At 72.7% G+C, this 56,384-nt stretch carries 51 protein-coding genes (1 of these 51 cut by a window edge); 29 read left to right on the top strand and 22 right to left on the bottom strand.

Annotated features, from left to right (window positions below; genetic code table 11):
* Both ACFVDP_RS24870 and ACFVDP_RS24865 read left to right on the top strand, forming a co-directional pair.
* Window positions 1-352, top strand: partial view of an APC family permease gene (locus ACFVDP_RS24870; RefSeq protein ID WP_383493514.1) — the end only. Its footprint begins 1,694 nt before the window's first position; 352 of the gene's 2,046 nt are visible here — the last part of the coding sequence; its start codon lies off the left edge, out of view; it ends in the stop codon at window positions 350-352.
* Between the two features lie 117 nt (window positions 353-469).
* Window positions 470-1,798: a class I SAM-dependent RNA methyltransferase gene (locus tag ACFVDP_RS24865; protein WP_383493511.1), complete on the top strand. Its 1,329-nt coding sequence runs from the start codon at window positions 470-472 to the stop codon at window positions 1,796-1,798.
* Window positions 1,799-1,819: 21 nt separating this feature from the next.
* On the opposite strand, the gene ACFVDP_RS24860 is transcribed toward ACFVDP_RS24865, so the two are convergent.
* From ACFVDP_RS24860 to ACFVDP_RS24850, 3 genes are read right to left on the bottom strand one after another with little or no spacing between them, the layout of a single operon-like run.
* On the bottom strand, window positions 1,820-2,956 hold the full coding sequence (locus ACFVDP_RS24860) for a M20 family metallopeptidase (RefSeq protein WP_383493508.1): 1,137 nt from the start codon (window positions 2,954-2,956) through the stop codon (window positions 1,820-1,822).
* An 11-nt stretch (window positions 2,957-2,967) separates the two neighbouring features.
* Window positions 2,968-4,392 (bottom strand): aldehyde dehydrogenase family protein, encoded by a 1,425-nt coding sequence (locus ACFVDP_RS24855; RefSeq protein WP_383493505.1) that lies wholly within the window; start codon window positions 4,390-4,392, stop codon window positions 2,968-2,970.
* Between the two features lie 48 nt (window positions 4,393-4,440).
* Window positions 4,441-6,003: a GMC family oxidoreductase gene (locus ACFVDP_RS24850; RefSeq protein ID WP_383493502.1), complete on the bottom strand. Its 1,563-nt coding sequence runs from the start codon at window positions 6,001-6,003 to the stop codon at window positions 4,441-4,443.
* A 127-nt stretch (window positions 6,004-6,130) separates the two neighbouring features.
* Here ACFVDP_RS24850 and ACFVDP_RS24845 point away from each other — a divergent pair, with 127 nt between their 5' ends.
* The 3 genes from ACFVDP_RS24845 (at window position 6,131) to ACFVDP_RS24835 (ending at window position 8,013) form a co-directional block, all read left to right on the top strand.
* Window positions 6,131-6,628 carry a GbsR/MarR family transcriptional regulator gene (locus ACFVDP_RS24845; RefSeq protein WP_383493499.1) on the top strand — a complete coding sequence of 166 codons (498 nt, stop codon included), beginning with the start codon at window positions 6,131-6,133 and terminating at the stop codon, window positions 6,626-6,628.
* Window positions 6,629-6,776: 148 nt separating this feature from the next.
* Window positions 6,777-7,493: an MIP family channel protein gene (locus tag ACFVDP_RS24840; protein WP_383493496.1), complete on the top strand. Its 717-nt coding sequence runs from the start codon at window positions 6,777-6,779 to the stop codon at window positions 7,491-7,493.
* A gap of 28 nt (window positions 7,494-7,521) precedes the next feature.
* Entirely contained in the window at window positions 7,522-8,013 is a 492-nt protein-coding gene (locus tag ACFVDP_RS24835) for a GNAT family N-acetyltransferase (protein WP_383493492.1), read from the top strand.
* Between the two features lie 86 nt (window positions 8,014-8,099).
* Here the strand turns inward: ACFVDP_RS24835 and ACFVDP_RS24830 are convergent, their stop codons facing one another.
* The 5 genes from ACFVDP_RS24830 to ACFVDP_RS24810 form a co-directional block, all read right to left on the bottom strand.
* Window positions 8,100-8,789, bottom strand: coding sequence for a DUF4232 domain-containing protein (locus ACFVDP_RS24830; protein WP_383493489.1), 690 nt, complete (start codon window positions 8,787-8,789; stop codon window positions 8,100-8,102).
* Window positions 8,790-8,899: 110 nt separating this feature from the next.
* Window positions 8,900-9,409 carry a 2'-5' RNA ligase family protein gene (locus ACFVDP_RS24825; RefSeq protein WP_383493486.1) on the bottom strand — a complete coding sequence of 170 codons (510 nt, stop codon included), beginning with the start codon at window positions 9,407-9,409 and terminating at the stop codon, window positions 8,900-8,902.
* 22 nt (window positions 9,410-9,431) lie between these two features.
* The gene (locus ACFVDP_RS24820; RefSeq protein WP_383493483.1) at window positions 9,432-10,313 is read right to left on the bottom strand and encodes an SMP-30/gluconolactonase/LRE family protein; all 882 of its coding nucleotides are present in this window, start codon (window positions 10,311-10,313) and stop codon (window positions 9,432-9,434) included.
* A 121-nt stretch (window positions 10,314-10,434) separates the two neighbouring features.
* Complete coding sequence (locus tag ACFVDP_RS24815; protein ID WP_383493480.1) at window positions 10,435-11,115, bottom strand: response regulator; 681 nt, start codon at window positions 11,113-11,115, stop codon at window positions 10,435-10,437.
* Window positions 11,112-12,428 carry a sensor histidine kinase gene (locus tag ACFVDP_RS24810; RefSeq protein WP_383493477.1) on the bottom strand — a complete coding sequence of 439 codons (1,317 nt, stop codon included), beginning with the start codon at window positions 12,426-12,428 and terminating at the stop codon, window positions 11,112-11,114. Before ACFVDP_RS24810 ends, ACFVDP_RS24815 begins: the two co-directional genes overlap by 4 nt.
* 271 nt (window positions 12,429-12,699) lie before the next feature.
* Between ACFVDP_RS24810 and ACFVDP_RS24805 the strand changes: the two genes are divergently transcribed.
* On the top strand, window positions 12,700-13,395 hold the full coding sequence (locus ACFVDP_RS24805; protein ID WP_383493474.1) for an ABC transporter ATP-binding protein: 696 nt from the start codon (window positions 12,700-12,702) through the stop codon (window positions 13,393-13,395).
* Between the two features lie 143 nt (window positions 13,396-13,538).
* Window positions 13,539-15,845 carry an FtsX-like permease family protein gene (locus tag ACFVDP_RS24800; RefSeq protein ID WP_383493917.1) on the top strand — a complete coding sequence of 769 codons (2,307 nt, stop codon included), beginning with the start codon at window positions 13,539-13,541 and terminating at the stop codon, window positions 15,843-15,845.
* Window positions 15,846-15,867: 22 nt separating this feature from the next.
* On the opposite strand, the gene ACFVDP_RS24795 is transcribed toward ACFVDP_RS24800, so the two are convergent.
* The gene (locus ACFVDP_RS24795; RefSeq protein ID WP_383493471.1) at window positions 15,868-16,620 is read right to left on the bottom strand and encodes a tetratricopeptide repeat protein; all 753 of its coding nucleotides are present in this window, start codon (window positions 16,618-16,620) and stop codon (window positions 15,868-15,870) included.
* Between the two features lie 30 nt (window positions 16,621-16,650).
* Window positions 16,651-20,061: a CHAT domain-containing protein gene (locus ACFVDP_RS24790; protein WP_383493468.1), complete on the bottom strand. Its 3,411-nt coding sequence runs from the start codon at window positions 20,059-20,061 to the stop codon at window positions 16,651-16,653.
* 55 nt (window positions 20,062-20,116) lie between these two features.
* Between ACFVDP_RS24790 and ACFVDP_RS24785 the strand changes: the two genes are divergently transcribed.
* Window positions 20,117-20,509, top strand: a complete 393-nt coding sequence (locus tag ACFVDP_RS24785) for a hypothetical protein (RefSeq protein WP_383493465.1) — start codon at window positions 20,117-20,119, stop codon at window positions 20,507-20,509.
* Between the two features lie 2 nt (window positions 20,510-20,511).
* A complete protein-coding gene (locus tag ACFVDP_RS24780) occupies window positions 20,512-21,309 on the top strand; it encodes a hypothetical protein (RefSeq protein ID WP_383493462.1) in 798 nt (265 codons plus the stop codon).
* Window positions 21,310-21,348: 39 nt separating this feature from the next.
* On the opposite strand, the gene ACFVDP_RS24775 is transcribed toward ACFVDP_RS24780, so the two are convergent.
* From ACFVDP_RS24775 to modA, 4 genes are all read right to left on the bottom strand, one after another.
* Window positions 21,349-21,771 (bottom strand): molybdopterin-binding protein, encoded by a 423-nt coding sequence (locus ACFVDP_RS24775; protein WP_383493459.1) that lies wholly within the window; start codon window positions 21,769-21,771, stop codon window positions 21,349-21,351.
* A 169-nt stretch (window positions 21,772-21,940) separates the two neighbouring features.
* Window positions 21,941-23,026, bottom strand: a complete 1,086-nt coding sequence (locus ACFVDP_RS24770; RefSeq protein ID WP_383493456.1) for an ABC transporter ATP-binding protein — start codon at window positions 23,024-23,026, stop codon at window positions 21,941-21,943.
* Entirely contained in the window at window positions 23,023-23,883 is an 861-nt protein-coding gene (locus tag ACFVDP_RS24765; RefSeq protein WP_383493453.1) for an ABC transporter permease, read from the bottom strand. Before ACFVDP_RS24765 ends, ACFVDP_RS24770 begins: the two co-directional genes overlap by 4 nt.
* Window positions 23,880-24,716, bottom strand: coding sequence for a molybdate ABC transporter substrate-binding protein (gene modA / locus ACFVDP_RS24760; protein WP_383493450.1), 837 nt, complete (start codon window positions 24,714-24,716; stop codon window positions 23,880-23,882). The genes ACFVDP_RS24765 and modA overlap by 4 nt, the downstream gene beginning before the upstream one ends.
* Before the next feature lie 169 nt (window positions 24,717-24,885).
* Here modA and ACFVDP_RS24755 point away from each other — a divergent pair, with 169 nt between their 5' ends.
* Window positions 24,886-25,365: a molybdopterin-dependent oxidoreductase gene (locus tag ACFVDP_RS24755; protein ID WP_383493447.1), complete on the top strand. Its 480-nt coding sequence runs from the start codon at window positions 24,886-24,888 to the stop codon at window positions 25,363-25,365.
* Between the two features lie 55 nt (window positions 25,366-25,420).
* Here ACFVDP_RS24755 and ACFVDP_RS24750 read toward each other — a convergent pair whose 3' ends face one another.
* The gene (locus ACFVDP_RS24750) at window positions 25,421-28,159 is read right to left on the bottom strand and encodes a molybdopterin-dependent oxidoreductase (protein WP_383493444.1); all 2,739 of its coding nucleotides are present in this window, start codon (window positions 28,157-28,159) and stop codon (window positions 25,421-25,423) included.
* Complete coding sequence (locus ACFVDP_RS24745) at window positions 28,156-29,004, bottom strand: FAD binding domain-containing protein (protein ID WP_383493441.1); 849 nt, start codon at window positions 29,002-29,004, stop codon at window positions 28,156-28,158. Before ACFVDP_RS24745 ends, ACFVDP_RS24750 begins: the two co-directional genes overlap by 4 nt.
* 213 nt (window positions 29,005-29,217) lie before the next feature.
* Here ACFVDP_RS24745 and ACFVDP_RS24740 point away from each other — a divergent pair, with 213 nt between their 5' ends.
* Window positions 29,218-30,762 (top strand): PucR family transcriptional regulator, encoded by a 1,545-nt coding sequence (locus ACFVDP_RS24740; RefSeq protein WP_383493438.1) that lies wholly within the window; start codon window positions 29,218-29,220, stop codon window positions 30,760-30,762.
* 39 nt (window positions 30,763-30,801) lie between these two features.
* Here ACFVDP_RS24740 and ACFVDP_RS24735 read toward each other — a convergent pair whose 3' ends face one another.
* On the bottom strand, window positions 30,802-31,197 hold the full coding sequence (locus tag ACFVDP_RS24735; RefSeq protein WP_383493436.1) for a TOBE domain-containing protein: 396 nt from the start codon (window positions 31,195-31,197) through the stop codon (window positions 30,802-30,804).
* Window positions 31,198-31,416: 219 nt separating this feature from the next.
* Between ACFVDP_RS24735 and ACFVDP_RS24730 the strand changes: the two genes are divergently transcribed.
* From ACFVDP_RS24730 to ACFVDP_RS24715, 4 genes are all read left to right on the top strand, one after another.
* The gene (locus ACFVDP_RS24730; protein WP_383493433.1) at window positions 31,417-32,004 is read left to right on the top strand and encodes a molybdopterin-dependent oxidoreductase; all 588 of its coding nucleotides are present in this window, start codon (window positions 31,417-31,419) and stop codon (window positions 32,002-32,004) included.
* Window positions 32,005-32,235: 231 nt separating this feature from the next.
* A complete protein-coding gene (locus ACFVDP_RS24725; RefSeq protein WP_383493431.1) occupies window positions 32,236-32,655 on the top strand; it encodes a hypothetical protein in 420 nt (139 codons plus the stop codon).
* A gap of 137 nt (window positions 32,656-32,792) precedes the next feature.
* A complete protein-coding gene (locus ACFVDP_RS24720) occupies window positions 32,793-33,929 on the top strand; it encodes a PLP-dependent cysteine synthase family protein (protein WP_383493428.1) in 1,137 nt (378 codons plus the stop codon).
* Window positions 33,926-35,179, top strand: coding sequence for an MFS transporter (locus ACFVDP_RS24715; RefSeq protein WP_383493425.1), 1,254 nt, complete (start codon window positions 33,926-33,928; stop codon window positions 35,177-35,179). The genes ACFVDP_RS24720 and ACFVDP_RS24715 overlap by 4 nt, the downstream gene beginning before the upstream one ends.
* 65 nt (window positions 35,180-35,244) lie before the next feature.
* On the opposite strand, the gene ACFVDP_RS24710 is transcribed toward ACFVDP_RS24715, so the two are convergent.
* Window positions 35,245-37,629 carry an FtsX-like permease family protein gene (locus ACFVDP_RS24710; protein ID WP_383493914.1) on the bottom strand — a complete coding sequence of 795 codons (2,385 nt, stop codon included), beginning with the start codon at window positions 37,627-37,629 and terminating at the stop codon, window positions 35,245-35,247.
* Window positions 37,629-38,396 (bottom strand): ABC transporter ATP-binding protein, encoded by a 768-nt coding sequence (locus ACFVDP_RS24705; protein ID WP_383493422.1) that lies wholly within the window; start codon window positions 38,394-38,396, stop codon window positions 37,629-37,631. The genes ACFVDP_RS24710 and ACFVDP_RS24705 overlap by 1 nt, the downstream gene beginning before the upstream one ends.
* Window positions 38,397-38,516: 120 nt before the next feature.
* Here ACFVDP_RS24705 and ACFVDP_RS24700 point away from each other — a divergent pair, with 120 nt between their 5' ends.
* The 3 genes from ACFVDP_RS24700 to ACFVDP_RS24690 all read left to right on the top strand — a co-directional run bounded on the left by ACFVDP_RS24700 (window position 38,517) and on the right by ACFVDP_RS24690 (window position 40,786).
* Complete coding sequence (locus ACFVDP_RS24700) at window positions 38,517-39,737, top strand: sensor histidine kinase (protein WP_383493419.1); 1,221 nt, start codon at window positions 38,517-38,519, stop codon at window positions 39,735-39,737.
* On the top strand, window positions 39,722-40,369 hold the full coding sequence (locus ACFVDP_RS24695; protein WP_383493416.1) for a response regulator: 648 nt from the start codon (window positions 39,722-39,724) through the stop codon (window positions 40,367-40,369). The genes ACFVDP_RS24700 and ACFVDP_RS24695 overlap by 16 nt, the downstream gene beginning before the upstream one ends.
* A gap of 153 nt (window positions 40,370-40,522) precedes the next feature.
* A complete protein-coding gene (locus ACFVDP_RS24690) occupies window positions 40,523-40,786 on the top strand; it encodes a GlsB/YeaQ/YmgE family stress response membrane protein (RefSeq protein ID WP_383493413.1) in 264 nt (87 codons plus the stop codon).
* A 67-nt stretch (window positions 40,787-40,853) separates the two neighbouring features.
* Here ACFVDP_RS24690 and ACFVDP_RS24685 read toward each other — a convergent pair whose 3' ends face one another.
* Window positions 40,854-41,630 carry an IclR family transcriptional regulator gene (locus tag ACFVDP_RS24685; protein WP_383493410.1) on the bottom strand — a complete coding sequence of 259 codons (777 nt, stop codon included), beginning with the start codon at window positions 41,628-41,630 and terminating at the stop codon, window positions 40,854-40,856.
* A 70-nt stretch (window positions 41,631-41,700) separates the two neighbouring features.
* Here ACFVDP_RS24685 and ACFVDP_RS24680 point away from each other — a divergent pair, with 70 nt between their 5' ends.
* From ACFVDP_RS24680 to ACFVDP_RS24630, 11 genes are all read left to right on the top strand, one after another.
* On the top strand, window positions 41,701-42,876 hold the full coding sequence (locus ACFVDP_RS24680) for a cupin domain-containing protein (protein ID WP_383493407.1): 1,176 nt from the start codon (window positions 41,701-41,703) through the stop codon (window positions 42,874-42,876).
* A gap of 79 nt (window positions 42,877-42,955) precedes the next feature.
* Window positions 42,956-43,795 (top strand): fumarylacetoacetate hydrolase family protein, encoded by an 840-nt coding sequence (locus ACFVDP_RS24675; protein ID WP_383493404.1) that lies wholly within the window; start codon window positions 42,956-42,958, stop codon window positions 43,793-43,795.
* Complete coding sequence (locus tag ACFVDP_RS24670) at window positions 43,792-44,424, top strand: maleylpyruvate isomerase family mycothiol-dependent enzyme (RefSeq protein WP_383493401.1); 633 nt, start codon at window positions 43,792-43,794, stop codon at window positions 44,422-44,424. The genes ACFVDP_RS24675 and ACFVDP_RS24670 overlap by 4 nt, the downstream gene beginning before the upstream one ends.
* 109 nt (window positions 44,425-44,533) lie before the next feature.
* On the top strand, window positions 44,534-45,874 hold the full coding sequence (locus ACFVDP_RS24665; RefSeq protein WP_383493398.1) for an FAD-dependent monooxygenase: 1,341 nt from the start codon (window positions 44,534-44,536) through the stop codon (window positions 45,872-45,874).
* 47 nt (window positions 45,875-45,921) lie between these two features.
* On the top strand, window positions 45,922-46,533 hold the full coding sequence (locus ACFVDP_RS24660; protein WP_383493395.1) for a TetR/AcrR family transcriptional regulator: 612 nt from the start codon (window positions 45,922-45,924) through the stop codon (window positions 46,531-46,533).
* Window positions 46,534-46,730: 197 nt separating this feature from the next.
* Complete coding sequence (locus tag ACFVDP_RS24655) at window positions 46,731-47,705, top strand: phosphotriesterase (protein WP_383493391.1); 975 nt, start codon at window positions 46,731-46,733, stop codon at window positions 47,703-47,705.
* Between the two features lie 70 nt (window positions 47,706-47,775).
* Window positions 47,776-48,741, top strand: a complete 966-nt coding sequence (locus ACFVDP_RS24650; RefSeq protein ID WP_383493388.1) for a phosphotriesterase — start codon at window positions 47,776-47,778, stop codon at window positions 48,739-48,741.
* Between the two features lie 77 nt (window positions 48,742-48,818).
* Complete coding sequence (locus ACFVDP_RS24645) at window positions 48,819-49,961, top strand: FAD-dependent oxidoreductase (RefSeq protein ID WP_383493385.1); 1,143 nt, start codon at window positions 48,819-48,821, stop codon at window positions 49,959-49,961.
* A gap of 3 nt (window positions 49,962-49,964) precedes the next feature.
* Complete coding sequence (locus ACFVDP_RS24640) at window positions 49,965-50,897, top strand: alpha/beta hydrolase (RefSeq protein WP_383493382.1); 933 nt, start codon at window positions 49,965-49,967, stop codon at window positions 50,895-50,897.
* Complete coding sequence (locus tag ACFVDP_RS24635; RefSeq protein WP_383493379.1) at window positions 50,894-51,847, top strand: MBL fold metallo-hydrolase; 954 nt, start codon at window positions 50,894-50,896, stop codon at window positions 51,845-51,847. Before ACFVDP_RS24640 ends, ACFVDP_RS24635 begins: the two co-directional genes overlap by 4 nt.
* Window positions 51,848-51,863: 16 nt before the next feature.
* A complete protein-coding gene (locus ACFVDP_RS24630; RefSeq protein WP_383493377.1) occupies window positions 51,864-53,588 on the top strand; it encodes a CocE/NonD family hydrolase in 1,725 nt (574 codons plus the stop codon).
* Here ACFVDP_RS24630 and ACFVDP_RS24625 read toward each other — a convergent pair.
* Entirely contained in the window at window positions 53,566-54,747 is a 1,182-nt protein-coding gene (locus tag ACFVDP_RS24625; RefSeq protein ID WP_383493374.1) for an argininosuccinate synthase-related protein, read from the bottom strand. The genes ACFVDP_RS24630 and ACFVDP_RS24625 overlap by 23 nt on opposite strands.
* Window positions 54,744-56,375, bottom strand: coding sequence for a non-ribosomal peptide synthetase (locus ACFVDP_RS24620; protein ID WP_383493911.1), 1,632 nt, complete (start codon window positions 56,373-56,375; stop codon window positions 54,744-54,746). The genes ACFVDP_RS24625 and ACFVDP_RS24620 overlap by 4 nt, the downstream gene beginning before the upstream one ends.
* Window positions 56,376-56,384: the final 9 nt, after the last annotated feature.

Raw genomic sequence — 56,384 nt, 5'->3', positions numbered from 1 at the left:
CATCGAGATCCCGCTGAAGGTCCTCGACTCGCCGTACCGCGAGATCACCCGGCCGATCATCGAGTACGTGAAGAGCCTGCGCCGGGAGTCCCCGCGCGACGCGGTCAGCGTGATCATCCCCGAGTACGTGGTCGGCCACTGGTACGAGCACCTGCTGCACAACCAGAGCGCGCTGCGCCTGAAGGGCCGCCTGCTCTTCACGCCCGGCATCATGGTGACGTCCGTCCCGTACCAGCTGGAGTCCTCCGAGGCCGCCAAGAAGCGGGCCCGCAGGCGCTCCGAGTGGAACGCGCCGGGTGCGGTGCGCCGCGGCCCGGTGGAGAAGCGCCCCAAGGAGCCGAGCGCCAAGTAGGACTCTTCGCGGGGTCGGCTCGTGGTGAGCGGCCGGGTGACAGCCACGTAGACTGGTGGGCTGTTGTCCGGCCGCTTCGTCTTTTGTGGCCTCCCCTTACGTACTGGAGCCCCCGCCATGCAGGCAGAACCGAAGAAATCACTGGTGGGGGAGGAGTACGAGGTCGAGGTCGGCCCCGTCGCGCACGGCGGTCACTGCATCGCGCGCACGTCCGAGGGCCAGGTCCTGTTCGTCCGGCACACGCTGCCCGGCGAGCGGATCGTGGCGAAGGTGACCGACGGCGAGGAGGGCGACCGCTTCCTGCGCGCGGACGCCGTACGGATCGTCGACGCGTCCAAGGACCGCGTCGAGGCTCCCTGTCCCTACGCCGGTCCGGGCCGCTGCGGCGGCTGCGACTGGCAGCACGCCAAGCCCGGCGCCCAGCGCCGCCTGAAGGGCGAGGTCATCGCCGAGCAGCTGCAGCGCCTCGCGGGCCTCACGCCCGAGGAGGCCGGCTGGGACGGCACGGTCATGCCGGCCGAGGGCGACAAGCTCCCGGCGGGCGAGGTCCCCCAGTGGCGTACGCGTGTCCAGTACGCGGTCGACGCGGACGGCAACGCGGGACTGCGCCGCCACCGCTCCCACGAGGTCGAGCCGATCGAGCACTGCATGATCGCCGCCGAGGGTGTCTCCGAGCTCGGCATCGAGAAGCACGACTGGGCCGGCATGGAGTCGGTCGAGGCCATCGCGGCCACCGGCTCGAACGACCGCCAGGTGATCCTCGCCCCGCGGCCCGGCGCCCGCCTCCCGCTGGTCGAGCTGGACAAGCCGGTCTCCGTGCTGCGCGTCGAGGAGCACGACGGCGGCATCCACCGCGTGCACGGCCGTGCCTTCGTGCGCGAGCGCGCCGACAACCGCACCTACCGGGTCGGCAACGGCGGCTTCTGGCAGGTCCACCCGCAGGCCGCCGACACACTCATGCGTGCCGTCATGCAGGGTCTGCTGCCCCGCAAGGGCGACATGGCCCTGGACCTCTACTGCGGCGTCGGCCTCTTCGCGGGCGCCCTGGCGGACCGCATCGGTGACAAGGGCGCGGTGCTCGGCATCGAGTCCGGCAAGCGCGCGGTGGAGGACGCCCGGCACAACCTGGCCTCGTTCGACCGCGTCCGGATCGAGCAGGGCAAGGTCGAGGCGGTCCTGCCGCGGACCGGCATCACCGAGGTCGACCTGATCGTCCTCGACCCGCCGCGGGCCGGCGCCGGCAAGAAGACGGTCGCCCAGCTGACCGCCCTCGGCGCCCGCCGCATCGCCTACGTCGCCTGCGACCCGGCCGCGCTGGCCCGGGACCTGGGGTACTTCAAGGAGGGCGGGTACCGGGTGCGGTCGCTGCGCGCGTTCGATCTGTTTCCGATGACGCATCACGTGGAGTGCGTGGCGGTTCTGGAGCCTGCGGACAAGGGCGCCTGACCCGCGGTTTCCCGCTGGGGGTCAGCCCCGGTCCCGGGCTGCCGCGAGGTCCGCGGCCGTCCAAGCCATCGCGATGGCCCCGTCGAGCACGGCGCGGTCCGCGGTCGGGGTGACGCAGGCTGCCGTGAACTCGCGTTGGTGGTTGACCGCCGGGGCGCAGTCCAGGCCCAGCATGGGGTGGATGGTGGGGACGGCGTGGGAGACGTTGCCCATGTCGGTGGCGGCTCCGGCGGTGGCGCCGTCGTGGAAGGTGCGGCCGAGGGTCTCGGCGTTCGCGCGGTACAGGGCCAGCAGTGTGGGGTCGGGGCGCAGGTCGGCGTAGTCGGGGCCGACGGGGCTCACCGTCAGTTCGCAGCCGGTGGCCAGCGCTCCGGCTTCGAAGCAGCGCGTCACCCGGGCCTTGAGGGGCGTGAGCGCTTCCAGGGTGTCCGAGCGGACGATCCAGCGGCCCCGGCTGGACTCCGGGATGACGTTCGCCGCGCTGCCGGCCTCGGTGACGATGCCCTGGATGCGGTCCGTGCTGGTTGTTTGCTGGCGCAGCAGGCCTATGGCCACCTGCGCGACTGTCATGGCGTCGGCGGCGTTCACGCCTCGCTCGGGGTAGGCGCCCGCGTGCGCGGGCGTGCCCCGGTAGCCGATGTCGAACTGGGAGACCGCGGTGCCGGGCATCGCGTCCGTCTCGGCAGCCGCGGGGTGCACCATCATGGCGGCGTCCACTCCGTCGAACGCTCCGCGGTCGAGCATCAGTACCTTGCCGCCGCCGCCTTCCTCGGCCGGTGTCCCGAGCACGGTGACCGTCAGGCCGAGGTCGTCGGCGAGTGCGGCCAGGCCGATTCCGGCGCCCACCGCGGCGGCGGCGATGATGTTGTGCCCGCAGGCGTGGCCGATCTCCGGCAGCGCGTCGTACTCCGCGCAGAGGGCGACGTGCAGCGGGCCGGAGCCCACGGTGGCGCGGACCGCGGTGGGCAGGCCGTAGCAGCCGTGCTCGACGTCGAAGCCGGCTGCGCTCAGCCGCTCGGCGACCCAGCCGCTGGCGCGGACCTCTTCGAAGGCCTGTTCCGGGTGGGCGTGGATGCGATGGGACAGGTCGAGCAGTTCGCGCTCCGCACTCCGGATGCGCTTCTGGACGACGGTTTTGGCGGCGGTGTGGGGATTCATGGGCGTAGACCTCATGACGCGGGCTCGGCGGCGATGTGGACGGAGGAGGGGCGGGTCGCGGCGTCGTAGGCCGCGCTCGCACCGGTGGCGCCCAGGCCGCTGTCCCCGGCCGGTTCGTAGAGCCGCTCGGGGCCGCCGCCCTGCCACTGGTTGACCCAGACGACGCCCGCGGGGATCCGGGCGGCCGCGGCCACATGGCCGGGGTCGCGGGTGTAGACGGTGGCGGCGAGGCCGAAGCGGGAGCGGGCGGCGCGTTCGAGCCCTTTCTCGAAGGAGGGGACGACCACGACGGGGGCGAGCGGTCCGAAGGTCTCCTCGGTCATCACCAGCATCGACTCGTCGACGCCGGTCAGCACCGTGGCCGGGTAGAAGAAGCCCTTGCCGGCCGGCTCCACTCCTCCCGTACGGACCGTCGCACCGCGTTCGACGGCATCGGCGACGTGCCGGCGGACCGTGTCGCGCTGCCGCTCGTCGACCAGGGGCCCCATCATGACGCCAGCGTCGCGTCCGTCGCCGACGGTGTACGTCCCCGCTGCCTTCACCAGCGCCTCGACGAACTCGTCGGCGATGTCCTGATGCACGTATATGCGCTCCATCGACGTACAGATCTGCCCGGTGTTGATGAAGGCGCCGAACGCCACCGCGGTCGCCGTCGCGACGGGGTCGACATCGGCGTCGACGACGACGGGGTCCTTGCCGCCGAGTTCGAGGACGGCGCGGTGCAGCAGCGCGCCTGTCTCCGCACCGACCTTCTTGCCGGCCGCCACGGATCCGGTGAAGTGCACGAGCTGGATGTCCGCATGCTCGGCCAGCGGTGCTCCGGCACGCGCGTCGCCGAGGACGAGGTTGACCACGCCGGGCGGGAGGTCGAGCAGTTCGAAGAGACGTACGGCCGACAACGGCGAACGTTCGGACGGTTTCACGACCACGGTGTTGCCTGCGGCCAGCAGCGGGCCGAGCGCGCCCAGCACCATCGCGACGGGGAAGTTCCACGGCGTGATCACCGCGGTGGCCCCGAGCGGATGGCGCACGATCCGCGTGGCGCTGCCGTCGGGGTGGCTGACCGTCTCCTCGAAGGCGTACGACAGTGCCTGGGCGGCGGACGCCTTGAGGCCGGCGACCGCCCCGTCGATGAACATGCGGCCGACACCGACGGGCTTGCCCATCTCCCGGCACTCCAGACCGGCGAGTTCGTCCGCGTGGGCGGCGACCGCGTCGGCCCACGCGGAGATGCGCGCGACGCGTTCGGTCACGGGCAGCGCCGCCCACGCGGGCTGCGCCCGCACCGCCGCCGCCACGGCCCGGTCCACGTCGGCCCGGCAGCCGCCGGGCACGCGGGCGACGACCTCCTCGGTCGCCGGGTCGACGACGTCGAGCAGCGTGTCCTCGAAGGAGTCCTCCCAGACCCCGCCGGTCAGGTGCTGCAAGGTGTTCATCGGGAGTCTCCTTCAAGTGGCATGCAGGCGGGCGGAATTGATCAGCCATCAGGTCATGCGGTCCGCCATGAGTTCGCCCGCCATGATCGTGGCCAGGTTGGTGTTGGCCCGGGGCACGGACGGGAAGACCGAGGCGTCGACCACGCGCAGGCCCTCGACGCCGAGGACGCGGCAGTCGCTGTCCACGACGGTGCCGGGGGCGTCGGCCTGGCCCATGCGGCAGGTGCTGGTGCCGTGCTGCGCGTCCACGACCGTCCTCAGCAGGTGGTCGTCGAGGCCGCTGTCGCTGTCCAGGACGGCGAACAGTGCCGCGTTCTCCGCATCCAGCGAGCCTTCCGTGATCGCCGCCGTCTCGGGGCGGCGCGCCAGGTCGACGAGGGCCCGAATGCCGTGGCGCATGCGCCGGAGGTCCCGTTCGTCGGACAGCATCCGCTGCCGCACCAGCGGCTGGTCGGAGGGGTCGGTGGACGCCAGCGTCAGCTCGCCCCGGGAGTGGTTCCGGTTCAGCCAGACGCCGAACGCGCCGGAGGCGGTGGTCGTCGACGCGGTGGCCATCGCCAGCACGTTCTGGTTGAGCGAGACGAACATCAGGTCGTCGACGGGGGCGTCGTCGCCGCTGGTCCACCGGACGCAGACGTTGGTGTGCCGGTCGTGCGGCGACTTGACCGCCGCCGACTCCCGCAGCGGGATCGACACCAGCGCCATCGGGTGGTCCTGCATGCCCCGGCCCACCGGCAGGTCGTGGCGTACGTCGATGCCGAGCGCGCGCAGGTGGGACGCGGGGCCGATGCCCGAGCGCATGAGGATGGCGGGGGAGTGGATGACGCCCGCGCTGAGCACGACCGTGTCGGCGCGTTCGGTCGTCACCCGCCCGTCGACGAGCAGGCGGACGCCCACGGCCCGGTCCCCGGCGAAGACCACCTGGTCCACCAGGGCGTCCCCCAGCACCGTCAGCGTGCTCAACTCCCGCGCCTGCTCCAGGTATCCGTCGTTGACCGTCACCCGGCGCCCGCCGCGCGAATTGATCGGATAGGGCGAAACCCCGTGCGCTGAAGGAGCGTTGACATCCTCAGCCCAGCCGTGACCCGCCGCGAGGGCGGAGCGGGACAGGGCGGTGTCGACGCCGCCCCACGCGTCCTGCGGTGTCCGGTGGATCGGCGTCGGCCCGCCGCGGCCGTGGTACGGCTCGTCACCGAACTGCTCGTCGTCCTCCAGTTTCGCGAAGTACGGCAGGACGTCCGCCGGGGACCAGCCCGTGCAGCCGAGGCCGCTCCAGTCCTCGAAGTCCGCCATCGGGGGCCGGATCGCGATCTGTCCGTTGACCGACGAACTGCCGCCGACGCCCCTGCCGCGCCAGTACGGCGCCTGCGTCTGCGCGTCGGTGCGCGAGGAATTCAGGCCCGCCCACAGCAGCCCCTCCGACGCGGTGGGGTCCATCAGCGCCACCGCCGGATTGGGGGAGCGCCACGCCTCGTGCATCCGCGCCGAGCGGTAGTCGGGGCCGGCCTCCACGAGGAGTACGCGCCTGCCCTTCTCCGCGGAGCGCACCGCGAGCGCGGCGCCCGCGGAACCCGCCCCCACCACAATGACATCCCAGCTCGTGCTCGTCATGGCTCTTCTCCCGCGTAGGGCGATCCGACGTGGCCTAGGTATCGGGCCGGAGAGCTTGTAATATCGACCCCATAGAGAGTTCAGTCAAGACTGAATGTTCATTTTCTACTGACTTCCGGGGAGCTCCGTGTCCGAGGCGGCCGAGCACGGCACAGAAAACGCGCCCGATGCGCTGGTCGAGGAGTTCGGTATCCACGTCGGCAGGGCCATGGGCTGGCCGCGCATGGCCGGGCGCGCGGGGGGACTGCTGATGATGAGCGGCAGGCCGCTGACCCTCGCCCAGCTCCAGGAGGCCCTGGGCGCCAGCAAGGGATCGGCCTCGGAGACCACCCGGCTGCTCATCGCGAACGGCACCGTGGAGCGGTACAAGGAGCCCGGAACGCGGCACTTCGTGTACCGGTGGCGCGACGACGCCTGGGTCGGCTGCCTGAAACACATGGTGACCGCGACGACGGAGCTGCGCGGACTCGCGGAGCGCGCACAGGAGCGCGGCGCCGGCCTCTCCGAGGAGCAGCGTGGGCGGCTGGGCGACATGCACTCCTACTACCAATTCATGGTGGAGCGCCTCGAGTTGATGCTGACGGAGTACACGGCGGCCTGGGAGGCGAGCAAGGACCGGCCGTGACGGCCCCCGGAAGCCCGCCCCTGGCCCGGTCACCCCCGGTGTCCGGGCCCGGACCCGCTCGACATGAGAGATCGCCCGCCCGGCCGCACCATGGGAACAGACATGGTGTCGAACCAGCCCACTGAACCGCTGGGAGGCTGATGTGGTCATGGAGCGATCCGAGCAACGTGCTGTCGTCGCCGAATTCCTCGGCACTCTGCTACTGGTGTTCTTCGCCGTCGGCTCGGTGGTCATCGGCCTGAAGTTCATGGGCACCCTGGGCGTCGCCCTCGCCTTCGGATTCACCCTGCTCGCCCTCGCCTACGCCATCGGCCCGATCTCGGGCTGTCACGTCAATCCGGCGGTGACCCTCGCGATGCTCGCGGCGGGCCGGATCAACGTACGAAGGGCGGTGCTGTACTGGATCGCCCAGTTCGTCGGTGCGATCGCCGGAGCCGCGCTGCTGTACTGGCTGGTCCAGTCGATCCCGGGCCTGGAGACCAGCGGAGCCTTCGGCTCGAACGGCTACGGCAGCCGCTCCGACGTCGGTATCAGCGGTGGCGGCGCCTTCCTCGCCGAGACCGTGCTGACCTTCCTCCTCGCGTACGTCGTCCTGGCCGTGACCAGCAAGGTCGCGGTGGTCGGGTTCGACGGGCTGCCGATCGGCCTGGCGCTCGGCGTCATCCACATCGTCGGCATCCCGCTGACCGGCACCTCCGTGAACCCCGCACGTTCGCTCGGCCCGGCGCTCTTCGCGGGCGGGCAGGCCCTGTCGCAGCTGTGGCTGTTCATCGTGGCGCCGCTGGTCGGCGGGCTGCTCGCGGCCCTGGTCATCCGCCTCACCCACCCGGCGGACGAGCCCCGCGTGACCGCGGACGTTGCCTGAGGCCGTGCCGTCCGCGACCATGGCCCGTATGCCTACGTGGACCATCAAGCCCGAACCTGTCACCGGCCCGGCTGTCGACGACGTGATGCGGCAGTACTTCACGGAGATGGGGCAGCGGGTTCTCGGGCACTCGGGCACGGAGGCCCAGCTCGAGGCGGTGCTCGCCGAGGACCCGCATCAGGAACTCGGCCCGCCCGACGGCGAGTTCCTCGTCGCGCGCGGTGAACAAGGCGAGTTCCTGGGGTGTGCGGGGTGCAGGCTGATCGGCCGTACCCCGAGGACCGCGGAACTCAAGCGGATGTACGTGCACCCCGCCGGGCGGGGAGCAGGGCTGGGCCGGGGTCTGCTGCTCGCCGTCGAGGAGGCCGCCAGGCGGCTCGGCGCCGTGCGCGTCGTGTGCGAGACCAACAGTCAACTCACCGAGGCGCGGGCCCTGTACACGCGGTGCGGTTACGAGGAGATTCCGCCGTACGAAGGTCATGGCAAGGCGGATCACTGGTACGCGAAGGCTCTCGCGTAGCGCGTCCAACCGGGCCGGTGACCGGCGGGCGGTACACCGTGGTGGCCGCCGCCGTCACCCGCTGAGGCCGAAGACGCGCGCGGACGTCACTTGGTGGTGTGCGTGGGGTAGACCTGAACGTCCGTGTAGGCGCCCTTGATGGCACCGGCGCCCGTGGGCCACGGGAGGGTGACGGTGTGCGTCTCGTTCGGGGGCGTCACGAGGATGGCGGTCGGGGACGACAGGCTGTTGCCGCTGCTGTCGATGGTGTAGGCGAGGTCGAAGACGGCGGCGTCGCCGGGCTTCAGGGTGGTGATGCGGGGCTGGGCCCGGCCGCGCTCGATGGGGTTCGAGGTGTGGTCGGCGTCCTTGATGTCGACGCCCGCGAAGCCCGTCGCCGAGCAGGTCGTCGAACCCCGGTTGATCATCGTGATGTTGATCCTGCCCTCGCCCCCGCCGGGCGCGGCGTCCGCGGCGTCTATCGCCAGGTCCTCCGACTTGCAGAACGTGACCTTGCTGCCGGTCTGCGTCGTGCCGTTCGCGGTCGTTCCCGTGCCCTTCCCGGAGCCCGACGTCGAGCTGCCGGCCTCGGAGCCGCCCGAGCCCGAACCGTCCGACGACTGCGAGCCGCTGTCCGAGGACGAGGAGGACGAGGAGGAGCCGGTCGAGGAGGACGGTGCGGAGGAGGAGTCCTTGGCGGACGCGTTCGTGCCGGAGTCGTCGCCGCCACAGGCGGTGAGCGAGAAGGCGGCGGTGACGGTGACGGCGGCGAGAGCGGTGATGCGGATGGACTTCACGGTGTTCCCCCAGAAGTAGCGCTGTGCGGTCGGTCTGAAATATTTGTATCTCGCACCGAGTCACAGGCTGTCCCCTGCCGGGTCTTCGTTCTGTCACAGGGAGATCGGCTTCACGGACCGAGCGGCAGCGCCGCCGATTCCCGCCAGCCGTCGGCCGTCAGGGTGACCACGTGCAGCGCGGTCAGCTCCGTACTGATCGGCAGCAGGGCCACGGCGCGCTCGGCGACGGCCGCCGCGGTGGGCGCGTCGGCGTCCAGGGCCACCGTGAGATGCACGGGCGGATTCGGGCCGAACCGGCCGCCGTACGGCACGTGGGCCGGATACGCGGCCCGCACCGCGGTGGCCGCGGCCCGCAGTTCGGGCACCGCGACCGCGACGAAACCGTCGTGCCGCTCCACCTCGGTCAGCCGGATCCGGATCGGACCGGCCGGCAGTACGGCCCGCAACCGCTCCAGTTCCGAGCCGTCGACCTGGTCGGCGGGCAGCCACGGGTAGAGCAGCGCGGCGTGCGCCGGCACGCCGGGCCGCACCACCCGTGGGTCCACCTCGGCGGCCAGCGTCAGCAGCGGCTGCGCCCGCGGCACCATCGCCAGTACCGCCGTCGTTCCCAACTGGGGCATCGTTCGTCCGTTCGCGCGTGGTTCAGAGTCCGGGCACGGTGACCGGCAGAGCCATGATCGCGGCTTCCCGGACGGGCCGTCGCGCCTCTTCGAAGAAGTCGGGCGCCGTGCAGGCGAACAGGGTCCTGCGCTGCGCGCCGCCCAGCGCGCACGCGTAGACATTGGTGCCGGGCCGGATCTCGTCCGTGACCGTTCCGCCCTCGGTCACCCGCAGCAGGCGCGCACCGATGGCGTCCGCGATCCACAGGCCGCCCTCGGCGTCCAGGCACGCGCCGTCGCCGCTGACCACCAGCTGCGTCACCAGGCCGGCGAACTCGCGCTCGGTCGGAAGGTCGCCGAACTCGGCCCACACGCGCCGGTTCCGGAGCTGTCCGTCCTCACCGATGTCGAAGGCGGTGACCCGGTTGCCGAACGTCTCGTTCACGAGCAGCACCCGGTCCGGGGTGATCACCATGCCGTTGGGGAACCACAGGTCGGTGGCGGCCTCGGTGACACCGCCGTCCGGGTCCACGCGGTAGAGGGCGGCGGGGGCGAGTGGTGCGCCGCCCATCAGGTCGAACCCGAAACTCCCCACCCAGGCCCGGCCGTCGGCGTCGACCACCATGTCATTGGCGTGACCCTGCATCCGGTCGCCGAGGTCGGCGTGCACCGACAGCTTCCCGTCCGGCTCGCGGCGCAGGATCCGCGCGTCGCGCATGGACACGATCAGCATCCGCCCGTCGGGCAACCAGCCGAGTCCGGAGGGCTGTTGGTCGACCGTTGCCTCCACGCGTATGTCCGAGCCGTCCTCGGTCGCCGAGAAGACCTGGTCCTGGTAGAAGTCCGAGAACCACAGCCGGTCCTCGCGCCAGCGCGGCGACTCGGTGAAGGCGAATCCTGAGAGCACGGGAGTGGGCTGGGACATGCGGCTCCTCTTCGTCCAATGCGTCGAACATTGCGTCGATCGTGCAATGCGTCGGCCGATGAGTCGAGGGGTGCGCCGAGTCGAGAGGTACGGAGAGCCTGCGGGCGCGGGGAGCCGTTCGCTAGGGTGCGGGCCGCTGCTCGCCCGGGCTGACCAGGCCGGTCTCGTAAGCGGCGACGACGGCCTGCACGCGGTCGCGGAGCTGGAGCTTGCCGAGGACGCGGGTGACGTGGGTCTTGACGGTGGTCTCGGCGAGATGGAGACGGGCGGCGAGTTCGGCGTTGCTCAGGCCCTGCGCGAGGAGGCGCAGCACGTCGAGTTCGCGGGGCGTCAGCGTGGCCAGATCGCGGTGGACGGTGGCGGTCTCGGCGTCCCGGCGGGCGTGGCGCTCGACGAGGCGGCGCGTGATGGCCGGGGCGAGCAGCGCGTCACCGGTGCGGACCAGCCGGACGGCCGCGGTCAGGTGTTCCGGGGTGACGTCCTTGAGGAGGAAGCCGCTGGCCCCGGCGGACAGGGCCCCGTACACGAGGTGGTCGAGGTCGAAGGTGGTCAGGATGATCACCCGGGGTTCGCCGGCCGCGCCGGTGAGGATGCGTCGGGTGGCCTCCAGGCCGTCGAGGTCCGGCATCCGGATGTCCATGAGGACGACGTCGGGCCGGGTGCGGCGGACGGCGTCCACGGCCTCGTGCCCGTCGGCGGCCTCGGCGACCACGTCGATGCCGTCGGCGGTGAGGATCATCCGGAACCCGGTGCGGACCAGGGCCTGGTCGTCGGCGACGACGACGCGGAGCGGGGCGGTCATGAACTCTCCGTACGGGCCAGGGGGATGAGGGCTTCGACGCGGTAGCCGCCCTCGGGGCGCGGGCCGGTGCGCAGGGTGCCACCGTAGACGGCGAGCCGTTCGCGCAGGCCGATCAGCCCGAGGCCGTTCCCCGCCGACGCGGAGGCGTCCGGGGTGCCGCCGGTGTCGGTGATCTCGATGCGCAGGGTGTCGGGAGCGTGGTCGACGCGCACGGTCGCGGTGGCGCCGCGCGCGTGCTTCACGGTGTTCGTCAGGGCCTCCTGCACGATCCGGTACGCGGCGAGGCCCATCCCGGACGGCACCGGGTCGGACCGCCCGGTGCTGGTGAGGGTGACATCGAGGCCCGCGTCCCGTACCCCGCCGACCAGTTCGGGGATCCGGTCCAGGCCGGGCTGCGGAGCGAGGTCCACGGTGCCGGCCGGGTCGGAGTCCTCGGCGTTCATCGTCAACAGGCCCATGGTGTGCCGCAGTTCGGCCAGCGCGGCCCGGCCGCCCGCCTCGACGGCGAGCAGCGCCTCGCGGGCCAGCTCGGGGGAGGCGTCCATGACCTTGCGGGCGGCGCCCGCCTGGATGGTCATCATGCTGACGTTGTGGGTGACCACGTCGTGCAACTCGGCGGCGATGCGCGCCCGTTCGCGTTCGGCCGCGCGGCGCAGCTCAACTGCTCGTTCGCGTTCGAGGGCGGCGAGCCGCTCGCGGCCGGCGTCGGCGCGCAGCCGCCAGGAGCGCAGCCCGTTGGCGGCGAACACTAGAGGGACGAGGACCCACAGGGCGACGTACTTGTCGGGGATGTGCGGCAGGTCGGTGTTCCCGGTGCTGCTCAGCACCCCGATGGCCACCGCCAGGCTCGACAGGGTGGCGGTCCGGTAGGGGCTGTATGCGGCAGCGCTGTACGCGGCGATGATCCCCTGGTAGATCGCGAGCCGCGACGGCGCCTCCTGCGCGAAGATCCCGGCGGTGGCGGTGACCACCCAGAGCACGGCCAGCGGATAGCGGCGGCGCAGTACGAGCGCGGCCGACGTGACGACGGCGACGGCGACCCAGCCCAGCCAGCGGTGCGACCCGGTCCGGCTGACCACGATGCCCACACCGTCGACGACCCGCACGACCTCGCTGCCGCCCGGGGCATCCGCTCCGTACCAGGCCATGGTCACCCCGACGACGGCCGCGAGGACGGAGTCGAAGACCAGGGCGGCACGTCCGGGCCGGGGCAGCGGACCCGACGGGCGCAGGAGCGCCGCGGTCAGCTGTGCCAGCCGGGCGGACAGCAGCACCCGTGCACGGGTGGGGATCGACGGCGGTTCGAGCGTCACCGGCTCATTGTCATGGACCGGGCCGCGCCACCGCCTCCTCCCTGCCGCCCCACCTCACCGACCCCGTACACCTCACGACTACTTCTCACGGACGACCCCGCGCGAAATGGCTCCTGAGCAGTACGGCAAGGGGTTCCGGCGGCCGAGGCGCCCGCGGCACCGGCCCGCCTAGCGTCGGCCGGGCCGGTCACGCGGGCCCCGACCAAGGGTCCGGAGCCTCCACCGCGAGGGTGCCCGGCGCCGGACCCGGTCGACCCCAGGGAGTACGTACATGACCACGCCGTTGATCGAAGTGCGCGGTGTGAGCCGCAGTTACGACGACGGGCCGCCCGCCCTGCGCGACGCGTCGCTGACCGTCGGGGCGGGGGAGAGCGTCGCGCTCCTCGGACCGTCCGGCAGCGGCAAGTCCACCCTGCTCAACCTGCTCGCGGGCCTCGACCGGCCGGACGCGGGCACGGTCACGGTCGACGGGACACGGGTGGACCGGCTCGGTGAGGCGGCGGCCGCCCGATACCGGCGCGCCACGGTCGGCATGATCTTCCAGTTCTTCCATCTCCTCGACGATCTGACGGTCGTCGACAACGTGCTGCTCCCGGCCCAGCTGGCCGGCACCCTGCCGCGCGCCGAGGCCCGGCGGCGCGCCGACGAACTCCTGGAACGGCTCGGGATCGACCGGCACGCCCGCGCCCACCCCGGCCGGCTCTCCGGCGGCGAGCGGCAACGGGTCGCGGTCGCCCGCGCGTTGATGAACCGGCCGCCCCTGCTGCTCGCCGACGAACCCACGGGCGCCCTCGACAGCGCGTCCGGCGACGACGTGGGCCGGCTGCTCACCGAACTCAACAAGGACGGCCAGACGGTGGTCCTGGTGACGCACGACCTGGCGCTCGCACAGGCGTGCGCGACACGGACCGTACGGATCGCGGACGGCCGGACCACCGCGCAGAGCGAACCGGAGCCGGTCCGATGAGCGCTCCCGGAGGACGGGCGAGCGTTCCGAAACCACGGATCAGCGGGAAGCGGCGTACCCGCGAGGGCGGCGCGCTCGGCCGTGTCGTGCGCTCGGGGACGGGCCGTCGGCGGGCCCAGACGCTGGTGATCGCGCTGGCCACCATGGTGGCCGTGGCCTCGGCCGTCCTCGGCGGCTCCCTCCTGACGGCGTCGGGCGCACCCTTCGACGACGCCTTCGCCCGGCAGCACGGCGCCCATCTGTCCGCGCGGTTCGACGCGACCGCCACCACGGAGCGGGCGCTGGCGCGGACCGCGCGGGCCGCCGGGGTCGAGGCGGCGTCCGGCCCGTTCCGTACGGTGTCCGCGACCCCGCAGACCGAGGAGGGCCAGGAACTGTCGACGCTGTCGGTCGTGGGCCGGGCCACTCCCGGCGGGACGGTCGACGCCCTCGCCCTCACCGAGGGGCGCTGGGCCGAGCGGCCCGGCGAGATCGTGCTCTCCGCGGACGGGGGGATCTTCCCCGACCTGGGCGGCAAGCTGACCTTCGCCGCGCTGCCCGGCAGCCCCGCGCTCACCGTCGTCGGCGTGGCCCGCTCGGCGACCCGCACCGCCGACGCCTGGGTGCTGCCCGCCGAGGTGGCCGCGCTGACGGCTCCGCACGCCGCGGCCGGTTACCAGATGCTGTACCGCCTCACCTCGGCGGACACCGCGGCGCGGGTGGCCGAGGGGCGTGCCGCGATCACCGCGCGCGTTCCCGACGGGGCGCTGACCGGAGCGCAGTCCTGGCTGACCGTGCGCAAGAACGCCGAGCGGGACACCGCGCTGTTCGTGCCGTTCCTCGTCGCGTTCGGCGTGCTCGGCCTGGTGATGTCGGTGCTGATCGTCGGCCATGTGGTGAGCGGCGCGGTCGGGGCCGGACAGCGGCGCATCGGCATCCTCAAGGCGGTCGGGTTCACCCCCGGCCAGGTCGTACGGGCCTACGTCGCCCAGGCGTTGATCCCGGCGGCGACCGGCACGGCCCTGGGCGTCGTCGCCGGCCATCTGCTGGTGATCCCCGTCCTGGCGGAGGCCGCCGACGCGTACGGCACGACTCCGTCGGGTGTCGCGCCCCTGGTGGACGCCACGGTGATCCCCGGGGCCCTCGCCGCGGTCGCCCTGACCGCGTGGGCCGGCGCCTGGCGGGCCGGGCGCCTGCGCACCGTCGACGCCCTGGCTCTCGGCCACGGGCCCGCCTCGGCGCGCGGCCGGCGTGCGGCCCGCCTCGCCGCCCGGCTCCCGCTGCCGAGGCCGGTCGGTCTGGGACTCGCCAGACCCTTCGCCCGGCCCGCCCGCGCGGCCGCGATGGCCACGGCCGTGGTGTTCGGCACCGCCGCCGTCACCTTCGCGGTCGGCCTGGGAGCGTCGCTCGGCGAGGTGACCGAGGCGCGGGCGCACGACACCGCCGACGTGAGCATCGACCCGCACGCCCCGCCCGCCGGTCTCCCGCCGGTCCCCGACGCCGGGGCGGAGGCGAAGGCCCGGGCGGCGGCCGACGCGCTCGCGAAGGCCGACCCCGCCGCCCTCGGCGCGGTCATCGAGAAGCAGCCGGGCACCCGCGCGCACTACGGGCAGGCGACCGGGCAGGCGACCATCGACGGGGTCAGCGGCTCCACCGATGTCATCGCCTTCGACGGCGACGCCTCCTGGGCGGGCTACGCGCAGGTCGCCGGCCGCTGGATCCGGGCGTCCGGCGAGGCCGTCGTCCCGACCGCGTTCCTGACCACCACCGGCGCCGCCATCGGCGACACGGTCACCCTCGACCACCAGGGAACACCGGTCGAGATCCGCGTCGTCGGCACGATCCTGGAGACCCACAACGACGGCATGGAGGTCTTCACCGACCTCAGTACGTTCACCACGGCCGGCGTCGACCTGACACCGACCGGCCACTTCATCGCCCTGCGGCCCGGCACCGACCGCACCGCCTACCTCGACGCGCTCAACTCCGGCCTCGCACCACTGCATCTCACCGCCGCCCCACCGGTCCCGGCGAACGGCGGCGACCAGGTCGTCGCCCTCAACTCCCTGACAGCGCTGCTCACCGCGCTCCTCGTCGCCGTCGCCGCCCTGGGCGTCCTCAACGGGGTCCTGCTCGACACCCGGGAACGGGCCCGCGAGACGGGCATCCACAAGGCGCTCGGCATGACCCCGCGGCAGACCCTCGTCACGATCGTCACGTCGGTCGTCCTGACCGGTCTGCTCGGCGGCGCCCTGGGCGTACCCCTCGGCGTGGCCCTGCACCACGTGATCGTGCCGGCCATGGGCGGCAGCGCCGGCATCGGCCTGCCCGCCTCCGTCATAGACGTCTACGCACCGGCCGGCCTGGCCCTGCTCGTCCTCGGCGGCCTGCTCATCGCGGTCCTCGGCGCCCTGCTCCCGGCCACCCGGACTGCCCGGGGACGGACGGTCGTGGCCCTGCGGGCGGAGTGACGGCGACGCCCGGGGGGCCGCCTCAGGCGTCGGTGATGGTGACGTTCCAGCCCATCCTCCGGAGCCGCTGCTGCGTCGCCACCGTCAGTTCGTGGTACGGGCCGAGCGTGCGCGCGTACCGCTTGAAGATGTCGAGGAGCAGCAGTCCGGCCTCCTGCCGGTGGCCGAGGGCGTGCAGCGCGGCCACCAGGTTGCCGCCGATGTCGAGGGTCCGCGGATCGTCCGGGCCCAGGGCCTCCTGAAAGCCGGTGTACGCGCGGTCGAGCAGGGCGTGGCCCGCCTGCTGGTCGCCCGCCGCGAACAGCAGGGCCCCCAGGAGCGAGACGGTGTCCAAGGAGTCGGGGTGCACGGGCCCCAGCACCGCGTCGCGCCGTTCCAGGGTGTCCGCGACGAGGGCGGTCCCCTCTTCCCGCTCGTCGCCCATCGCCAGGACCGCGCCGAGGTTGTGCGCGTGGGCGAGCGTCTCCGGGGCGTCGGCCCCGAAGAGGCGTACAGAACGCTCGTACGCCTCCCGGCTCATCGCCTCCGCCTCGGGCAGCAGGTTCCGCTCGAACAGGGTGTGTCCCAGGGCGCCGTACAGGGCGAGTGTCTCCGGATCCCCGGGGCCGAGATGACGTTCGTAGGCGGTGAGCAGCTCCCGCATCGCCGGCTCCGCCTCCTCGTATCTCCCGCTGTCCACCAACTCCATGGCAAGCTCCTGGAGTTCGACGATCTCCGGCGGCAGCTCCGGGGCGCCCTCGCCGGACGGTTCGTGCTGCGGGTGTTGCGCGTGCATGGGTGTCGGCCCTCTCCTCGTCGTGGTGGATCAGGTCCCTGAGTGCACGAACGGCGCCCAGACCCGCGGCGGATGGCCGGCCCGGCGCAGCTCCCGGACCGCCTCGTACAGGGCCTGGGCCGCCCCCGTGGTGTCCAGGGCCCCGTCGCGGGCGAGCGTCGCGTAAAGGTGCGCCGTCACCTCGGCCGCCGTGGTGGCGCCCACGGACCACAGGGTGCCGACGATCTGCCGCCAGCCGGCGTACTGGAACGCGCTGGTGACGGCCACGGCCTCGTCGGGGACCCCGGCCCCGCCCAGAGCGGTCTGGCACGCCGAGAGGAAGACGAAGTCGCCGTGGGCGAACCGGTCGGACCGCAGGTCGGCCACGGTCAGCACCGCGTCGTGCAGCACCACGCCGCCCTGCGACGGCCGCGTCAGATCCTGGCCGCCGTGACAGCTCAGGTGCGCCCAGCGGTGGGCGCGCAGAGCGTCCCGTACGGCCTGGCGGGTCGCGTCGGCGCCGCGCAGGACCGTCGTGGCGGGCACCGCCGTACTCAACGCGGCCAGTTCGTCGTCCACTTGCGGGAGGGGAGCATGGCCGGGGGTCGTCGGCAGCCCCACTGCCAGCATCCGGTCACCCGGCGCGGCGGGCCGGGCGTCGGCCCGGCTGTCGAGCAGCGCGCGCAGGGTGGGCGTGTACGAAGGCGTCACCCGGTCCTGGACGCACGCCCCGGCGGGTGCGGCCCTGCCGTCGGGTCCCAGGAGACCGGCGGCGTGCAGCGGCAGCAGCGCCAGATGGCCCGTGGGGCACCACCACAGCCGGGGGCGGGGCGCGCCGCCGACGGGCTCGGCGGTCAACTCCAGCGCTCGCAAGGGGGGTTCCACGATGTCCCGCCACAGCCAGCCGAGCGTGCGGGTGACGATGAGATTGAGCGTGACCTGCGCCAGCGCGTCGCGGGACCCGGCCTCGTACTGCTGAAGTGCCCGCAGATAGCGGTCCGTTCGGATCAGGAGCTCCGTGTGGTCCACGCTCAGCGGGACCGGCAGGGTGGCGGTCGTGGAGACGATCAGGGCGTCGGTGCGCCACTGGCTCGACACCACCAGGACGACGGGACCGTCGGCGGCGGCCCGGCGCAGCTCCCCGATGCCCGCCGGACGCCGGAAGCCCGCGAAGCCGGGCACCGCTCTGATGCGGGCGACGAGGTCCTCGCGCTCGGCGGCCAGCGTCGGGCGCCGGTCGGCGATCCGGCCCCACCACTGCTCGGCGGCGCCCGCCTCGTACGGGGCGTTCAGCTCCCGCTCGACGGACGTCAGCCGCTCGGCCAGGTCCGGCCGTACGTCGTGCAGCGCGCCCAGTTCCGTACGGGAGTCGAGCAGTTGGGACCACAGCACGCCGCGGCCCTGCTCCAGCAGCTCCACCGCCCGGTCCGGGTCGCCCGCGGCGATCGCACAGCTCGCCGCCTCCCCGGCCAGCCCGCTCCAGCGGGTGAGCAACTCCTCCTGCGCCCGCGTGTCCTGGGCGGGAGTCACCAGCGACGGCAGTACGTCGAGGGCCTGGGCGTACAGCTCGACGGCCGCCGCCCACGCGCCGCCCCGGCACTCTTCCCGTGCCGCCCGGGCCGCGGCCGAGGCACGTGCCGAGGGCGCTGTAGCGGGGTCGGTGAGGAGTCCCTGCCACAGGGCCAGGGCGCGCTCGGTCTCCGCGGCGCCGCCCAACTCGGCCAGCAGCGCGGCGAGAAGCAGCAGCGCGTCGGCCCGCCGCGGGTGCCGCGGTGGTGTCACCCGCACGGCGCGCTCACCGAGTTCGAGGGCCCGGTCGGCGTCCTCGCGCCGGCCGTGGAGGTGGAAGAGGCTGTACGCGAGCGAGCTGAGGCCGAGGAGATGGCCGCCCAGATCCGGGTGGTGCGGGGCGGACCGCTCGACGGCGCGCAGCCGGTACTCGTACGCCTCCGTGATGTCGGCGAGCACGGCCGGGTCCGGCGCGGTCCCGGACTCCCGCATCCGCTGCCACTGGAGCCGTGCCGCGTCGTGGGCGAGGTCGGTGAGGCCGAAGGGTGTCACCTCTCCCGGTGTTCCGGAGCTCCGGGCCACGAGCGCCTCGCCGAGACTCGCGATGTGGGCCGACGCCCCTGGGGAGTCGGGCAGTCGCGGATCCGCCGCCCGGGTGGCGACCGCCGCGCGGAAGGCGTCGACGGCCCGGTCGAGAAAGGAGCGGTCGTGCGTGTGCTCGGACGCGGCGAACAACGCCTGCCCGAAGACGTGCAGATATTCCGCGCGACGGGCGAGGCCGCCCGGTCCCGCGTCCGCCCCCGGGCCCGCCTGAACGGCACGCTCGGCCATGGCGAGGGCGTCGTCCAGATCCCTGGTCTCGCCGGTCTCGTGGAACCGGCTGAGCAGGGCCCGGCTCAGGTCGACCAGACACGGCGCCAGGTCGGGGGAGTTCGGGGGTGTGCTGTCGGCGCCCTTCGTCAGCAGTTCGACGGCCCGGTGCAGCGGGCGCGGGTCCCGGCCGATGAAGAACCGTACGTGGTGGGCCCTGCCGAGACGGCACATACGGCCGGGGAGGCGTCGGTCGGTCCGGGGTGTCCCCGCCACCACCCGCTCCAACTCCTCGACGGCACGGTCCAGTTCGTCCTGGTCGCCGGTCAGTTCGTAACGCCCGATACGGGCTGTGGCGAGCCTCTCCTCGAGCATCGGACGCAGCTGGTCGTCCGATGACGTCCGGCGCACGGCCCGCTCACTGAGCCGGACGGCCTCGGCCCACGCCGAGAGGTCGTCCGTGTACCGCGCCCGGTACTGGAGCGCGGCGCTCAGATTGTCCAGACGGATCGACAGTCTCGGGTCCCAGGTCGCGGTGGCGCGCACCGCGGCCCGTGCCGTCCGCTCCGCCCGGCCGAGATCCGCCGGGTCACCGCGCCGGAAGTACCGCATGTGCAGGGCCAGGCTCAGATTCGACAGATCGCCGACCCGGTACTCGTGGTCCGGTGGGTACGCCTCGACCGTGCCGCCGAGCAGCTCGATCACCTCGTCGAGCTTCTCCACGGCCTCCGCGCCGTCGCCCTCGTCGATCTGCACGTCCTGCAGGAGCCGCGTCGCCCGGCGCCCCCACGGCTCGGGGCCGATCTCGGAGAGGTCGTAGAGGAGGGGGTTGCCGGTCAGCAGGGTGCGCACCTCGTCGGGCACGGTGACCGACTCCGCGTCGCGGACCGCGCCGTAGAGCTTGAGCGCACCCCACAGGTCGTCGACGGGGCCGTCCTGGCCGAGCGCCACCGTGCGCGCCCAGTGCAGTGCGGCCAGCGCGTGCACGGCCTCCACGGTGGTGCCCTGGCCGCTCAGCACGGTCTGCCAGATCCGCCCCGCCGCGGCGAGCGCGCCCGACCTCGTCACCGCGTCCGGGTCACCGGCGCGCTCCCACCGCCGTACCCGCTCCCGTACCGTGTCGACAGCTTCTTCCAGGTCCACGCAACTGCCCCCCGTAGCGATGCGTCCACAACTACCGTAGAAGAAGAGGACGTTCATGACCACGACAGGAAGGCGGGTTGTCGTGCCCACCGTCGAGGAGCGGCTCGCGGCCGGGTGGCTGTGCGCCGCCGCGCCGCGGTTGCGTGCGGGCGCGCTCGGTGACGAGCAGGTGCTGGCCTGGATCGACGCGGCGCTGGCCGCCGTCCGCGACGGGGAACCGGCCGTCCCGGTGTGCCGGAGTCTCGGCTACCCCTCCCGGACGGAACCGGACAAGAACACCCACGAGTTGACCGCTCTCGACGACTTCGGCTTCGACCCGGTGGTCGTCCGCGGCGAGTACCGGTGCCCGACGGGACGCTGCTCGCGCGGCGCGGGGGCGGACGAGTCCGGCCGGGAGCCGCGCTGCCAGGTGGACGACGCCCCGATGGTCCTGCGCGCGAAGCCCTGACGATGAACACGGTCCTGGCGGAGCTGGGCAAGAAGCTCGCCGACCGCTGGATGGGCGCCGTGCTCCTGCCCGGTCTGCTCTTCGTCGCCGCCGCCGTGTGCGGGGTGCTGCTGGGGCACGGATCAGCCCTCGACCGGACGTACCTCAGCGACGAACTCGCCCGCGCCGGAGACCGGTTGGCGGGACGCCCGGCGGCGATCGCCCTCACCGTGACCGGGACCCTGCTGGCCGCCACCGTGTCGGGACTGGCCGTACAGGCGCTCGCGTTCGCCGTGCGGCGGATGCGGGTCTCCCGCCGCCCCCTGCGGCTGGCGCGGTGGCGGCGGGAGCGGGCCCGCGCCGCCACCGGGCGCACCGGCCCGGAGCGTTACCTCCCCGCGCGGATCACCGGCATCGGGGACCGCTTCCGGCTGGTCGACGAACGGGTCGACGCCCAGTACGGGCTTTCGGCGGCCCTGGCCTGGCCCCGGCTGTGGCTGCTCCTGCCGGAGACCACCCGGCCCGTGATCAGTGCCGCGTACAGCCGCTACCAGAGCTCTTCCGAGACCACGGCGTGGGGGCTGCTCGCCGGGGTCCTCGGGCTGTTCTGGTGGCCGGCGCTGCCGGTGGCCGTGGCCCTGGGCCTCGTCGGCCGGCACCGGGGGCGGTCGTCGGGCGCGGCCGTCGCGGACCTGGTCGAGGCCGCCGTCGACATCCACCAGCGGCAACTGGCCGAGGCGCTGGGCGTCGATCTTCCGCACGGCCGGATCACCCCGGCCGAGGGACTGCAGATCAACGGCATGCTCAACAAGAGGGCCTGACCGGGGCGGGCCCCGGACCGGGCCCGGATCGGCGCGGGATCAGACGCCGGTGGTGAGGGAGACCTCGGTGGCCTTGATGAGGGCGGTGACGGGGGAGCCGACGGTCAGTCCCAGGTCGGTGACCGCGTCCTTGGTGACGGCGGCCGTCAGCTCGCCGCCCTCGACGGTGACCTTGACGGTGGCCATCGCGGCTCCGGCGACGATGTCCCGGACCGTGCCGGGCAGCCGGTTGCGGATGGACAGGCCCTCCACCGCGCCCGTGGCGAGCGACACCTCCGTCGACTTGACCAGGGCGCTCACCGCGGAGCCCTCGGCGAGGCCGAGCTCCTTGACGGCGTCGACGGTGATGGCCGAGGTGACGTGCTGACCGCCGTCGAGACGGACCTTGACCGTGGCCATGGCCTCGCCGGTGGTGACCGCCGTGACGGTGCCGGGGATCCGGTTGCGGATGCTGAGGGACATGCGGAACGCCTCACAGGGATCAAAATGGGGTGTTGTGCCGGAGTTCCGGCCGCTGTGAGGCCCACCGTAGCGAGCGTGGGAAAAGTTGTTCCGCCGCTGGTCGCAGCTGCGAGGGCGCGGGCGCGTCCCGGGTCGCATCTCCGGCTCGGGACGGTCCGCGATTCACTCGTCAGGCGGGATAGGCGTGGGTCTGCGCGGCCTTCACCGCCGCCCAGACCTGCCCGCCCGGGTGCAGTCCGAGTTCGGCGGCGGCCACCGTCGTCAGCCCCGCCGCGAGGGACAGCTCACCGGTGAGGTCGGCGCGGATCTGGTCGCCGTGGGTCTCCAGGCCAGCGACCTCGCAGCGCCAGAGGTTGCGGGCGCTGGTGCCGGCGGGACGGTCGCGGTACAGGGTCACCGCGGTCGGCGGGAACGTGACGAAGACCGGTCCCGTCAGGTCCTCGGTGGTGGTGATCGCGGGCCCGTCGGCCAGCCGCACGGTGTGCCCCTCGGCCTGCCCCTGGTACAGGTTCAGCCCGATGAGGTGGGCGATGTAGTCCGTCCGCGGATGGCGGGCGATGTGGCTCGGTGTGCCCTCCTGCACCACCTGCCCGTCCTCGATGACGACCAGCCGGTCGGCGAGGACCATGGCGTCGAGCGGATCGTGCGTGACGAGGACCGCCACCGCCTCGAAGTCGGCCAGGTGCCGCCGCAGCTGGGCGCGGACCTCCAGCCGGGTACGGGCGTCGAGGGCGGCCAGCGGCTCGTCGAGGAGGAGCAGCCGGGGGTGGGTGGCCAGGGCGCGGGCGACGGCGACGCGCTGGGCCTGGCCGCCGGAGAGCCGGCGGGGCTTCGCGCCCGCGTGCCCGGCCAGGCCCATCCGGTCCAGCCACTCGGCGGCCTGCGCCCGCGCCTCGGCCTTGGTCGCGCCGTGGCAGCGCGGCCCGAAGGCGACGTTGTCCAGCGCCGTGAGGTGCGGGAAGAGCAGATAGTCCTGGAAGACGACACCGACCGGACGGCGCTCCGGCGGGGTCCGGTCCAGCTCCGTGCCGTCCAGGCGCAGATGGCCGTCGGTCAGCGGGACCAGACCGGCCAGCGCGCGCAGGGCGGTCGTCTTCCCTGCCCCGTTGGGACCGAGCAGCGCGACGACGTCGCCGGGGGCGGCCGTCAGGGTCACGTCGAGCCGGAAGGGCGGCCGCTCGACGACCAGGCGGGCGTCGAGGCCGTCGGCGGAGGGGCCCTGCTTCTCCAGCACGGTGGGGGCGGTGTCGGTCATGAGGCGGTCATCCAACGGTCGCGCAGCCCCGCGAGCACGGCCACCGAGACGGCCAGCAGGACGAGGCTGAGGGCGATCGCCGCCTCCGGATCGCTCTGCAGGGCGAGGTAGACGGCGAGGGGCATGGTCTGGGTACGGCCGGGGAAGTTGCCCGCGAAGGTGATCGTCGCGCCGAACTCGCCGAGCGCCCGCGCCCAGGCGAGGACCGAGCCCGCCGCGATGCCCGGCGCGATCAGCGGCAGGGTGACCCGGCGGAACGCGGTGAACCGGGAGGCGCCCAGCGTGGTGGCCGCCTCCTCGAAGCGCGGGTCGGCGGCGCGCAGCGTGCCCTCGACGCTGATCACCAGGAACGGCATGGCGACGAACGCCTCGGCGACCACCACCCCGGCGGTCGTGAAGGGCAGGGTGATCCCGAACCAGGAGTCGAGCCACTGGCCCACCACCCCGTTGCGCCCCAGCGCGGAGAGCAGCGCCACACCGCCGACGACGGGCGGCAGTACCAACGGCAGGGTGACCAGGGCCCGTACGACACCGCGGCCGGGGAACTCGACGCGGGCGAGCAACCAGGCCAGCGGCACACCGATCACCAGGCTGACGACCGTCGCGGCACTGGCGCACAGCAGCGACAGCCGCAGCGCCTGCCACACCGACGCGCTCGTCAGCTGATCGGGCAGATCGGACCACGGGGTCCGCACGAGCAGGGCGATCAGCGGCAGGACCAGGAACGCCAGGCCGATCAGCGCGGGCACCAGCAGCGGCAGCGGCGCACCCCGGAAGTTCCGCCCGCCCGCGCGACGGCGCCGCGGCCCACCCGTGCGGGGGTCGGTCGCGGCGCCGGTCCTGTCGAGCGAGGTCACGGCTTGAGGAAGCCGGCCGAGGTCAGCACCTTCTGGCCTTCGGCGGACTGCACCAGGGCGATGAACGCCTTGGCGGCATCGGCGTTCTTCGAATCCTTGAGCTGCGCGATCGGGTAGTCGTTGATGGCCTGGGTCGACTCGGGGAACTCCACGCCCTCCACCTTGTCACCCGCGGCGTGCACGTCGGTCTTGTACACGACCGCCGCGTCGGCCTCCTTCAGCTCCACCTTCGTCAGAGCGGCCTTGACGTCCTGCTCGTACGAGACCGGGGTGAGCTTCAGCTTGCTGCCGGTGAGGGCCTTGTCGGCGGCGGCGCCGCACGGCACCTCCTTCGCGCACAGCACGACCTTCAGGTCCTTGTTGGTGAGGTCCTTCAGCGAGGCGACCTTGTCGGGGTTGCCCGGCAGGGTGGCGATCTCCAGCTGGTTGCGGACGAAGGTGGCCGGGGTGCCCGCGGCGTCGCCCTTGTCCGTGACGATCTTCATCGTCTTGGGGCTGGCGGCGGCGAACACGTCCGCCGGGGCGCCGCCGGTGATGCTCGCGGCCAGCGAGTCGCTGCCGCCGAAGCTGAAGGTCACCTTGGTGCCGGGGTGCGCCTTCTCGAACTGCTTGCCCAGTGTCGTGAAGCTCTCCTGGAGCGAGGCCGCGGCGAAGACGGTGACCGTGCCGGACAGCTTGTCCGAGGACGCCTTCGACGGCGACGCCGAGGAGTCGGACGACGAGTCGTCGGACGAGGAGCACGCGCTCACCGCCAGCAGTGCGGCGGCGCTCGCCCCGGTCACCTGCAGAATCCGGGTGGTGCGGCGGTTCCGGCGCACGGAGGGGGTCGTCACGGGTGTACTCCTGTTCGGAATGGGTGTGTATTCGCTGAGCATACTGCCGCAAATACAAGGTGTAAGTGCATAGTTGAATCGCATGAGCCAGACTGGATGATCCGACAGATGGTATATGCGTTTGTCCAGGTGGCCCGGCCGGGTACGGTCCCTCGGGAGGTGGTGGCCCGTGAGCCGAACACGCGCAGCTGCCCGTACGACCGCCGCCGTGGCGGAAGTGGTTCTCGCCGGTGATCTGGCCCGGCCGTCCCGGCTGACCGTCGCCGACCTGCTGGGCTGGCCCCAGCACCAGGCGGAGGTCGCCTTCGAGTGCGCCACCAGCGGCGTCCAGCACCACCGCTTCACCGGCCCGCTCCTGCACGACGTGCTGAGCGCCGCGGAGCCCGGCTTCGACCCGGCCCGGCGCAAGGACCGGCTGCGCTTCCTCATCGCCGTGACCGGCACCGACGGCCACCACAGCCTCATGTCCTGGGCGGAGATCGACCCCGACTTCGGACGGGCCCCGGTGCTGCTCGCGGCCACCATCGACGGCTCCCCGCTGGACCGGGCGGGACCGCAGCTGGTGCTGCCGCAGGACCGCTGCGGCGCCCGCTACGTCAGCGGGATCACCGCCATCCGCGTGGACGGCGGCTACCGCTCTTGGCCGTGAGCGCCGTGAGCGCGGTGAGCGCGGTGAGTGCCATGGGCGCGGGGCTCCGGTGGCGTTACGCGGCACCGGGCACCCCGCGCTCCGCCATCGCCCGCCACACCCGGTCCCGGGTCAGCGGCACCTCGGTGAAGCGGATGCCGGTCGCGTCGCGCAGCGCGTTGGCGAAGGCGGGCGCCACCGGGTTGAAGGGGCTCTCGCTCATCGACTTGGCGCCCAGCGGGCCGATGGTGTCCGTGGTCCCGATGAAGTGGACCTCGGTGCGCGGGACATCGGCGTACTGGGGGAGCCGGTAGCGGCGGAAGGCGGCCGTGTCGACGGCGCCGCGTTCGTCGAGACGCACGTTCTCGAAGAGCGTGGCGCCGAGCGCCTGGGCGACACCGCCCTCGATCTGACCCCGGCACTGCATCGGGTTCATGACCTGCCCGGCGTCGGCGGCGTGCACACTGCGCAGGATGCGGATCTCGCCGGTGCCCGGGTCGACGGCGACCTTGAACCACTGGGCGTTGAAGGCGACCGAGCGCGGGGTGCCGCCGAAGTGGCCGTCGGCGGTGCACTCGACACCGACGGCGCGCGCGGCCGCGTACACCTCCTTGAGCAGCAGCCGGCCGCCCGGGTGCAGGACCGCCTCCTCCGTGAGCCGGCAGTCGGCGCGCGGGACCCGCAGCCGGGCGGCGGCGAAGTCGAGGAGCAGGTCCGCGAGGGCGCGCGCCGCACGGAGCGTGGCCTTGCCCGCGACGACGGTGCCGGTGGAGGCGAAGGCGCCGGTGTCGTGGCGCACGACGTCGGTGTCGGACTGGCGGATGGTGATCCGGTCGACGGTGGTGCCCAGTTCACCGGCCGCGATCTGGCGGTGCACGGTCGTCGTGCCGTTGCCGAACTCGGCGGTGCCGACGGCCAGATCGAAGGAGCCGTCGGGGAGCAGCGTGGCGGCCGCGTCGGCGATGTGCCCGCCGGGCGGGCCGGTCGCGATCATCGCGAGGGCCGCTCCCTCGCCGACCAGCCAGCCCGGGGGAGCGGTCACGTCCGCGGCCTGCGTGCGGGCCCGGCGCACGATGTCGACGCATTGGTCGAGGCCGTAGCTGGCGATGTGCAGATCCTCCTCGTGGCCGCCGGGAGTGATCATCGGCTCGTCCGCGTTGATGACGTTGCGGGCCTTGAACTCCAGCGGATCCATTCCCAGTTGCCGGGCCAGTTCGTCGAAGGCCGACTCGACGGCGAACATCACCTGGCCCAGGCCGTAGCCGCGGAAGGCGCCGGCCGGGACGGCGTGCGTATAGACGGAGTAGGCGTCGACCTTCTTGTTCGGGGCGCGGTAGACCGCCATGGACTCGCCGACGCTGTGGAACATCACGGCCGGACCGTGATTTCCGTACGCGCCCGTGTTGGACACCACCCGCAACTGGAGCGCGGTGAGCGTCCCGTCGCGGCGCGCGCCCGCCTTCACGCCGATGGTGAAGGGGTGCCGGGTCGTGGCGCCGAAGAACTGCTCGGCGCGCGTGTACTCCAGCTTCACGGGGCGGCGCAGCCGCAGCACGGCGAGCGCCACGATGTCCTCGACGAGCATCTCCTGCTTGCCGCCGAAGCCGCCGCCGACCCGGCCCGCGACCACCCGCACCTTGTCGTGCGGCAGGTCGTAGAGGTCGCACAGGGCGCGGCGGGTCAGGAACGGGGTCTGTGAGCTGGTCCGCACGGTCAGCCGGTCGTCCTCGTCGAACCAGGCGACCGCGCCGTGCGTCTCCAGGCTGGCGTGCTGGACGCGCTGGGTGCGGTACGTGTCCTCGTGGACCACGTCGGCAGCGGCGAACCCGGCCTCGATGTCACCGGTCTCGCCGTGCGCCTCGCCGACCACATTGGCCCGGGGGCGGGCGATCCGGGCGGTGGCCGCGTCCTTGTCGTGGACCACGGGGGCACCCGGCCGCATCGCCTCCTCCGGATCGAGCACCGCGGGCAGCAGCTCGTACGTCACCTCGATCCGCCGACAGCCCTCCTCGGCGGCCGCCTCGCTGTCGGCGACGACCGCGGCGACCCGCTGGCCGATGTACCGCACCGTGTCGTCGAGGACGCGCGTGTCGGCCGGGTCCTCCTCCGGGTGTTCGTGGCGGGCGGTGGAGAAGTGCCGCTCGGGGGCGTCGTGATGGGTGAGGACGAGATGGACGCCGGGGACGCGCAGCGCGGCCGCCGTGTCGACGGCGGTGATCCGCGCGTGGGCGTGCGGGGAGCGCAGCAGCTTCATGTGCAGCAGGCCGGGACCGCCGGAGAAGTCGATGTCGAAGGTGTAGCGGGCGGTGCCGGTGACGACCTGGGGGCCGGCCGGAGCGGGCAGATTGCGGCCCACGGCCTCGCCCGCGCCCGGTTCCTCGACGTGCCGGACCCCGCACACGGCGTCCTCGATGGCCCGGTAGCCGGTGCAGCGGCACAGATTCCCCTTGAACGCCCGGGGCAGGTCGGTGAGCTGGTCCTCGTCGAGGGCAGCCGTCGTCATCAGGAAACCGGCGGTGCAGAATCCGCACTGGAAGCCCTGCGCGTCGAGGAACTTCCGCTGTACGGGATGGAGTTCGCCCCCCGGTGACGCGAGGCCCTCGACCGTGGTGACCGCACGGCCGTCGGCGCGGAAGGCCGGATAGAGACAGCTGTGCACCGGTTCGCCGTCGACGTGGACGGTGCACGCGCCGCAGTCGCCCGCGTCGCAGCCCTTCTTCACGCCGAACCAGCCGCGGTCGCGCAGATAGGTGCGCAGACACTGCCCCGCACGCGGATCCTCCGTGTGCGTACGCCCATTGACCTCGATCTTCATCGTGCCTCCTCGCCGGGTTCCGCTGGTTCCGCGGGGTCTCCCAGTTCGCGGCGGATCTCCTCCGCGTACCGGAACGTCATGTGGCGCCGCCACTCGGGCAGCCCGTGGATGTCGTCGAACCACTCCTCGTCCGCGACGGCCGCCCCGATCGCCGCGCGCAGCGCCGGAGCGGACGGGGGCAGCGGGAACCACAGCCGTACCGGCCGCACGGTGGACGCCGTGACCGTCACCGCGAGCGAGCCGTCGGACGGGTCGAGGGCGCCGATGACCAGCACACCGGAGCGGCCGAGCCCGTACAGCGACGCCTGCCGGAACGCCGTACGGCACGCCAGACTCCGCGCGGGCAGGGTCACCGAGCGCAGCAGTTCGCCCTCGGCGCGGACGGTGCGCCCGGCGCCGGTGACGAAGTCGGCGGCCCGCACCCGGCGGCGTACACCGTCCTGGGCCAGCAGCAGACACTCCCCGTCGAGCGCGGCCGTCAGCGAGATCATCGGGCCCGCCGGGAGGCCGTTGCAGAGATTGCCGCCGACCGTGGCCATGTTCCAGATCTTGAACGAGGCGAGGAAGGCCCGGCAGCACCGCTCGAACAGCGGGGCCGCCGGCTGCGTCAGCTCCTTCGCGAAACGGGACAGTTGGGCGATGGTGCAGGTGGCGGCGATCTCCAGGGAGCCGTCCGCGTGCTGTTCGACCGGGGTCCAGCCGGTGCGGCTGAGGTCCACCAGGCGCCGCAGCCAGGGCTGCGGCTCCGAGAAGAGATACGTGCCGCCGCCCAGCCAGGCGTCGCCGGGCCGCCAGGGAGCGGGCACCCGCCCGTCCCGGATCTCCGCCACCGTGTTCAGGTCCATGGCCGTCAGTGAAGCAATCCGCGACGGGCCCGGACGACTGGTGCGCCACACGGAATCGTCCCGCTCCGCGGCCCGCCTTTTGGTGAATCAACCAAGGAGCATTTCGCTCCGTTCGCCTTGCACTTACTATGCGATCACTCGCATTCACCTGGTGATTGCGAGATGCCGGGCGGTTTATCCCCCGTTCGGCGGCCGCACGAGGAGCCGGAACACATGCACGTCGAAAATCTCCTGGAGGACCAGAATCTGGGCCTGCGCCTGCTGTGGGCCGAGGACGCGTCGCTGCGGCGGGAGATCAGCGGGGTGACGGTCACCGACCTGGAGGACCCGGCCCGCTTCGTACGGGCCGGCGAGGCCGTGCTCAGCGGACTGGTCTGGTGGACCCCGCAGCGCGGCGAGGACAAGGCCGACCGTTTCGTCCGCGCGCTGCGTGCCGCGGACGCCGCCGTCCTGCTGGCCGGCGAGGAGACCCACGGCACGGTCCCCGACGAGCTGATAGAGGCGTGCGTACGGCACGGGATGCCGCTGGCGAGCGTGCCGACGCATGTGATGTTCCGGGCCGTCACCGAGAGCGTGTACGTGCAGCAGTGGGGGGAGTTGAGCCGTCAGCACGCCCTGCCCGGACACCTGCGCGAACGGCTCGGTCGGCTCCTCGCCCAGGGCGCCGGACCGGACGCGATCCTCGCCGCGGCCTTCGCTCACCTGCGGACCGGAACGGTCGCGTACGTGCTGACCGGCGCCGGACGGACGGTCGCGGCCACGCCCGACGGACCGGACGACAGCGTCGAGGCGGCCGGGGACGGGATCACCGTGCCGGTGGACGTGGACGGCCCGTCCGCGTACGAGCGTTGGGAGCTGCGGCTGCCCGATCCGGATGCCGTGCCGCCCCGGCTGCTGCACGAGGTGGCCGCCGTGCTGGGCCGCTGCCAGGAGGCGCTCGCCCGGCACCGGGCGGCCGACCGGCAGGCAGCGGACGAACTGGGCGCGCTGCTCGCCGGGCCCGGTGGCGACGGGGACGCCGAGGCGGCGGACATCGAACGGGGGCTGCGCGCCTGCGGGCTGCCCGTCGACGGGCCGTACCGGGTGGTCGTCGCCGCCACCGGCGCCCGGCAGGGCGGGGCCGGGGAAGGGGCGCTGGCGGAAGTGGTGGCCTGGGCGGGAACCGGGCCCGCGGCCGTGGGCCGGCTCCCGGACGGCACCGCCTTCGCCGTCGTGGCCGGAACCCTCCCCGCCGACGAGTTCGCCGGAGCGTTCTCGCGCGTCGCCGCGTGTGTCCCCGACGAACCGCTGTACGGCGGAACCGGGACCCCGGCCGCCGCGCCGCGCGGTCTGGCCGGGGCGCTGGCCGAGGCCCGCTACGCCCTGACCTGCGCCCGCGGCGGCACCCCCGGCACCTCCTCACTCGTCGACACCGCCACGCTTGGCAGCCTCGGCGCGCTCCTGGCCGGGGTGCCGGCATCGGTGCGGGCCGTCTACAGCAGGACCGTGCTGGGCCCGCTGTTCGACGCGCGGACCGCGTCCGCCGCCGCCCTTCTGGAGACCCTGCGGGCTTTCCTCACCTGCGACTGCTCCTGGGCCCGCACGGCCGAGGTGCTCCATCTGCACGTCAACACCGTGCACTACCGGGTCCGGCGCATCGAGCACTTCACCGGCCGCGACCTGTCCCGGCTCCCGGACCGCCTCGACCTGTGGACGGCGCTGCTCTGCCGCGAGGACCGCGAGGACCGCGAGGACCGCGAGGACCGCGAGGGCGGGTGAGGGCGGGTGAGGGCCGCTCGCCGTTGGGGCGGTCGTCGCTCAGACCCGGTCGATGTGGACGTTGGTCGACTTCACCCGGGCCGTGGCCTCCACGCCGACCTCCAGCTCCAGTTCCTCGACCGCCTCGCGGGTGAGCAGGGACACCAGCCGGTGCGGACCCGCCTGGATCTCGACCTGCGCCGCCACGTCACCGAGCTTGATCGCGGTCACGATGCCGGGAAAGGCGTTGCGGACCGACGTGTAGGAGGCGTCCTCCTCCCCGGCCCCGCTCTTGGCGAGCTCGACGGAGAACGCCGCCAGGTCCTTCCCGTCGATGAGCCGCTTGCCGCTCTCGTCCCGATGGGTCGTCACTCGTCCCGCGTCCGCCCACCGGCGGGCGGTGTCCGGGCTCACGCCGAGCAGTCGCGCTGCCTGGCCGATCGTGTATGACTGCATGCGCGCCAAGATATCCGGGATATCCGGGCGCGCTCGCCGGGCCCGCCCTCAGTGCGCCCTGCGACGACGCGGGCGTGACATGGGCGCGATGCAGGCGCGGCGCGGGCGCGGCATGGGTGACGCAAATGCCAGCTGATTCGGTCAATCTGACATGCATGCGCGGGTATGAACTAGGCTCGCACCTTGCATCTGTGGTCCACAGGAACGATGGAGCCGGTCATGGAGAAGGGCATGCTGCCGCCGGGGCAGCGGCTGGCCAGAGGGTGGCCCGTCTCGCACTACGGGCCGGTGCCGCGCTTCCGTGCCGAGCGGTGGACGCTGCAGGTCTTCGGCGCGACCGCGAACGGGCAGACCCGCTCCTGGACCTTCGACGAGGTCACCGCCATGCCCAGGACCACCGTGCGCGCCGACCTGCACTGCGCGTCCGGCACCAGCACCACCGGCCACACCTTCTTCGGCGTGCCGGGCCGCGCCCTCCTCGACCTCGCCCCGCCCGCCGCCGGCGTGACGCACGTGATGGCCTGGGCCGAGTACGGCTACAGCGCCAATCTGCGCCTCGCGGACCTCGCCGCCGACACCACCGTCCTCGCCACCCACCACGACGGTGAGCCGCTCACCGCCGAACACGGCTTCCCGCTCCGCCTCGTGGTCCCGCACCTGTTCGGCTACAAGGGCCCGAAATGGCTGCGCGGCATCGAGTACATGACGCAGGACCGCCGCGGCTTCTGGGAGGAACGCGGATATCACAACGTCGCCGACCCCTGGGCCGCCCAGCGCTACTCGTACCAGGAAGAGGACGAGAGCTAGTCTGCGTGCGCGCCGGGCCGGGGCCGCCTCGGCGGCGGTGGCGATGCTGGTCGAGCGTCAAGTGGCGCCGGGGCGCGGTCACTCCGGCCGCGGTCACTCCGTCCGTGGGCGCGGGGGCTTCTCGCGCAGTTCCCCGCGCCCCTGAGGAGTGCACTCCGTGCGCCGCGGGGCTCCTCGCGCGCACCGTCCTCACGTGCACTTTATGTACATGGTCGATTACTCTCGGTCGCGATGAAGATCCAGTCGGTGTGCCGTGGCGGCCGTCCCGGGGTGTGGGCCTGGGCGGCCCTCGTCGTCCTTCTCGCCGCCCTGATGCATCTGCTGGCCTGCGCCCACGGACCCGTCCCCGACGGGGCGGGGCGCGCCGACACCATCGCGGCGACCAGCGCCGTCGCCACCCACGGCGCGACGACCCCTTCGCCCGACGGCAGCCGTGATGCCGACGGCGACGCGCGGTGCCGGGGCATGGACGAGCCGACCGCCCAGCCGCCGCGCGACCGCACCGCGGCCGAAACCGTGCGGAGCGCGCCGACGGCCGAGCCGCACCTCTCCTCACCCGTGCCTACGCGCGAGCGTGCCCCCGCCGCGACGCACCACTCGGAGTGCTCTCCCCAACGGGAACGTGCCCGCCTCGGCGTGTGGCGGACCTGATCCGGACCGGCCCGGGGCAGGTCCGGGAGCCGTCCCCGACGGCGCCCCGCAGCCACCCCTGCCTCCGCCTCCGCCCTGATCCGTCCGCACGCAGCGGCCGGCCGCCGCACCGGCACCGGCCGTGGGAGAGACACGCCATGAACCAGACCACCCGCACTACCGCTCCGGCCGCACCCGCCGGACTCCTCGCCGACACCAAACGCCCGACCCACACCCCGGCCGGACTGGTCGGCGACACCCCCGTCCTGTGGATCGGTGAACCCTTCACCACCACCGGACGCGGCTTCTGGGCCAAGCTCGAAGGACACAACCCCGGCGGCATCAAGGACCGCACCGCCCTGCACATGGTCCGGGCCGCCCGCGAACGCGGCCAACTCGCTCCCGGCGCCCGCATCGTCGAGTCCACCTCCGGCACCCTCGGCCTCGGGCTCGCCCTCGCCGGAGCCACCTACGGGCACCCGGTCACCGTCGTCACCGACCCCGGCATCGAACCGCTGATGACCGGACTGCTCACCGCCTACGGCGCGGACGTCCAACTCGTCGACACCGCACACCCGGAGGGCGGCTGGCAGGAGGCCCGCAAGCGGCGCGTCGGCGAACTCCTCGCCGCCCACCCCGACGCCTGGTGCCCCGACCAGTACAACAACCCCGACAACGTCGCCGCCTACGCCCCGCTCGCCCATGAACTCGTCGCCCAGCTCGGCCGGATCGACACCCTCGTCGTCTCCGTCGGCACCGGCGGACACTCCGCGGGCATCGCCTCCGTCCTGCGCCGCTACTTCCCCGCCCTGCGCGTCGTCGGGGTCGACGCCGCCGGATCCACCCTCTTCGGCCAGCCCGCCGCGACACGGCTGATGCGCGGCCTCGGCAGCAGCATCCACCCGCGCAACGTCCACCACGCCCTCTTCGACGAGGTCCACTGGACGGCCGCCCCCGAAGCCGTCTGGGCGGCCCGCAGGCTGGCCCGGCACCACTACGCCACCGGCGGCTGGAGCGTCGGCGCCGTCGCACTCGTCGCCCGCTGGCTCGCGCGCGTGCTGCCCGCCGAGGACCGGATCGTCGCCGTCTTCCCCGACGGCCCGCAGCGCTACGTCGGCACCGTCTTCGACGACGCGTACTGCACCGAGCACGGACTCCTCGGCCTGCCGCCGGCCGACGACCCCGACGAGATCGCCCGAGCCGGCGACCGCGTCGTCACCCGATGGACCCGCTGCACCCACGTCACCGACCCCCTCACTCCCGCCGCACGGCCGCTCACCGGAGCCACCCGATGAGGGCGGTGTGGCGGCAGACCCGCTCCTTCTCCGCACCGGTACAGCTGCTGATGGTCAATCAGTTCGCCATCAACCTCGCCTTCTACATGCTCATGCCCTACCTCGCCGCCCATCTCGCCGGACCGCTGGGCCTCGCGGCCTGGGCCGTCGGACTCGTCCTCGGCGTCCGCAACTTCTCCCAGCAGGGCATGTTCCTCATCGGTGGCACCCTCGCCGACCGCTTCGGCTACAAGACCCCGATCATGGCGGGCTGCCTGCTGCGCACCGTCGGCTTCGGACTGCTCGGATGGGTCGACAACCTGCCCGCCCTGATCGCCGCGTCGGCGGCCACCGGGTTCGCCGGAGCGCTCTTCAACCCGGCTGTACGCGCCTATCTCGCTGCCGAGGCGGGGGAGCGGCGCGTGGACGCCTTCGCCACCTTCAACGTCCACTACCAGGCGGGCATGCTCCTCGGCCCGCTGGTCGGACTCGCTCTGCTGGCGGCCGACTTCCGACTCGTGTGCACCGTCGCCGCCGTCCTCTTCGCGGCGCTCACCGTGCTGCAATGGCGGGCCCTGCCGCCCCGCCGTGTCGAGGGCGCCGCGGCCACGGCGCCCAGCGTCCTGGGACAGTGGCGCACTGTCGTCGGCAACCGGTCCTTTCTGCTCTTCGCCGTCGCGATGACCGGCTCGTACGTGCTGACCTTCCAGGTCTATCTGGCGCTTCCCCTCGCGGCGGGCGAGGCGCTGGGATCGCGTGGCACCTGGGCGACCAGCGGCCTGTTCGTCGTCTCCGCGGCGGTCGCCGTGGCCGGTCAACTACGGCTGACCGGCTGGGCGAAACGCCGCTGGGACCCCGCGCAGGCGCTGGTGCGCGGACTCGCCGCGATGGGCCTGGCCTTTCTGCCGCTGGCTCTCACCCCGCCCGGCGCCCGTGCGGGCGCCGTCGTCGCCCTCGCCGCCGCGGTGACCCTGCTGGCCGTCGGCGGCGCCATCGTCTACCCCTTCGAAATGGACACCGTCGTCTCCCTGTCCGGCAACCGTCTCGTGGCCACGCACTACGGGCTCTACAACACCGTGTCGGGCCTGGGCATCACGCTCGGCAACCTCGCCACCGGCGCCCTCTGGGACTTCGCCGTCCGGCACGGAGCCCTGTGGCTGACCTGGTCCGCGCTGACCGCGACGGGTCTGGTGTGCGCGTCGTCGGTCGCCGCACTGGCCCGTAGTGGGCGTCTCGCGGCGCGGAAGGAGCCTGAACTCGTGGCGGCGTGAGAGGAGTTGGTGCCTTCCCCTGTGCCCATTCCGGGTGGCCGGGTGAAAGCGCGAGGTGAGCCCGCCTACGGCGTCTGTCTCCGCAGCGTCCTCCTGGTGACCGTCAGCCCGGATATGAGGGCCGCCAGGAGGGTGCCGGTGACGGCTGCCGTGAGAGTGGCCGGGTTCAGGTGCAGGCCGACGTCGGACGACGTGGCCTGGGAGAGACCCGAGGCCATGCCCAGCAACGGGGGCAGAGTCACCGCCACCCCGAGGACGGCGCCGGTCGCGACCACCAGCACGGTCTCGCCCGCCGAGGCGAGGAGCAACTGACGGGTCGTGCCGCCGGTGGACTTCAGCACCCCGAAGTCGCGCCGTCTGGCGTGGGCGGCCATGGCCATGCTGTTGACGACGGCGATGACGCTGTAGCCGACAGCGATCGCGATCAGCAGGGCGGCGAGCGCGTCGGTCAGCTTCGCATCGGTCTCGTAGTCGGCCAGGGCGAACGCGGCGGCGTCGTGCAGAGCCGTGCCGGGGACCGCGGCGGACGCTCTGGCGGTGCCGGGAACGAAGATGTCGTCGGTGAGCGCGGCGGGGTCATGGGCGCGCACCAGATCCCGGGCCACCACGAAATCGCCGCGCGCCGGATCGTCGGGCAGGACCGCGCCGACGCGCAGGGCGACGGTGGCACCGTCGGCGAACCGGACCGATACCTTCGCCCCCTTCCTCAATCCCAGCTCCCCAGCGGTGCGTTCACCGAGCACGGCCTCGCCGGGCCGGCTCCAGCGCGGATCCCTGCTGCCCAGGACATCCAGGACCGTCGCGCTGCCCGCAGCCTTCCGGCGCACGAACGCGCGGGTCGGCAGCGCCGCCTTGCCCACCGGGTTGGCCGCCACCACCTCGTCGGTATTGCCCGGTGTCCCGTCCGGGGTGACGATCGATTGGCCCGCCACCTTCAGGGCCTCACCCGCCGGGTACGCCACCCGCATCGTCTCCACCATGCCGCTGAGCAGCACCGCGAAGCCGACGGCCGCGATCACGGGAGCCACCAGGGAGGCGGCACGGCGCGGATGCGCGGTCAGCTCGGCGCGGACCAGGACCGGCCCCGCCGCCCCGCCGCGCACAAATGGCGCCGTCAGCAACCGGGCCACGGGCCCGACCAGCACCGGAGCCAACAGAGCCGCCGCCACGATCAGCGTCATGGTGGCGAAGATCGCTCTGTTGACGCGATCGTCGGCGCTGGAGAACGCGGTACCGACGGCGAGAAGTCCCCCGATGACCAGTGCGGTGAGCCCCGAGAGCCAACGGCCGCGCCCCATGGCCCGGTCACCGGAGCGGCCGTCGAGCAGCGCCTCGACGGGAGCAATCCGGGCGGCCCTGCGGCTCGCCGCCCAGGCGCCGGTCACACTGACTCCGACACCGATGGCCGCCGCAGTGAGCAACGGCCATCCCGCGATGCCGATCCGGAGGTCCGGCGGCGCCACGTCCAGGCCATCGAGCAGCGCACGCAGCAGCGGGGTGGCGGCCACCCCGGCCGCGCAGCCGGCGGCCGAGCCGAGCAGGCCGACCACGGCGGCCTCGCCGAGAATCATGCGGCGGATCTGCCTGGGAGCAGCGCCGAGAGTGCGCAGCAGGCCGATCTCGCGGCGGCGCATCCCGGTCGCCAGGGCCAGCAGGGAGGCCACGACGAAGACCGTGGTGAACAGACTCAGGACAGCCATGGCAGTGATCAACTGGACGCCCAGGAAGCGCTGGTGCTCGACGTACGCGGGCTGCAACTCGGCCCGCCCGTCCCCGGAGACCACGCTGCCTCCGTCACCGACGGCCTTCGCGGCGGCCGCGGCGACCGCGCCCGTGTCGGCTTTCTCCCCGGTGATCAGGGCGATGGCCCGGACACCGGGCTGCTGGCGCGCGGCGAACGCCTCGCTGAAGTAGTAACCCGGACCGTCCAGGGTGCCCACCACGGTGAACTCTCTGCGCCCCTGCGTGATGTTGACCGTCAGCGTGCTCCCCGGAGCCACACCCAGCGCGCGGTCCACCACGACCTCTCTCATGCCGCGCGGCGCCCGTCCGGACACCGTCTCGTACGGCGCCGTGCGCGCACTGCCCCAGCCGTGGCCGGACTCCAGAGCGCCTTCGTCGGCCACCGGTCCGCCGCTCGTCATCGCCTGGGCGTAGAAGGAACGGTCGAGCACGGCACCGGTCACGCCCGGCACCTCGGCAAGCATGGCTCGCAACCGCGCTGCCTCGGCCGGCCCCCACGGCATCCGGTCCCCGGGACTGCCGTCCGCGTCGACAGCCCGCTCGGGCAGTGCCAGGGCGGCGGTGCCCGCGTACCGGGCCTGCACCCCGGGCCGCGACGAGTCGTAGATCACCAGCGTGGCGGTGATCAGGGCGACACCCACCAGGACGGCGGCGAAGGCGCCGAGAAACGCGGACCAGCGGTCGCGTACGTTCGCCAAGATCAGCATCATGACTCCAGCCGGCTCATATGGGCGGCGATCGCGGCGGCGTGGTCGGAGCCGGACTGCCGGTCGAGCGGCACCCGGTCGGCGATCCGCCCGTCCCTGAGGAAGACCACGACGTCCGCCGAGGCCGCGGCCACGGGGTCGTGCGTGACCATCAGCGTGGTCTGACCCTCCTGGTCGACCAGCACGCGCATCATCCGCAGCACCTCGCGGGAGGTGACGGTGTCCAGGGCGCCGGTGGGCTCGTCCGCGAAGAGGACATCGGGCCGCGTGACCAGGGCCCGGGCGAGGGCGACGCGCTGCTGCTGTCCGCCGGACAGCTGACTGGGCCGGTGTCTCGCACGCTCCGCCAGACCGACCGCGGCGAGCGCGTCCACGACCTGCTCACGGCCGACCTTGCGGCCCGCGAACCGGGACGGCAGCTCGACGTTCTGCGCAGCCGTCAGCGACTCCACCAGATTGAAAGCCTGAAAGACGAACCCGACGTGCGAGCGCCGCAGTTCGGTGCGCTCCTTCTCGCTGCGCCCGCCCATGTCCACCCCCGCGAGCACGATCCGGCCCTCGGTCGGACGCTCGAGCCCGGCCGCGCACTGCAGCAGCGTCGACTTCCCCGAGCCGGAGGGGCCCATGATGGCGGTGAACGTGCCGCGGGCGAAGGCGTGGGTGACGCCGTCGAGCGCGGTCACACGGTGTCCGCCGGCGTCATGGATCTTGCGCACGTCCCTCAGCTCGACCGCGTCCTGCGCGGGAGTTCGCCTCGTTGTCGTCATCGTTTTCGTCATGCGTCGATTCCACCGGCCCGAGGGCGGTCGCCACACTGATCCTGGCTCTACTCCAGAGGTAGAGCCAGCTCTACCGCGCCGTCCGAACCGCCCGGCTACGGTGATCACATGAGTCCCACTACCGCCTGGCAGGCCCTGGCTCAGCGCCCGTTGAGCTTCCTGACATCGAGCTGGCCGTGGCGCTCTCTCGCGTATTTGAGCGGAGGCGTCGTGGTCGGCGCCGCAGCCGCGCTCTTCTTCACCCTCGGCCTGGCCGCGGGGATCATCCTGCTCGTCGTCCTGATCGGCATCGCCCCGCTGGCCGGCCTGGTGCTGGCGTCCACCGTGGTGGGCCGGGTGGAGCGGCGCAGACTGCGGCTGGTGGACCTGGACGCGCTGCCCGATCCGCACTGTGCTCCGGACAGCCCGGGCCCGCGGGCCTGGGTGACCACGCGCCTCAAGGAACAAGTGACGTGGCGGGAGCTGACGTTCACGCTGCTGTCGGCGGCGTCCCTGTGGTGGCTGGACCTGCTGGTCCTCGGCTTCTCCTTCGGCCTGCCCGCCCTCACCTTCGCCTCGACCGACGGGACGACCTGGCCCTGGACGGTGTTCGGTGCGATCGTGCTGCTCGCCTCGCCCTACACCGTCACCTCGTGGGCCGGCGCCCGGGGCGCCTTGGCCCGCACGTTCCTGGCGCCCCGCGACAGAGAACTGGGGGAGGAGCTGCGCGAGGTCCGTGCATCGCAGTCGCGGCTGCTCGACTCCTTCGACGCCGAGCGGGCGCGGATAGAGCGCGATCTGCACGACGGGGCACAGCAGCGGCTCGTCTCGATCGGTATGACGCTGGGGCTGATCCGTCTGGAGATCCCCAACAACTCCCCGGAGGCCGGACTGCTGGCGCAGGCCGAAACTCAACTCGCTGCCACACATCGGGAGTTGAGAGCCCTGATTCGCGGCCTGAATCCGCCCGTCCTCGCCGACCACGGTCTGGTCGCGGCCGTCGAGGACTACGCGGGCCGCTTCCCGATCCCGGTGCACGTGGATCTGCGGCTGCCAGACCGGCTGTCCAGACAGCTGGAGACGACCATGTACTACCTGATCAACGAGGCGTTGACGAACATCGCCCGGCACAGCGGGGCGACCAGTGCCCAGGTGTACGGCCGGTACCATGCCGATCTTCTGGTCCTCAATATCCTGGACAACGGCCGCGGCGGGGCCGACCCCGACAGAGGCACCGGTATGACGGGGCTCGCGGACCGGATCGCCGCGTTCGACGGCCGGATACAGGTGACGAGTCCGGTCGGTGGTCCGACCCTGCTGCAAGTGGAGGTTCCGTGTCACTTCGCCTGATCGTGGCCGAGGACGCCGTTCTGCTGCGCGAAGGCCTGATCGGGCTGTTCGAACGGGTCGGACACACGGTGGTGGCGGCCGTCGGGGATGCCGATGCTCTGGAGGAGGCGGTGCGCGCCGACCGGCCCGACCTCATCGTCACCGATGTCCGGATGCCGCCGCAGCTCGGCGACGACGGACTGCGGTCGGCGGTGCGGTTGCGTGAGGAGTACCCCGGACTGCCGGTGCTCGTCCTCAGCCAGTACGTCGAACGGTCCTATGCGCTCAGGCTGTTGGACTCCGGCGGTGGTGCGGGCGTCGGCTATCTGCTCAAGGAGCGGGTCAGCGCGGTCACCGACTTCATGGCCGCCATCGAGCGGGTCGCCACCGGCGGGGCCGTGGTGGACCCGGAGGTGATCACGCAGTTGGTCCGGCTGCGCCAGGATCCTCTGGAGCGACTGAGCCCCCGGGAGCGCGAGGTGCTCGCCCTGATAGCGGAGGGACGGACCAACGCCGGGCTCGCGAAGTCCCTGTTCCTCAGCGAGGCGGCCGTCAACAAACACATCGGCAACATCTTCAACAAGCTGGATCTGCCAGTCGACACCGACGGCCACCGGCGGGTCCTCGCGGTCCTGGCCTTCCTCCGAGCCTGAGCCGTCACCCGTCACCCGCCAGCCAACTCCACTGGCCCGGGTCCGCCCGCTCAACCGGTGCGCAGCGGACTGCGTCTCCCCAGCCGGGGCACCCGTCCTCGGCAAGCGCGCCGGGAGCGCGGAGCGGCGCAGTAGCAACGGGAGGCGTACGGCATGGAGATCTCCGGAATCTTCACGGCGATCGTGGTCGGCATCGTGATCGGCATCCTGGGGCGGCTGGTGATTCCCGGGCGGCAGCGCATCGGCGTGCTCTGGACGATCCTCGTCGGCATCGCCGCCGCGCTCGTCGGCACGGCCGTCGCCGGTGCCTTCGGCGTCGCCGACACCCGAGGCATCGACTGGATCGAACTGGCCATCCAGATCGGCCTCGCGGCGCTGGGTGTCGGCGGGGTGGAGCGGCTCAAGGGTCGCAGCTGAGCGGAGAGCCAGCGCCAGAGTCAGAGCCAGGGCCGTAGCCACGGCCAGCGGCACCGTCCGTGGTGGGTCAGAGCTGTTCGGACAGGTCGTGCTCCAGGGCGTGGGCAGCCGTGTGCAGGGTTGCGACCAGCGCCTGGAGCCGCCGCGGGGCGTAGCGTGTGCCGGGCATCGACACCGACAGGCCGGCCAGCGCGGTGCCGTCCGGGGCCCGCACCGGGACGCCGACGGCGACGAGGCCGCGCTCCGACTGCTCCCGGTTGACGGCGAAGCCGTTGCGGCGCAGGCGGCGCAGTTCCCTGCGCAGCCGGGCCAGGTCGGGGCGGTCGGCCGGACGGTCCCGGTAGCGCTCGGGCGCGTACACCGTGTCGAGTTCGTCGTCGGGGAGTTCGGCGAGGAGCAGCAGTCCCGCCGTCGTGCGGTGCGCGGGGAAGACCATGCCCTCGCGGGAGCCGACCCGCAGAGAGCGGCGGCATTCGACGCTGGCGATGAAGCGGGCCACGTCCCCGGTGCGCACCGTGACGTTCGCGGTCTCGTCCAGCAGATCGACGAGCCGGTGCAGATGGGGCAGTGCCGCCGCGCGCAGTCGGGAGACGAGGGACTGGGAGTGCGCGGCCAGTTCGAGGACGGGGCCCGCGCGGTAGACCCGGTCCTCGTCCTGCGCGGCGAAGTCCCGGTAGACCAGCATCGCCAGGATCCGGTGGGCGGTGGACCGGGCGACGCCGAGCCGCTCGGCGATCTGCGACACGGTCGCGCCGCCCTCCAGTTGCAGGATGGTCGCCGCCCGCAGCGCGTGGTCCACGCTGGCGATCGGATAGGGAGGCGGCGACTTGAAGGGTTTGTCCATACGCTGAACCTCGGATTCTGCTCTCCAGAATCTCCATGTTCTCCCCTCGGACACGGCGCACGCTCGTCGGGTGACTGAGACCACTCCAGCCCAGGACCGCGCCGAGGGCTCCCCGGTCCGGCTCCAGGCCGTCGCCGCGGACGGGCAGCCCGACGTCAGCCCCGCCCTCGAGACCCTCTACCGGGGCTTCGAACAGGAACTGCTCGTTCCGCTGTGGACCGAGATCGGCGATCTGATGCCCGCCCATCCGCGGTCCCGCGCCGTGCCGCATCTGTGGCGCTGGGACCGGTTGCGCCCGCTGGCGGCGCAGGCCGGTGATCTGGTGCCGGTCGGCCGTGGCGGCGAGCGGCGGGCCATCGCGCTCGCCAATCCCGCCCTCGGCGGCCGGCCCTTCGCCACCCCGACCCTGTGGGCGGCCATCCAGTACCTGATGCCGGGCGAGGACGCGCCCGAGCACCGGCACACCCAGCACGCCTTCCGGTTCGTCGTCGAGGGCTCGGGCGTGTGGACCGTCGTCGGCGGCGACCCGGTGCCGATGAACCGCGGCGACTTCCTGCCGCAGGCCGGCTGGAACTGGCACGCCCACCACAACGCCACCGCCGAGCCGATGGCCTGGATCGACGGCCTCGACATCCCCTTCCAGTACGTCACCGAGGCGCAGTTCTTCGAGTTCGGGCGCGACGAGATCAGCGACGCCGAGCGGATCACCCCCGAGCGCTCCCGCTCCGAGCGGCTGTGGGGCCACCCGGGTCTGCGCCCGTTGTCGGCCGGTCCGGCGCAGGCGACCGCGCCGGGCAGCCCGCTGCTCGCTTACAAGTGGGAGTTCACCAACGCCGCCCTGCGCGACCAGCTCCACCTGGAGAAGGAGGGGTTCGCCGGCACCGTCGAACCCGGCCACGCCGCGGTGCGCTACACCAACCCGCACGACGGCGCCGACGTCCTGCCCACGATCCGCGCCGAGTTCCACCGGGTCGTGCGGGGGGCCGAGACCGCGCCGGTGCGCGAGACCGGTTCGTCGGTCTACCAGGTCTTCGACGGCTCCGGCACCGTCACCGTCGGGGAGAAGTCCTGGACGGTGACGCGTGGCGACCTGTTCGTGGTGCCGTCCTGGGAGCCGTTCTCCGCTCGGTCCGAGGCCGGTGCGAGCGACTCCGACGAGGGCGCCCTCGACCTGTTCCGTTTCTCCGACGCACCCGTCTTCGAGGCGCTCCGGCTCGCGCGCACCCAGAGGCCCGCCCGCCCCTAGAGGCCTGCTCGCCCTTACAGGCCCAGCCGCCCCCAGAAGCCCCCAGAACCCCGCTCGCACCATGAAGGACGCCTGAACCATGAAGCTCGCCACCCTCCGCACCGCCGACGGCACCCGCGCGGTGCGCCTCGACGGGGACGTCCTCGTCGATCTCGGCCACACCGACCTGGGCGCCCTGTTCGCCGTACCGGACTGGCGGGAGCGGGCCGCAGCCGCCACTGCTACCGGCACCGGCACCACGTACGCCGTCGAAGGCGCCGACTTCGCGCCGGTCGTCCCGAACCCGTCCAAGGTCGTCTGCGTCGGCCACAACTACACCAACCACATCAAGGAGATGGGCCGGGACCTCCCCGAATACCCGACCCTTTTCCCGAAGTTCGCCGACACCCTGCTGGGCGCGGGCGACGACATCGTCAAGCCGCACGAGACCGACGCGCTCGACTGGGAGGTCGAACTCGCCGTCGTCATCGGCAAGGAGGTGCGCCGCGCCGACGAGCGGCAGGCCGCCGACGCCATCGCCGGTTTCACCGTCATGAACGACATCTCGGCGCGCGACTGGCAGTTCCGCACCATCGAGTGGACCCAGGGCAAGATCTGGGAGGCCACCACCCCGGTCGGCCCCTACGTCGTCACTCCCGACGAGGTCGGCGGGGTCCGCCCCGCCCTCCAGGTCACGACTACCGTCGACGGGGAGGTCATGCAGCGCGACGACACCGGCACCCTGCTGTTCGACCCGGTGTTCCTGGTGCGGTACATCTCCACCGTCATCACCCTGCGGCCCGGCGACATCATCGCCACCGGCACCCCGGCCGGGGTGGGCAACGCCCGCGACCCCAAGGTCTTCCTGAAGCCCGGCCAGAGCGTCGTCACCGAGATCGCCGGTCTCGGCGCCTGCACGAACAAGGTCGTCGCCGCATGACCGCGCCCATCAGGACTTTCGCCGAGGCGCGCGGCTGGGCCGAGGCCGGCACCACGCTGCTGCTCGACGCCGTACGGGATCTCGACGAGGCCGGTTTCAGCGCCCCCAGCGCCCTGCCCGGCTGGACCCGCAAGCATCTGACGGCCCATGTCGCCGCCAACGCCGACGCCCTCGGCAACCTGGTGCACTGGGCCGCCACCGGCGAACGCACCCCCATGTACGCCTCGCCGGAGGAGCGCGCCGAGGGCATCGCCAAGGGCGCGACCCTCTCGGCCGGCGAACTGAGCACTTGGCTGACCGGCTCCGCGCGGCGGCTCGCCGAGAGCTTCGACGAGCTCACCGACGCGCAGTGGTCGCACGAGGTCGTCACCGCGCAGGGCCGCACCGTTCCCGCCACCGAGCTGCCGTGGATGCGGGCCCGCGAGGTGTGCGTCCATGCCGTCGACTTCGGAGGCGGCGCCGCGTTCTCTGATTTGCCGGACGGTTTCCTGGCCGCGCTGACCGACGAGATCGCCGCCAAGCGCGGGCTGACCGAACTGCCCGAGGGGCCGCTGCCCGAGGTCACCGCCTGGCTGGCCGGCCGCCCGCACTCGCTCGCCGGCGCCCCCGCGCTCGGCCCGTGGCTCTGAGAGGAGCGCCATGTCCCACAGCGCCACATCCCAGCCCGCCCCATCCCCGAGCGCCCCATCCCGGACCGCCCCATCCCCGAGCGCCCCGGCACAGAACGTCCGGGGCGCGATGTCCCGCCCCGACGTACTGATCGTCGGCGGCGGCATCGGCGGCCTGGGCGCGGCCCTCGCCCTGTCCCGGCAGGGCCTCGCCGTCCGCCTCCTGGAACGTGCCACCGCCTTCGGCGAGGTCGGCGCGGGCCTCCAGCTCGCCCCCAACTGCACCCGCATCCTCGACGACTACGGACTCCTCGACGAGGCCAGGAGCCTCGGCGTCGTCCCGGACGCGATGGTCATGCGCGACGCCCTGGACGGCGCCGAGCTGACCCGGCTCGACCTGCGCGACCTGGAGCGCCGCTACGGCTACCCGTACCTGGTCATCCACCGCAGCGACCTGCACGCCCTGCTGCTGCGCGCCTGCGAGCGGGCCGGCGTCGAGCTGATCACGGACGCCCACGTCACCACGTACGAGAACACGCGGACCACCGGCACCGACAAGAGAACCGGTACCGACAAGAGAACCGGTACAGGTACCGGCACCGGCGCCCGCGTCACCCTCGCCTCGGGCGAGACGCACGAGGCCGGTGTCGTGATCGCCGCCGACGGCCTGCACTCCACGGCGCGCAGGCTGCTCGTCGACGACGAACCGGTGTCGTCGGCGTACGTCGCCTACCGCGGCACCGTCCCCGCCGAGCTGGAGCGGGTGCGCTCCGTGGACCTCGGCGAGGTCGTGGTGCACGTCGGTCCCTCCTGCCACTTCGTGCACTACGGGCTGCGCGGCGGCGAACTCCTCAACCAGGTCGCCGTCTTTGAGTCGCCCAAGGCGCTGGCCGGCCAGGAGGACTGGGGCACGCCCGACGAACTCGACGCGGCGTTCGCCCGGACCTGCGACTTCGTGCGGGACGGCCTGCCGTTCATGTGGCGGGACAAGTGGTGGCGGATGTTCGACCGGGACCCGGTCATGACCTGGGTGCACGGCAGGATCGCGCTGCTCGGCGACGCCGCGCACCCGCCGCTCCAGTACATCGCCCAGGGCGCGATCATGGCGATCGAGGACGGCTGGGTGCTCGGCGAGCACGTCGCCCGCCACCGCACCGCCGAGGGGAGCGTCGACTGGGACGCCGCCCTCGCCGCCTACGAGGCCGTCCGCCCCGAGCACTGCCGCCGCGTCGTCACCACGTCCCGCGCCTGGGGCGAGCTGTGGCACCTCGACGGTACGGCCCGCGAGCAGCGCAATGTGCTGCTGCGCGCCCGGGACACGTACGACTACGCGTTCGTGGACTGGCTGTACGGCCCGACCGCGCTCACCCCGGACGAGGAACCGCCCATGTTCACGCCGATCCCGCTGACGTCGGCCGACGCGGGTGCCGCCTCGGCCGGGCCCGTGTCCGGCGGGGTGCGCGCGACCTGACCGGATGAGCTGTGAGCCGCCGTGCGGGGCCGCGTTAGGATCCCCGCATGGCGAACCTCCGACAGGCGCAGAAAGAAATGACGCGCCGCCTGCTCCTCGAGTCGGGCCTCGAACTTTTCAAGACGAAGGGGTACGCCGCCACCAAGGTCGACGACATCGCGACCGCCGCCGGCACCACCCGGGTCACGTTCTACGCGTACTTCCCCTCCCGCAGCGAGCTGATGAAGGCGCTGATCGACGAGCAGCTCAACGCGGCGTTGCAGCGCGTCGGTTCACCCGAGCACGGCTCGACGGCGCTGGACCTCGTCGCCACCGTGACCGACGGGACGCAGGAGGCGATCACGGCCTGGCTGCGGCGCACCGCCGAGAGCTGGCCCGAGATCCATCCGATCATCCGCGTCGGCCGGGACGCCGCCGCGGTCGACCCGGAGCTCACCGACCTCGTGGAGCGCTGGCTTGAGGAGGCCATCAGCGACATCGAGGACGGGCTGACGGCGGCCGGCCGGCTCGCGCCGCACCAGCGCCGTTTCCGGGGCGTGCTGGCCATGGCCCAGCTCGACTACGTGGCCCAGCACTGGGGCCGCGCCGACTGGAAGCTCACGCGCGAGCAGATGCTGGAGGAGCTGGCCGCGAGCTGGGTCCACCTCTTCAACGACTGACGGCGAGCCCGCGAGGCCCGCGCCGAACCTGCGACACCCGTACCGAACCCGAGAAACCCGTACCGAACCGGCCGCCCCGAGGGCGGCCGGTTTTTCGTTGCTCTCATTTCCGGCCTTCGCGCAACCCGTAGAACATTGTTTTTTCTGTGTGTTCATTTCATTGACGTGCTGTAAAGCGAATGGCTAGCGTGGCGGTCATGAGAGCCAACGGCAACACTGTGAACACCGTCCTGGGGCCGGTGCCGGCGGAGGATCTGGGCGTCGTCGCGGTCCATGAGGCGCTGCTGTCGGTGGTGCCGGGCGCCGAGCACGCCTTCGACATCACCTTCGACCGCGCGGAGATCTTCGAGACCCTCGCCGCGAAGCTGGACGACTTCCGCGCCCACGGCGGCGGCACGGTCGTCGACAGCACGGGCATGTTCCACGGCCGGGACGTCCGGCTCTGCGAGAGTCTGTCCCGCAGGACCGGCGTGCACATCGTCGCCTCGACCGGACAGGGGCCCGAGGAACTGCTCGGCGGGTACTTCCTGACCCCGCAGACGAACCCGCCGACGCCCTGGCCCGCCGAGCGGTTCGCCGACCTCTTCGCCCGGGAGATCACCGAGGGCATGGTCGTGCCCCGCGTCGAGCGCCGCGGCGCCGCCGGTCTCGTGGCCACCGCCGCGACCCGCGCGGGAGCCACGGCGACCGACGAGAGCCTGCTGCGCGGCGCCGCGCGGGCCGCCGCGGCCACCGGTGTCGCCGTCTCCGTGCGCTACGGCGCCGACGCCCTCCACGACCTCGGCGTCGTCCTGGACGAGAAGCTGCCCGCCGACCGCGTGGTCGTCGCCGGGCTCGACCGGGCGGACGCCGTCGCCGCGGGCGCGCCCCTGGAGGTCGCCCGCCGCGGCGCCTACGTCGCGCTCGACCACGTGGGCACGGAGGGCGACGGCCACCCGACCGACGCCGAGCGCGCCGACCTCGTCGCCGAGCTGGTGCGGGCCGGGTTCGGCGACCGGGTCCTGCTGTCCGTCGGCGCGACCGGCGTGGCCAAGGGGCACCCCGGCAACGACCTGCCGTACAGCCACATCCTGACCTCCTTCGTCCCGCTCCTGAAGACGCGAGGTCTGGTGGAGGAGGACGTGCGCCGGGTCCTCGTGCACAACCCGTGCGCGCTGCTGACGGTGCGCTGAACCGCGTAGCCGAAGCGCCCCCAGCAGTACCTGTTGGTCCATCGATTCAGCTGACTCAAAGGTGAGTTCCGTGTCACGAGTGAACACCGTCCTGGGACCCGTCCCGGCCGAGGAGCTGGGGCTCGTGGCCGTCCACGAGCACATCGGCTACGGCATGCCCGGCTCCGAGCTGGACACGCAGTGGTGGAAGACGCCCGAAGCGCGCTACGAGGAGACCGTCCCGAAGCTGCGCACGTTCCACGAGAACGGCGGCGGCACCTTCGTCGACGCCACCGGCATCTGCAACGGCCGCGACGTCGACTACTACAAGTCACTCTCCGCGAAGACTGGCGTGCACATCGTCGCCTGCACCGGCTTCGTCGGCGGCGACACCGCGCTGCCGCACTTCGCGAACGCCGATGTCGACTACCTGATGCGCCAGTTCGTCCACGAGATCACCGTCGGCATCGGCTCCACCGGCGGCCCGGCCGGCGTCATCAAGGTCGGCGTCAGCCGCGGCGGCCGCATGACCGACCTCGACAAGCGCATCTACCGCGCCGCGGCCCGCGCCGCCCTCACCACGGGCGTTCCGATCCTCACCCATCTCGCGATCGACGCCGAGAACGCCGTCGCGATCTTCGAGGAGGAGGGACTGCCCCTGGACCGCGTCCTGTTCGGCCACGTCGACGACGGGGTGAACGCGGACAAGACGCGGGACGTGTGGATCGCCGAGCAGGGCGGCCGGATCGGCTTCGACACCTTCGGCTACGAGACCGAGCTGCCGGACCCGCCGTTCTGGGCCCGCCCCCGCCAGGAGCGCCTCGACCACTTCCTGCGGTTCATCGACGGCGGCCGCCGCATCAAGCAGGTCCTCGCCTCGGCCGACGCCAACTGCAGCCCGCTGGGCTGGCCCGGGGTGAAGGGGCACACCGTCAACTACCTCTTCGACGACCTCATCCCCGACCTCCGCGCCGCCGGACTCGACGAGGCCGCCATCAAGACGATCTTCGTCGACAACCCCGCGGAGTTCCTGACCGTGCAGCCGCAGACGTCTTGACCGCACGGACGAAGACGGCCTGACCGCACAGACGAAGACGTCCTGACCGTACAGAGCAGAGAGAACCGAGAACCGCCATGCAGTCATCGGACCTGAAGAAACTGAAGATCGCCGTCGTCGGGGCGGGATACGGCGGCGCCGCCGCGGCCAAGGCCCTCAGCCTGCTAGGCGCGCACGTCGACGTCTACGAGCAGGCGAGCCGCATCCGCGAGGTCGGCGCCGGCATCGGGCTGCGCCCCTCCACCATGAACCGGTTCCGCGAGTGGGGCACCTTCGACGCCATCGCCGACGTCAGCTCGCCCAGCGAGTACTTCGAGATCCTCGACGCCGGTGCCGCCCCCCTCATGAAGGAGGCGTGGCCGGCCGCCGAAGGGCAGACCCACACCCATCTGATCCACCGCGGCGACTTCATCGACGCCCTGCTCGGTGTGCTCCCCGAGGGCATGGTGCACCTCGGCCACCGCCTGGAGAGCGTCGAGGACAGGGGGGACGGTTCCGTCCTCACCTTCGCGGACGGTACGAGCGTCGAGGCCGACCTCGTCGTCGGCGCCGACGGCATCAAGTCGGTCGTGCGCCGGGAGCTGTTCAGCGACAAGGAGCCGGTGTTCTCCGGCGAGCACGCCTACCGCGCGGTGATCTCCGTCGACGACGCGCACGGCATGGTCACCGACGACAACCTGCGCATGTACATCGGCCGCGGCACCAAGGTCTATCTGCTGCCGCTGCGCCACCGCGGCCAGGTCTCCTTCGACATCACCGCCCTGTGCCCGGACGGCACCTGGGCTCCGGAGGTCACCAAGGACGACCTGCTCGCCACCGTCGAGGGCTTCGACGAGCGCCTCGTGCGCATCACGCGCGACCTCGACATGGACACCGTCAACATCCGGGCCGTCTACGACATCGACCCCGTCGACACCTGGCACTCGGACTCCGTCGTCCTCATCGGCGACGCCGCCCACTCGATGCTCCACCACCAGGGCCAGGGCGCCAACTCGGCCATCGAGGACGCCGGCGCGCTGGCCGACGCGCTGCGCGACGCGGACTCCGTGCCCGCCGCGCTCGCCCGCTTCCAGGCCGTCCGCAAGCCGGTCACCGACGAACTGCAGCGCGTCTCGCGGCAGGGCTGGAGCGAGGACGAGATCGACGACGTCTTCCCCGGCCAGCGGCCGCAGTCCGTCGCACCTGTCGCTTCTGTCGCCCCCGTCGCCCCGAAGGAGTAGGTCATGCCGCTGCACCCCCAGATCGCCGAAGCCCTCGCCCACCTGCCGGCACCGGCTCCGGGCCCGATCGACCCGGCCGCCCTGCGCGCCGCCGACGAATCCCAGGTCGCGGCGCCCGCCGACCGCCTGCCGCTGCACGCCGTCGAGGACCGCACCGCGTCCACCGCCTCCGGCGACGTACCGGTCCGCGTCTACACGCCCGACACGGCCGCCCAGCACGGACTGCTGATCTACTTCCACGGCGGCGCCTTCTTCCTCGGCAGCCTGGAGACCCACGACCACGTCGCGCGCTCCCTGGCCGCCGAGACGGGCCTGAAGGTCGTCTCCGTCGGCTATCGGCTCGCCCCCGAGGCCGCGTTCCCCGCCGGTCTCGACGACTGCTACGCCGTCGTGCGCTGGGCGGCGGACGCCCCGGACCTGGGCTGGGACGGCACGACGCTCGCCGTGGCGGGCGACAGCTCCGGCGGCACCTTCGTCGCCGCCGTCGCGGCCCGCGCGCACGACGACGGTTTCGACCGGATCACCCACCAGATCCTCTACTACCCGTCCCTGGACCTGGACTTCGACGAGGACCGGTACGCGTCGCTGCGCGAGAACGCCGTCGGCTACGGCCTGGAGACGGCGGGCCTGAAGCCGTTCAACGCCTTCTACCTCGACAGCGGCGCCGACCCCGCCGACCCGCTCGTCTCCCCGGTCAAGCGCGCCGACCTGTCCGGACTGCCGCCCGCGCTGGTGATCACCGGCGAACTCGACCCGCTGCGCGACGAGGGCGAGTTGTACGGGGAGCGTCTCGCGAAGGCGGGCGTCGCGGCGACGGTGAGCCGGTACGCGGGCGCGGGCCACGGATTCGTCCAGCACTTCTCCTGGATCCCCGAGTACCACCAAGTCTTCGCGGAGACCGGCAAGTTCATCAACGGCCGCGGCGGCACGTCATGACCGTCCCCGTCCACCCTCTGGTCTCGCCGTGGGGCCGCTTCGGCCTCTACAGCTTCTACGTCGACGCGCCCGAACCGGCGATCGTCGACACGGGCATCGCCTCCTCGCCCGCCGAGGGCATGGCCCCGGCGCTCGCCGCCCTCGGCAAGCGCATCGAGGACATCCGCTGGATCCTGCTGACGCACGGTCACATCGACCACATCGGCGGCGCGTTCGCGCTGTGGGAGCTGACCGGGCGCCGCGCCCAGGTGGTCATCCACGAGGCCGACGCCCCGATGCTCCGCTCCCGGCAGGCCCACGTCGACGAGTACACGGCGGCCCGCGGCCGCTACCTCGGTGACCCCGACGGCCCCGCGAAGATACGGGCCGCCACCGACGCCGTCATCTCCGGCGAGATGGAGCCCACCCGCCTCGTCCGGGGCGGCGAGACCCTCTCCCTCGGCGGCGACGTCACCGTCTCCGTGCACGCGATGCCCGGCCACACCCCCGGCTCGGTCGCCTACGCCGTGGACGGGCAGGACGCCGTGTTCGTCGGCGATGCCGTCCAGGTGCACGGCGCGGCGAACGGCTTCCCCGGCTACGCCGACCCGGCCGCATACCGCGACAGCCTGAGGTATCTGCGCGACGAGCTCCGCCCCCGCCACCTCTACCTCGGGCACCCCTACCGCCGCGCCGACGGCGTCCCCTACGGGGTCGAACTGGACGCCGTACAGGCCCGGGAGGCCATCGACCAGAGCCTCACCGCCGAGGGCCGCGTCACCGAGGCGGCCTGCGACTGCCTGCGGGCCGGGCTCCAGGAGACGCCGTCGCCGTACTCGCCGTTCGCCCCCGCCGCCGACGCGCTCGGCTACGCCGGCGATCCCACCCTCGAACCCTCGCCGTTCTTCACGTCGATGCACGGCTACCGAGAGCAGTTCGACCGGTCCGCCCGGGCCGAGCCGACCGCGTGACACAGGAGCTTCCACCATGACCGACCACCAGACGCTCCGGGCCGGCGCGCAGACCCTCGCCGTCCGCAAGGACCTGCGGATCCCGATGCGGGACGGTGTCGAACTCGCCGCCGACGCCTACCACTCGGCCGACGACACCCCGCGCCCCGCGCTCATCGCGATGAGCGCCTACGGCAAGGAACTCCAGGCCCTCGCCCTGACCACCCCGCCGCAGCGCAGGCCCAGCCCGATGTGGGACGGCTGCATCGAGGCCGGGGACATCGCGCGGGTCGTCGAGGAGGGGTACGTCCACGTCATCGGCGACATGCGCGGCACCGGCGACTCCGGCGGCGAGATGATCGGCAACTACAACTTCGGCGGCGTCTCCCAGGGGCAGGACCTGTACGACGTCGTCGAGTGGGTCGCCGCGCAGCCCTGGTGCGACGGCAACGTCGGCATGATCGGCATCTCCTACTTCGGTTCCATGCAGGTCCTCGCCGCCGCCGAGCGCCCGCCGCACCTGAAGGCGATCTTCGTCAGCGGCGGCCACTTCGACTTCTACGAGACGACGTACCACGGCGGCGTCATGTGGTTCATGCCGCGCGCCGCCCGCGAGGGCCGCGGCGGCGACTCCGGCATCGCGCACACCAATGTCCTGTCGCGCATGCAGCGGGAGTTCGCGCCGGACGAGCTGAAGAAGCTCGTGGACCAGCGCCTCGCCGACCCGGACGTGGCGGCCTGGCCGAACCTCGTCCACGTCCTCAAGTACCCGAAGAACCGCGAGTTCTGGTTCGACATCGTCATGAACCCGCTCGACGGCCCCTGGTACGAGGACCGCAACCCCGTCAACCTGGCCCGGAACATCGACATCCCGGTCTACCTCCAGATCGACCAGGGCCGAGGCTGGACCGTGGACGGCCACATCGAGCTGTTCGATGTCCTCAAGGGTCCCAAGAAGCTGGACATCGGCTCCTACCCGCCCATGCAGTCGCGCCCCTGGGTCGAGGAGCACGACACGATGTTCCGCTGGTACGAGTACTGGCTGAAGGGCATCGACAACGGGATCATGGACGAGCCCGCCGTGAACGTCTTCGTCGAGGGCACCCGCGAGACCGTCACCGCCGCGCAGTGGCCGCCGAAGGACATCGAGCACCGCTCCCTGTACCTGCGCCCGCGCGGAAAGCTCTCCGCCGAACCCGAGCGCATGGGCGCCGAGCACGCCGCCCCCGACGGCTTCTACCAGGCACCGCTGACCGTCACCGACCGCGTGGAAGTGCTCAGTTGGAGCACCGAGCCCTTCGAGCGGCCCGCCGAACTGATCGGCAGCGGCGCGGCGCACCTGTTCGCCGAGATCGACCAGGAGGACACCAACTTCATCCTGCGCCTGTGGGACGAAGCGCCGGGCGGCAAGCGGCAGTTGATCACCAGCGGCTATCTCAAGGCCTCCCACCGTGAACTCGACGAGGAGCGCACCACCGAGGGCGACCCGTACCACCCGCACACGCGCGCGGTGCCGGTGGAGCCCGGGGCGATCGAGGAGTACGTGCTGCGCCTCTACCCGTTCGCCGCGACCTTCCTGCCCGGTCACCGCCTGGTGGTGGAGCTGTCCAACGACGAGCCGCTCGCCGACGCGCACAACGCGCTGCTGCCGCCGGACGCCTTCCACCTCCCGGTGGGCCGCCCGGTCACGCACAAGATCTACCGCGACGCCGAGCACCCCTCGCGGCTCGTGCTGCCCTTCACCGTGGCTCAGGCCGGCTGAGCCGCTCCCATGCCTCCCGGTCCCGTACGTAGACCGGGGCGGCGGCGGTGATCGCCCGGGTCTGTGCGGAGCCCCGGGCGATCCGCCAGCGCACCGTGCCGGTGACCCGGGCCGCGCATGAGGTGATGAACTCCTCGCAGGCGACGCGCAGTTCACCGAACCAGCGGCCCTCCAGGGCCTCGCGCACCCAGAGCTGTTCGAGGTGCATCTTCTCCCGGACGGTCTCGGCGGCGAGCGTCGCCGTCTCCAGGTGGCGGTACGTCTTCAACAGGAGGGCGGCGGCCGGCATCTCCCGCAGTTCGAGGACCTTGTGGCCGCCGGGCAGGTGCTCCAGACCGCTGTAGCGGCCGATGCCATGGGCGCCGGCCCGGACGTTGAGCGCCTCGATCAGCTCGGGCAGCGGCAGCGGTACGCCGTCGAGGGCCGTGGGGACGCCGCGCGCGAAGGTGATCTCCACGCTCTCGTCGGCGGGCGGCTCTGCCGGGCGGGCCGTCCACGTGTACAGGTGCTCGGGGACGGTGTGGTCCTCCGGGTCGTCGAGGACGCCCGACTCGAACTCGCGGCACCACAGGTTCGCGTCGACGCTCGCCACCCGCTTGCCCAGGTGCGGCAGCCCGATCTCCTCCAGCTCGCGCGCCTTCTGATCGCGGTCGACCGGATCGAGGTCGTACGGGCTGCCGTACGGCAGCGTGCAGCCGAGCAGGCCGAGGGCGCCGTTGAGGCGGCGCAGCGTGTTCTGCGACGGGTTCGCCGTGTGCACGACCGCCGCCGCGTCCAGGTCCGTGGCCAGGTCCAGGGCGAGGCGGGCGAGCAGTGGGCGGCTCAGGGACGAGCTGACCGGATGGGTGTCCAGGTAGACGGCCTGCGCGGCGATCGCCGGACGGACGAAGGACTCGGCGAAGGTGCGCCGGGCGTCCACGAGATGCAGCCGCGCCCCGAGGTGGTCGGCGGTGTGCCGCAGCTCTTCGGCGTCCTCGCCCGCGCCCAGGTCGGCGCTGAAGGCGTGCACGTCCGTGAAACCGGCCCGGGCCAGCCGGTGCAGCAGATAGGTGCTGTCCAGGCCGCCGCTGAACAGGGTCACGACCGGCCGGTGCCGGTCGAGTGAGGCGTCGGTGAGATCGGCGAACGAGCGGATCCGCGGCCCCTGCGGGGTGTTCACTCGGCGGCCTCCCGCACCCTGCGCAGCTCTTCGGTGAAGGCCCGCGGGGTCGGTTCGTGGAGCAGGGCCGCGAGCGGGATGTCGAGGCCGAGCCGGTCGCGCAGCGTCTCGACGACCCGGACGACCTTGAACGAGTCGCCGCCCAGGTCGAAGAAGTCCTCGTCGGGGCCGACGGCGTCCACGGCGAGCACGTCCCGCCACACCGCGACGACCAGCGCGCCGAGATCACCGGTCGCGGGCGCCGCCGGACGCGGCGCCGGGACCGCCGCCGCCCGCTTCTCAAGGAGTGCCCGGTCCAGCTTGCCGTTGGCGGTCAGCGGCAGCGCGGCCAGCACGTCGACGGTGCGCGGCACCAGGGCGCGCGGCAGGCGGGCGCCCAGGCTCGCGCGGACAGACGGGCCCAGCTCGCCGGGCGCGGGGGCGCCGTCCTCGGGCACCACGAACAGTGCGAGGGCCTTGTCCGCACCCGCACCGTGCGCCACGACCGCCGCCTGCCGAACACCCGGACAGGACAAGGCCGTTGCCTCGATCTCGGCGGGCTCGATCCGGATGCCACGGATCTTCACCTGGCGGTCGACGCGGCCCAGGAACTCCAGCGCGCCGCCGGGACCGGCCGCCCGCACCAGATCGCCGGACCGGTAGAGGCGCCCGTACGGGGTGGTCACGAACCGTTCGGCGGTCAGCTCGGGCCGGTGCAGATAGCCGAGGCCCAGGCCCGCGCCGCCGATGAACAGCTCGCCCGGCTCGCCCTCGGGTACCGGGGCGCCGGCGTCGTCGAGGACGTGCAGCTCGGTGCCCTGGACGGGGCCGCCGATCAGCACCGTCGCCGGGTCCGGGTCGCGCGGGCAGATCCAGTACGAGCAGTAGATCGTGCACTCGCTGGGCCCGTACAGGTTCGTCAGGGAGGCGGTGGAGCGGGCGTGGAAGCGGGCCACCAGGTCGGGGGCGAGCGGCTCGCCGCCGGTGAGGACCTGGCGCAGCCCGTCGTACCGCTCGGCCGGGTCGCGGGCCAGCAGGAACAGGTCCAGGAGCGAGACCACGCAGTAGAACGTGGTGATCCGGTGGTCGCGGATCAGGGCCGCCAGATAGTCGGCGTCGCGCTGCCGGCCCGGCTCGGCGACGACGATCGCGGCGCCCGCGAGCAGCGGCCAGTACGTCTCGCTCAGGTACATGTCGAAGCTGCACGCCGTGTGGTGGATCATCCGGTCGCGCTCGTCCATGCGGTGCGTGGACTGCAGGGCGTCGAGCCGGGACGCGAGGGCGGCATGGCTGATCAGCGCGGCCTTGGGCCGGCCGGTGGACCCGGACGTGTAGATGATCACCACCGGGTCGTCGGGCGACGCGTCGAGCGCGGGCGCCGGATCGGCCGGGTACACGGCGCACTCCTCGTCCGTCAGCACCTCGGCGAGACCCTCGAAGCGCTCCGCCAGGCGCGCGTCGGTGAGCACGATCCGCGGCGCGCAGTCCTGAGTCGTCGCCCGTACGCGCTCCAGCGGATCACCCGGGTCGAGGGGGGGGGGGGGGGGGGGCCCGAACCCCCCGCCGGGGCGCGCCGCCAAAAAACCCCCCAACCCCCCGTGGTGCCCGAAGAACCAGTCCCCCGGACCGACGACGCGTGCGTCCAACACCCCCCCTGC

This window comes from Streptomyces sp. NPDC057694 (assembly GCF_042799415.1).
In the GTDB taxonomy this organism is placed as follows: Bacteria; Actinomycetota; Actinomycetes; order Streptomycetales; family Streptomycetaceae; genus Streptomyces.
This window is presented reverse-complemented; position numbering and strand designations above follow the sequence as displayed.

Excerpts from the sequence above, each read along its gene's own strand:
- ACFVDP_RS24805 (WP_383493474.1), top strand. The coding sequence starts at position 12,700 with ATGACCACGCCGTTGATCGAAGTGCGCGGTGTGAGCCGCAGTTACGAC.
- ACFVDP_RS24685 (WP_383493410.1), bottom strand. The coding sequence starts at position 41,630 with ATGGACAAACCCTTCAAGTCGCCGCCTCCCTATCCGATCGCCAGCGTG.
- ACFVDP_RS24660 (WP_383493395.1), top strand. The coding sequence starts at position 45,922 with ATGGCGAACCTCCGACAGGCGCAGAAAGAAATGACGCGCCGCCTGCTC.
- ACFVDP_RS24705 (WP_383493422.1), bottom strand. The coding sequence starts at position 38,396 with ATGACGACAACGAGGCGAACTCCCGCGCAGGACGCGGTCGAGCTGAGG.
- ACFVDP_RS24670 (WP_383493401.1), top strand. The coding sequence starts at position 43,792 with ATGACCGCGCCCATCAGGACTTTCGCCGAGGCGCGCGGCTGGGCCGAG.
- ACFVDP_RS24700 (WP_383493419.1), top strand. The coding sequence starts at position 38,517 with ATGAGTCCCACTACCGCCTGGCAGGCCCTGGCTCAGCGCCCGTTGAGC.
- ACFVDP_RS24720 (WP_383493428.1), top strand. The coding sequence starts at position 32,793 with ATGAACCAGACCACCCGCACTACCGCTCCGGCCGCACCCGCCGGACTC.
- ACFVDP_RS24775 (WP_383493459.1), bottom strand. The coding sequence starts at position 21,771 with ATGTCCCTCAGCATCCGCAACCGGATCCCCGGCACCGTCACGGCGGTC.
- ACFVDP_RS24745 (WP_383493441.1), bottom strand. The coding sequence starts at position 29,004 with ATGGACCTGAACACGGTGGCGGAGATCCGGGACGGGCGGGTGCCCGCT.
- ACFVDP_RS24800 (WP_383493917.1), top strand. The coding sequence starts at position 13,539 with ATGGTGGCCGTGGCCTCGGCCGTCCTCGGCGGCTCCCTCCTGACGGCG.
- ACFVDP_RS24840 (WP_383493496.1), top strand. The coding sequence starts at position 6,777 with ATGGAGCGATCCGAGCAACGTGCTGTCGTCGCCGAATTCCTCGGCACT.
- ACFVDP_RS24690 (WP_383493413.1), top strand. The coding sequence starts at position 40,523 with ATGGAGATCTCCGGAATCTTCACGGCGATCGTGGTCGGCATCGTGATC.
- ACFVDP_RS24655 (WP_383493391.1), top strand. The coding sequence starts at position 46,731 with ATGAGAGCCAACGGCAACACTGTGAACACCGTCCTGGGGCCGGTGCCG.
- ACFVDP_RS24820 (WP_383493483.1), bottom strand. The coding sequence starts at position 10,313 with ATGTCCCAGCCCACTCCCGTGCTCTCAGGATTCGCCTTCACCGAGTCG.
- ACFVDP_RS24825 (WP_383493486.1), bottom strand. The coding sequence starts at position 9,409 with ATGCCCCAGTTGGGAACGACGGCGGTACTGGCGATGGTGCCGCGGGCG.
- ACFVDP_RS24785 (WP_383493465.1), top strand. The coding sequence starts at position 20,117 with ATGACCACGACAGGAAGGCGGGTTGTCGTGCCCACCGTCGAGGAGCGG.
- ACFVDP_RS24740 (WP_383493438.1), top strand. The coding sequence starts at position 29,218 with ATGCACGTCGAAAATCTCCTGGAGGACCAGAATCTGGGCCTGCGCCTG.
- ACFVDP_RS24750 (WP_383493444.1), bottom strand. The coding sequence starts at position 28,159 with ATGAAGATCGAGGTCAATGGGCGTACGCACACGGAGGATCCGCGTGCG.
- ACFVDP_RS24715 (WP_383493425.1), top strand. The coding sequence starts at position 33,926 with ATGAGGGCGGTGTGGCGGCAGACCCGCTCCTTCTCCGCACCGGTACAG.
- ACFVDP_RS24850 (WP_383493502.1), bottom strand. The coding sequence starts at position 6,003 with ATGACGAGCACGAGCTGGGATGTCATTGTGGTGGGGGCGGGTTCCGCG.
- ACFVDP_RS24645 (WP_383493385.1), top strand. The coding sequence starts at position 48,819 with ATGCAGTCATCGGACCTGAAGAAACTGAAGATCGCCGTCGTCGGGGCG.
- ACFVDP_RS24795 (WP_383493471.1), bottom strand. The coding sequence starts at position 16,620 with ATGCACGCGCAACACCCGCAGCACGAACCGTCCGGCGAGGGCGCCCCG.
- ACFVDP_RS24780 (WP_383493462.1), top strand. The coding sequence starts at position 20,512 with ATGAACACGGTCCTGGCGGAGCTGGGCAAGAAGCTCGCCGACCGCTGG.
- ACFVDP_RS24640 (WP_383493382.1), top strand. The coding sequence starts at position 49,965 with ATGCCGCTGCACCCCCAGATCGCCGAAGCCCTCGCCCACCTGCCGGCA.
- ACFVDP_RS24665 (WP_383493398.1), top strand. The coding sequence starts at position 44,534 with ATGTCCCGCCCCGACGTACTGATCGTCGGCGGCGGCATCGGCGGCCTG.
- ACFVDP_RS24630 (WP_383493377.1), top strand. The coding sequence starts at position 51,864 with ATGACCGACCACCAGACGCTCCGGGCCGGCGCGCAGACCCTCGCCGTC.
- ACFVDP_RS24835 (WP_383493492.1), top strand. The coding sequence starts at position 7,522 with ATGCCTACGTGGACCATCAAGCCCGAACCTGTCACCGGCCCGGCTGTC.
- ACFVDP_RS24730 (WP_383493433.1), top strand. The coding sequence starts at position 31,417 with ATGGAGAAGGGCATGCTGCCGCCGGGGCAGCGGCTGGCCAGAGGGTGG.
- ACFVDP_RS24725 (WP_383493431.1), top strand. The coding sequence starts at position 32,236 with ATGAAGATCCAGTCGGTGTGCCGTGGCGGCCGTCCCGGGGTGTGGGCC.
- ACFVDP_RS24710 (WP_383493914.1), bottom strand. The coding sequence starts at position 37,629 with ATGCTGATCTTGGCGAACGTACGCGACCGCTGGTCCGCGTTTCTCGGC.
- ACFVDP_RS24675 (WP_383493404.1), top strand. The coding sequence starts at position 42,956 with ATGAAGCTCGCCACCCTCCGCACCGCCGACGGCACCCGCGCGGTGCGC.
- ACFVDP_RS24815 (WP_383493480.1), bottom strand. The coding sequence starts at position 11,115 with ATGACCGCCCCGCTCCGCGTCGTCGTCGCCGACGACCAGGCCCTGGTC.
- ACFVDP_RS24855 (WP_383493505.1), bottom strand. The coding sequence starts at position 4,392 with ATGAACACCTTGCAGCACCTGACCGGCGGGGTCTGGGAGGACTCCTTC.
- ACFVDP_RS24770 (WP_383493456.1), bottom strand. The coding sequence starts at position 23,026 with ATGACCGACACCGCCCCCACCGTGCTGGAGAAGCAGGGCCCCTCCGCC.
- ACFVDP_RS24865 (WP_383493511.1), top strand. The coding sequence starts at position 470 with ATGCAGGCAGAACCGAAGAAATCACTGGTGGGGGAGGAGTACGAGGTC.
- ACFVDP_RS24635 (WP_383493379.1), top strand. The coding sequence starts at position 50,894 with ATGACCGTCCCCGTCCACCCTCTGGTCTCGCCGTGGGGCCGCTTCGGC.
- ACFVDP_RS24860 (WP_383493508.1), bottom strand. The coding sequence starts at position 2,956 with ATGAATCCCCACACCGCCGCCAAAACCGTCGTCCAGAAGCGCATCCGG.
- ACFVDP_RS24735 (WP_383493436.1), bottom strand. The coding sequence starts at position 31,197 with ATGCAGTCATACACGATCGGCCAGGCAGCGCGACTGCTCGGCGTGAGC.